The 55,524-nt window shown below is 71.3% G+C and carries 59 protein-coding genes and 1 pseudogene (1 of these 60 only partly in view); 34 read left to right on the forward strand and 26 right to left on the reverse strand.

Annotated features, from left to right (window positions below; genetic code table 11):
- Nucleotides 1–343: 343 nt before the first annotated feature.
- From HNR73_RS18625 to HNR73_RS18670, 10 genes are all read right to left on the reverse strand, one after another.
- Nucleotides 344–1,678, reverse strand: coding sequence for an outer membrane protein assembly factor BamB family protein (locus tag HNR73_RS18625; RefSeq protein WP_184788807.1), 1,335 nt, complete (start codon nucleotides 1,676–1,678; stop codon nucleotides 344–346).
- 90 nt (nucleotides 1,679–1,768) lie between these two features.
- Complete coding sequence (locus HNR73_RS18630; protein ID WP_184788808.1) at nucleotides 1,769–3,199, reverse strand: PQQ-binding-like beta-propeller repeat protein; 1,431 nt, start codon at nucleotides 3,197–3,199, stop codon at nucleotides 1,769–1,771.
- Nucleotides 3,200–3,271: 72 nt separating this feature from the next.
- Nucleotides 3,272–4,231 (reverse strand): inorganic phosphate transporter, encoded by a 960-nt coding sequence (locus HNR73_RS18635; protein ID WP_221331024.1) that lies wholly within the window; start codon nucleotides 4,229–4,231, stop codon nucleotides 3,272–3,274.
- A gap of 50 nt (nucleotides 4,232–4,281) precedes the next feature.
- Nucleotides 4,282–4,908: a DUF47 domain-containing protein gene (locus HNR73_RS18640; RefSeq protein ID WP_184788810.1), complete on the reverse strand. Its 627-nt coding sequence runs from the start codon at nucleotides 4,906–4,908 to the stop codon at nucleotides 4,282–4,284.
- A gap of 1,311 nt (nucleotides 4,909–6,219) precedes the next feature.
- Nucleotides 6,220–7,038, reverse strand: a complete 819-nt coding sequence (locus tag HNR73_RS18645; protein WP_184788811.1) for a hypothetical protein — start codon at nucleotides 7,036–7,038, stop codon at nucleotides 6,220–6,222.
- Entirely contained in the window at nucleotides 7,038–8,120 is a 1,083-nt protein-coding gene (locus HNR73_RS18650) for a family 43 glycosylhydrolase (protein ID WP_184788812.1), read from the reverse strand. The genes HNR73_RS18645 and HNR73_RS18650 overlap by 1 nt, the downstream gene beginning before the upstream one ends.
- 66 nt (nucleotides 8,121–8,186) lie before the next feature.
- Nucleotides 8,187–8,396 carry a DUF397 domain-containing protein gene (locus tag HNR73_RS18655; protein ID WP_184788813.1) on the reverse strand — a complete coding sequence of 70 codons (210 nt, stop codon included), beginning with the start codon at nucleotides 8,394–8,396 and terminating at the stop codon, nucleotides 8,187–8,189.
- Between the two features lie 42 nt (nucleotides 8,397–8,438).
- Nucleotides 8,439–8,648 carry a DUF397 domain-containing protein gene (locus HNR73_RS18660; RefSeq protein WP_184788814.1) on the reverse strand — a complete coding sequence of 70 codons (210 nt, stop codon included), beginning with the start codon at nucleotides 8,646–8,648 and terminating at the stop codon, nucleotides 8,439–8,441.
- A gap of 4 nt (nucleotides 8,649–8,652) precedes the next feature.
- On the reverse strand, nucleotides 8,653–9,525 hold the full coding sequence (locus HNR73_RS18665) for a helix-turn-helix domain-containing protein (protein WP_184788815.1): 873 nt from the start codon (nucleotides 9,523–9,525) through the stop codon (nucleotides 8,653–8,655).
- Nucleotides 9,526–9,827: 302 nt separating this feature from the next.
- A complete protein-coding gene (locus HNR73_RS18670; protein WP_505863171.1) occupies nucleotides 9,828–11,768 on the reverse strand; it encodes an ATP-dependent DNA helicase in 1,941 nt (646 codons plus the stop codon).
- A 120-nt stretch (nucleotides 11,769–11,888) separates the two neighbouring features.
- Here HNR73_RS18670 and HNR73_RS18675 point away from each other — a divergent pair, with 120 nt between their 5' ends.
- The gene (locus HNR73_RS18675) at nucleotides 11,889–12,449 is read left to right on the forward strand and encodes an RNA polymerase sigma factor (protein WP_184788816.1); all 561 of its coding nucleotides are present in this window, start codon (nucleotides 11,889–11,891) and stop codon (nucleotides 12,447–12,449) included.
- 11 nt (nucleotides 12,450–12,460) lie between these two features.
- Nucleotides 12,461–13,078, forward strand: a complete 618-nt coding sequence (locus HNR73_RS18680) for a hypothetical protein (protein WP_184788817.1) — start codon at nucleotides 12,461–12,463, stop codon at nucleotides 13,076–13,078.
- 158 nt (nucleotides 13,079–13,236) lie between these two features.
- On the opposite strand, the gene HNR73_RS18685 is transcribed toward HNR73_RS18680, so the two are convergent.
- Nucleotides 13,237–14,088, reverse strand: coding sequence for a lamin tail domain-containing protein (locus HNR73_RS18685; RefSeq protein WP_184788818.1), 852 nt, complete (start codon nucleotides 14,086–14,088; stop codon nucleotides 13,237–13,239).
- A 272-nt stretch (nucleotides 14,089–14,360) separates the two neighbouring features.
- Between HNR73_RS18685 and HNR73_RS18690 the strand changes: the two genes are divergently transcribed.
- Nucleotides 14,361–15,842 (forward strand): hypothetical protein, encoded by a 1,482-nt coding sequence (locus tag HNR73_RS18690; RefSeq protein WP_203686216.1) that lies wholly within the window; start codon nucleotides 14,361–14,363, stop codon nucleotides 15,840–15,842.
- 33 nt (nucleotides 15,843–15,875) lie between these two features.
- Here the strand turns inward: HNR73_RS18690 and HNR73_RS18695 are convergent, their stop codons facing one another.
- The 3 genes from HNR73_RS18695 to HNR73_RS18705 all read right to left on the reverse strand — a co-directional run bounded on the left by HNR73_RS18695 (nucleotide 15,876) and on the right by HNR73_RS18705 (nucleotide 18,226).
- On the reverse strand, nucleotides 15,876–16,217 hold the full coding sequence (locus HNR73_RS18695) for a YciI family protein (RefSeq protein WP_184788819.1): 342 nt from the start codon (nucleotides 16,215–16,217) through the stop codon (nucleotides 15,876–15,878).
- A 111-nt stretch (nucleotides 16,218–16,328) separates the two neighbouring features.
- The gene (locus HNR73_RS18700) at nucleotides 16,329–16,997 is read right to left on the reverse strand and encodes a response regulator transcription factor (RefSeq protein ID WP_184788820.1); all 669 of its coding nucleotides are present in this window, start codon (nucleotides 16,995–16,997) and stop codon (nucleotides 16,329–16,331) included.
- Nucleotides 16,973–18,226, reverse strand: a complete 1,254-nt coding sequence (locus HNR73_RS18705; protein ID WP_239122127.1) for a sensor histidine kinase — start codon at nucleotides 18,224–18,226, stop codon at nucleotides 16,973–16,975. The genes HNR73_RS18700 and HNR73_RS18705 overlap by 25 nt, the downstream gene beginning before the upstream one ends.
- Nucleotides 18,227–18,334: 108 nt before the next feature.
- On the opposite strand from HNR73_RS18705, the gene HNR73_RS18710 reads away from it, so the two are divergent.
- Both HNR73_RS18710 and HNR73_RS18715 read left to right on the forward strand, forming a co-directional pair.
- Entirely contained in the window at nucleotides 18,335–19,126 is a 792-nt protein-coding gene (locus HNR73_RS18710) for an ABC transporter ATP-binding protein (RefSeq protein WP_203686218.1), read from the forward strand.
- The gene (locus tag HNR73_RS18715; RefSeq protein WP_184788821.1) at nucleotides 19,126–21,540 is read left to right on the forward strand and encodes an ABC transporter permease; all 2,415 of its coding nucleotides are present in this window, start codon (nucleotides 19,126–19,128) and stop codon (nucleotides 21,538–21,540) included. Before HNR73_RS18710 ends, HNR73_RS18715 begins: the two co-directional genes overlap by 1 nt.
- On the opposite strand, the gene HNR73_RS18720 is transcribed toward HNR73_RS18715, so the two are convergent.
- Nucleotides 21,541–22,020: a hypothetical protein gene (locus tag HNR73_RS18720; RefSeq protein ID WP_184788822.1), complete on the reverse strand. Its 480-nt coding sequence runs from the start codon at nucleotides 22,018–22,020 to the stop codon at nucleotides 21,541–21,543.
- Nucleotides 22,021–22,203: 183 nt separating this feature from the next.
- Between HNR73_RS18720 and HNR73_RS18725 the strand changes: the two genes are divergently transcribed.
- The 7 genes and pseudogenes from HNR73_RS18725 (at nucleotide 22,204) to HNR73_RS18755 (ending at nucleotide 28,294) form a co-directional block, all read left to right on the forward strand.
- Entirely contained in the window at nucleotides 22,204–22,479 is a 276-nt protein-coding gene (locus HNR73_RS18725; RefSeq protein WP_184788823.1) for a hypothetical protein, read from the forward strand.
- 318 nt (nucleotides 22,480–22,797) lie between these two features.
- Nucleotides 22,798–24,657, forward strand: coding sequence for a molecular chaperone DnaK (dnaK, locus tag HNR73_RS18730; protein WP_184788824.1), 1,860 nt, complete (start codon nucleotides 22,798–22,800; stop codon nucleotides 24,655–24,657).
- Nucleotides 24,654–25,166 (forward strand): annotated as a pseudogene (gene grpE / locus HNR73_RS41205) (nucleotide exchange factor GrpE); the annotation flags it as partial. The gene dnaK and the pseudogene grpE, both read left to right, overlap by 4 nt.
- A 366-nt stretch (nucleotides 25,167–25,532) precedes the next feature.
- On the forward strand, nucleotides 25,533–26,717 hold the full coding sequence (gene dnaJ / locus HNR73_RS18740; RefSeq protein WP_184788826.1) for a molecular chaperone DnaJ: 1,185 nt from the start codon (nucleotides 25,533–25,535) through the stop codon (nucleotides 26,715–26,717).
- Nucleotides 26,718–26,778: 61 nt separating this feature from the next.
- Entirely contained in the window at nucleotides 26,779–27,192 is a 414-nt protein-coding gene (locus HNR73_RS18745; protein ID WP_184788827.1) for a heat shock protein transcriptional repressor HspR, read from the forward strand.
- 36 nt (nucleotides 27,193–27,228) lie between these two features.
- Nucleotides 27,229–27,402, forward strand: coding sequence for a hypothetical protein (locus HNR73_RS18750; protein ID WP_184788828.1), 174 nt, complete (start codon nucleotides 27,229–27,231; stop codon nucleotides 27,400–27,402).
- A gap of 46 nt (nucleotides 27,403–27,448) precedes the next feature.
- Entirely contained in the window at nucleotides 27,449–28,294 is an 846-nt protein-coding gene (locus HNR73_RS18755; RefSeq protein ID WP_184788829.1) for a DUF1963 domain-containing protein, read from the forward strand.
- Here HNR73_RS18755 and HNR73_RS18760 read toward each other — a convergent pair.
- Nucleotides 28,291–28,938 carry an HAD family hydrolase gene (locus HNR73_RS18760; RefSeq protein ID WP_184788830.1) on the reverse strand — a complete coding sequence of 216 codons (648 nt, stop codon included), beginning with the start codon at nucleotides 28,936–28,938 and terminating at the stop codon, nucleotides 28,291–28,293. The two genes, HNR73_RS18755 and HNR73_RS18760, sit on opposite strands and share 4 nt — an antisense overlap.
- Nucleotides 28,939–29,065: 127 nt before the next feature.
- A complete protein-coding gene (locus HNR73_RS18765; protein WP_203686220.1) occupies nucleotides 29,066–30,535 on the reverse strand; it encodes an alkaline phosphatase family protein in 1,470 nt (489 codons plus the stop codon).
- A 138-nt stretch (nucleotides 30,536–30,673) separates the two neighbouring features.
- Here HNR73_RS18765 and HNR73_RS18770 point away from each other — a divergent pair, with 138 nt between their 5' ends.
- Nucleotides 30,674–31,414 carry a GntR family transcriptional regulator gene (locus HNR73_RS18770; protein WP_221331030.1) on the forward strand — a complete coding sequence of 247 codons (741 nt, stop codon included), beginning with the start codon at nucleotides 30,674–30,676 and terminating at the stop codon, nucleotides 31,412–31,414.
- Between the two features lie 190 nt (nucleotides 31,415–31,604).
- Here HNR73_RS18770 and HNR73_RS18775 read toward each other — a convergent pair whose 3' ends face one another.
- Nucleotides 31,605–31,970, reverse strand: coding sequence for a hypothetical protein (locus HNR73_RS18775; RefSeq protein WP_184788832.1), 366 nt, complete (start codon nucleotides 31,968–31,970; stop codon nucleotides 31,605–31,607).
- Nucleotides 31,971–32,426: 456 nt separating this feature from the next.
- Here HNR73_RS18775 and HNR73_RS18780 point away from each other — a divergent pair, with 456 nt between their 5' ends.
- The 3 genes from HNR73_RS18780 to HNR73_RS39090 all read left to right on the forward strand — a co-directional run bounded on the left by HNR73_RS18780 (nucleotide 32,427) and on the right by HNR73_RS39090 (nucleotide 34,875).
- Nucleotides 32,427–33,548 (forward strand): TIGR03364 family FAD-dependent oxidoreductase, encoded by a 1,122-nt coding sequence (locus tag HNR73_RS18780; RefSeq protein ID WP_184788833.1) that lies wholly within the window; start codon nucleotides 32,427–32,429, stop codon nucleotides 33,546–33,548.
- A gap of 80 nt (nucleotides 33,549–33,628) precedes the next feature.
- Nucleotides 33,629–34,012: a VOC family protein gene (locus HNR73_RS39085; protein WP_203686222.1), complete on the forward strand. Its 384-nt coding sequence runs from the start codon at nucleotides 33,629–33,631 to the stop codon at nucleotides 34,010–34,012.
- Between the two features lie 20 nt (nucleotides 34,013–34,032).
- A complete protein-coding gene (locus HNR73_RS39090; protein ID WP_239122128.1) occupies nucleotides 34,033–34,875 on the forward strand; it encodes a sigma-70 family RNA polymerase sigma factor in 843 nt (280 codons plus the stop codon).
- 7 nt (nucleotides 34,876–34,882) lie between these two features.
- On the opposite strand, the gene HNR73_RS18790 is transcribed toward HNR73_RS39090, so the two are convergent.
- Complete coding sequence (locus HNR73_RS18790) at nucleotides 34,883–35,845, reverse strand: serine/threonine-protein kinase (protein WP_203686226.1); 963 nt, start codon at nucleotides 35,843–35,845, stop codon at nucleotides 34,883–34,885.
- On the opposite strand from HNR73_RS18790, the gene HNR73_RS18795 reads away from it, so the two are divergent.
- Entirely contained in the window at nucleotides 35,807–36,241 is a 435-nt protein-coding gene (locus HNR73_RS18795) for a hypothetical protein (RefSeq protein WP_221331015.1), read from the forward strand. The genes HNR73_RS18790 and HNR73_RS18795 overlap by 39 nt on opposite strands.
- 21 nt (nucleotides 36,242–36,262) lie before the next feature.
- On the opposite strand, the gene HNR73_RS18800 is transcribed toward HNR73_RS18795, so the two are convergent.
- Nucleotides 36,263–37,414, reverse strand: coding sequence for a DUF418 domain-containing protein (locus tag HNR73_RS18800; RefSeq protein WP_184788837.1), 1,152 nt, complete (start codon nucleotides 37,412–37,414; stop codon nucleotides 36,263–36,265).
- Between the two features lie 85 nt (nucleotides 37,415–37,499).
- Here HNR73_RS18800 and HNR73_RS18805 point away from each other — a divergent pair, with 85 nt between their 5' ends.
- The 9 genes from HNR73_RS18805 to HNR73_RS18845 all read left to right on the forward strand — a co-directional run bounded on the left by HNR73_RS18805 (nucleotide 37,500) and on the right by HNR73_RS18845 (nucleotide 44,350).
- Nucleotides 37,500–38,084 (forward strand): TetR/AcrR family transcriptional regulator, encoded by a 585-nt coding sequence (locus HNR73_RS18805; protein WP_239122129.1) that lies wholly within the window; start codon nucleotides 37,500–37,502, stop codon nucleotides 38,082–38,084.
- Between the two features lie 121 nt (nucleotides 38,085–38,205).
- Complete coding sequence (locus HNR73_RS18810) at nucleotides 38,206–38,880, forward strand: phosphonatase-like hydrolase (protein WP_275414563.1); 675 nt, start codon at nucleotides 38,206–38,208, stop codon at nucleotides 38,878–38,880.
- A 13-nt stretch (nucleotides 38,881–38,893) separates the two neighbouring features.
- A complete protein-coding gene (locus tag HNR73_RS18815; protein ID WP_184788838.1) occupies nucleotides 38,894–39,919 on the forward strand; it encodes a 2-aminoethylphosphonate ABC transporter substrate-binding protein in 1,026 nt (341 codons plus the stop codon).
- Nucleotides 39,916–40,896 carry an ABC transporter ATP-binding protein gene (locus tag HNR73_RS18820; RefSeq protein ID WP_184788839.1) on the forward strand — a complete coding sequence of 327 codons (981 nt, stop codon included), beginning with the start codon at nucleotides 39,916–39,918 and terminating at the stop codon, nucleotides 40,894–40,896. The genes HNR73_RS18815 and HNR73_RS18820 overlap by 4 nt, the downstream gene beginning before the upstream one ends.
- Nucleotides 40,893–41,705 carry a 2-aminoethylphosphonate ABC transporter permease subunit gene (locus tag HNR73_RS18825; protein ID WP_184788840.1) on the forward strand — a complete coding sequence of 271 codons (813 nt, stop codon included), beginning with the start codon at nucleotides 40,893–40,895 and terminating at the stop codon, nucleotides 41,703–41,705. Before HNR73_RS18820 ends, HNR73_RS18825 begins: the two co-directional genes overlap by 4 nt.
- On the forward strand, nucleotides 41,705–42,499 hold the full coding sequence (locus HNR73_RS18830) for an ABC transporter permease (protein WP_184788841.1): 795 nt from the start codon (nucleotides 41,705–41,707) through the stop codon (nucleotides 42,497–42,499). Before HNR73_RS18825 ends, HNR73_RS18830 begins: the two co-directional genes overlap by 1 nt.
- Nucleotides 42,500–42,599: 100 nt before the next feature.
- Entirely contained in the window at nucleotides 42,600–43,127 is a 528-nt protein-coding gene (locus HNR73_RS18835; protein WP_184788842.1) for a GNAT family N-acetyltransferase, read from the forward strand.
- Nucleotides 43,124–43,603: a DinB family protein gene (locus HNR73_RS18840; protein WP_184788843.1), complete on the forward strand. Its 480-nt coding sequence runs from the start codon at nucleotides 43,124–43,126 to the stop codon at nucleotides 43,601–43,603. The genes HNR73_RS18835 and HNR73_RS18840 overlap by 4 nt, the downstream gene beginning before the upstream one ends.
- A gap of 45 nt (nucleotides 43,604–43,648) precedes the next feature.
- Nucleotides 43,649–44,350, forward strand: a complete 702-nt coding sequence (locus HNR73_RS18845; protein WP_184788844.1) for a M50 family metallopeptidase — start codon at nucleotides 43,649–43,651, stop codon at nucleotides 44,348–44,350.
- Here HNR73_RS18845 and HNR73_RS18850 read toward each other — a convergent pair.
- Complete coding sequence (locus HNR73_RS18850) at nucleotides 44,340–45,566, reverse strand: MFS transporter (RefSeq protein ID WP_203686230.1); 1,227 nt, start codon at nucleotides 45,564–45,566, stop codon at nucleotides 44,340–44,342. The two genes, HNR73_RS18845 and HNR73_RS18850, sit on opposite strands and share 11 nt — an antisense overlap.
- An 82-nt stretch (nucleotides 45,567–45,648) precedes the next feature.
- Between HNR73_RS18850 and HNR73_RS18855 the strand changes: the two genes are divergently transcribed.
- Entirely contained in the window at nucleotides 45,649–46,620 is a 972-nt protein-coding gene (locus HNR73_RS18855; protein WP_184789194.1) for an ArsR/SmtB family transcription factor, read from the forward strand.
- A 69-nt stretch (nucleotides 46,621–46,689) separates the two neighbouring features.
- Complete coding sequence (locus tag HNR73_RS18860; protein ID WP_184788845.1) at nucleotides 46,690–47,784, forward strand: hypothetical protein; 1,095 nt, start codon at nucleotides 46,690–46,692, stop codon at nucleotides 47,782–47,784.
- A 1-nt stretch (nucleotide 47,785) separates the two neighbouring features.
- Here the strand turns inward: HNR73_RS18860 and HNR73_RS18865 are convergent, their stop codons facing one another.
- Complete coding sequence (locus HNR73_RS18865) at nucleotides 47,786–48,226, reverse strand: acyl-CoA thioesterase (protein WP_239122130.1); 441 nt, start codon at nucleotides 48,224–48,226, stop codon at nucleotides 47,786–47,788.
- The gene (locus HNR73_RS40775; protein WP_239122131.1) at nucleotides 48,223–49,302 is read right to left on the reverse strand and encodes a TetR/AcrR family transcriptional regulator; all 1,080 of its coding nucleotides are present in this window, start codon (nucleotides 49,300–49,302) and stop codon (nucleotides 48,223–48,225) included. The genes HNR73_RS18865 and HNR73_RS40775 overlap by 4 nt, the downstream gene beginning before the upstream one ends.
- A 91-nt stretch (nucleotides 49,303–49,393) precedes the next feature.
- On the opposite strand from HNR73_RS40775, the gene HNR73_RS18875 reads away from it, so the two are divergent.
- From HNR73_RS18875 to HNR73_RS18890, 4 genes are read left to right on the forward strand one after another with little or no spacing between them, the layout of a single operon-like run.
- A complete protein-coding gene (locus tag HNR73_RS18875; RefSeq protein ID WP_184788846.1) occupies nucleotides 49,394–49,756 on the forward strand; it encodes a DUF2203 domain-containing protein in 363 nt (120 codons plus the stop codon).
- Between the two features lie 19 nt (nucleotides 49,757–49,775).
- A complete protein-coding gene (locus tag HNR73_RS18880; protein WP_184788847.1) occupies nucleotides 49,776–51,026 on the forward strand; it encodes a lanthionine synthetase LanC family protein in 1,251 nt (416 codons plus the stop codon).
- On the forward strand, nucleotides 51,023–51,631 hold the full coding sequence (locus HNR73_RS39905) for an HAD-IA family hydrolase (protein ID WP_184788848.1): 609 nt from the start codon (nucleotides 51,023–51,025) through the stop codon (nucleotides 51,629–51,631). The genes HNR73_RS18880 and HNR73_RS39905 overlap by 4 nt, the downstream gene beginning before the upstream one ends.
- Nucleotides 51,632–51,633: 2 nt before the next feature.
- The gene (locus HNR73_RS18890) at nucleotides 51,634–52,116 is read left to right on the forward strand and encodes a DUF1990 domain-containing protein (RefSeq protein WP_184788849.1); all 483 of its coding nucleotides are present in this window, start codon (nucleotides 51,634–51,636) and stop codon (nucleotides 52,114–52,116) included.
- On the opposite strand, the gene HNR73_RS18895 is transcribed toward HNR73_RS18890, so the two are convergent.
- Nucleotides 52,113–53,003, reverse strand: a complete 891-nt coding sequence (locus tag HNR73_RS18895; RefSeq protein ID WP_184788850.1) for an alpha/beta fold hydrolase — start codon at nucleotides 53,001–53,003, stop codon at nucleotides 52,113–52,115. The genes HNR73_RS18890 and HNR73_RS18895 overlap by 4 nt on opposite strands.
- 68 nt (nucleotides 53,004–53,071) lie before the next feature.
- Here HNR73_RS18895 and HNR73_RS18900 point away from each other — a divergent pair, with 68 nt between their 5' ends.
- The gene (locus HNR73_RS18900) at nucleotides 53,072–53,677 is read left to right on the forward strand and encodes a TetR/AcrR family transcriptional regulator (protein WP_184788851.1); all 606 of its coding nucleotides are present in this window, start codon (nucleotides 53,072–53,074) and stop codon (nucleotides 53,675–53,677) included.
- Here HNR73_RS18900 and HNR73_RS18905 read toward each other — a convergent pair.
- Together HNR73_RS18905 and HNR73_RS18910 are read right to left on the reverse strand one after the other, a co-directional pair.
- On the reverse strand, nucleotides 53,674–53,949 hold the full coding sequence (locus tag HNR73_RS18905; protein ID WP_184788852.1) for a hypothetical protein: 276 nt from the start codon (nucleotides 53,947–53,949) through the stop codon (nucleotides 53,674–53,676). The genes HNR73_RS18900 and HNR73_RS18905 overlap by 4 nt on opposite strands.
- 12 nt (nucleotides 53,950–53,961) lie before the next feature.
- Nucleotides 53,962–54,792, reverse strand: coding sequence for a phytanoyl-CoA dioxygenase family protein (locus HNR73_RS18910; protein WP_184788853.1), 831 nt, complete (start codon nucleotides 54,790–54,792; stop codon nucleotides 53,962–53,964).
- 98 nt (nucleotides 54,793–54,890) lie between these two features.
- On the opposite strand from HNR73_RS18910, the gene HNR73_RS18915 reads away from it, so the two are divergent.
- A protein-coding gene (locus HNR73_RS18915; RefSeq protein ID WP_184788854.1) for an AraC family transcriptional regulator crosses the window boundary here: on the forward strand, nucleotides 54,891–55,524 show its 5' portion. The gene runs 110 nt beyond the window's last position; 634 of the gene's 744 nt are visible here — the first part of the coding sequence; it begins with the start codon at nucleotides 54,891–54,893; the stop codon falls past the right edge of the window.

Genomic DNA, 55,524 nt, shown 5'->3' on the forward strand with positions numbered 1-55,524 from the left:
GCACATGAAGAACCTGGGGCAGTCAAGGGAAAGAGCGCCCTTGACAGCCCCAGAACCTTCATGTCGTCCAATCAATGGCCGAAGCGACGGAGACAGAGGTTAGTGGTGGCGGGGGGTGTGTCGCGCTGCGCGCGACCTTGGGGGCCTGGCTCCCGAAGGTTGCGGTCGTGTGGTGGGTACTGCGTCCCGGCGAACGCGGGAACACACCGCGAGATCAACACCACCCCCACGCCCTGACGCGGCGGCGGTGGCGGCGGGAGAGGTGGCGGTGGCGGTGGTGGCGGCAGAGGCAGGCGTGGTCTCGGTCAGCGAGCGCCTCCACGATCCCGCTTCCTCCAGCGCCTCAGCTCCCGCCCAGCTCGTACAACCGAATTTCTCCCGGCACTCCCCCGTACACGACCAGCGCGCCCTCCTCGTACCCGTTGACGAACCCGTCGTGCGCGACCGACGTCCGGCCGTCGGCGAGTTCCACCGCCCACACGTCGCGTCGTCCGACGACGGGGCCGTCGAGAACGAGTCGTCCTTCACCGGTCAGGAAGCCGCCGGGCGTGAGTTCCCTCGTGCTCAGATCGGTCTCCCACTTCTCTTCTCCGAGTTCGGTCAGCGCCGTGAGCGTTCCTTCGGCCAGCCCGATCGCCGAGCCGTGTCCGATGGCGATCAGTTTCCGGCCGCCCACGTCGCCGCCCTGGGGCGCCAGTCCCGTCGCGAGGTCGATGAGCAGGTACTGGCCGACCGGTCCGGGGCTTTCGGCTCGGGCGGCGTCCAGGAGGACGCGTCCTTCATCGAGTGACCACGGGGTCCGGGGGTCGGCGTCGAAGAAGTCGTAGAAGGTCGGCCGGTCCCAGATCTTCACGCCCGTGGCCGGGTCGTAGGCGGACAGTCGTCCGCGTACGCCCCGGTCGAGCACCTGCTCGCCGACGACCTCCAGGATCGGCGCGTCCTGACCGCCGGCGACCGTCCAGCTCGCCCGGACCTTCGCGTCGGCGGTGCCGAGCACGGTCACGTCGACCAGGTGGCCCGGCTCCTCCCTGGCGGCCGTGAGGAGGAAGAACTCCCCGGCGGGCGCCTCCAGCAGCACCGGTCCCCGGTTCGGGACCGCGACGAGCTGGTTGCGGGCCGAGTACCTGTTCGGCAGGAGCGGGCCGTCGGTGGTCTCCAGGTGCCACAGTTCGCGGCCGTCGTCGAGGGCGTAGGCCGTCAGTTCGCACAGTTCGCGGAAGGTGACGACGATGAGCGTGTTCGCGGTGACGGTGGCGTAGGCGCCGTCGGCTTCGTCCGGCCAGGCGCCCGGGACGTCGAAGCGGACGTCGCCGGTGGCGAGGTCGAGGACCTCGAAGCCACGGGGGTTGAACGGCGGATCGCCGGACGCGAGGACGGGGAGCACGATCGCGTCGCCGGACAGCAGTACGGTCGCGTTCGCCGCGTACATGTCGAGTCCGTCGGCGCCGTACCCGGCGAGTGTGTCCCCGTAGCCGCGGCTCCACAGTTCGGCACCGCTCGCCCGGTCGAAGGCGGCCAGTCCCTTGCTCCCGATCACCAGCGCGACCGGCCCGCGCACCCTGGTCGCCAGCGCCTTGCCCGCCGTCGGCGTCAGCGGCGCCGACCAGACCGCGGCGAGTTCGGCCACCTCGGGCGGCGGTGCCGTCGCCCGGACCGCCACGACACCCGCGACGAGCACCGCGACCGCGGCCGCGGTGACCAGCAGCCCCCGCGCCGCTTCGGCGGGGCCGGTGGTTCCGCCACGTCCAGGTCGATGTGACCGTCCACGTCAGCCTCCCGGCGTGTGCAGCCGGATCGTCCGCTCGTCGGCGCGCGTCGACGACAACAGCGCGCCGTCCCCGAAACCCGCGAGCACCCCGTCGGGGAGGCTCCCGACCCGGCCCGTCGCCAACTCCACCGTCCACAGGTACCGCCGCGTCTCCCCGCCGAACCCCAGCTCACCGCCGATGACCAGCCAGCCGCCGCCGGTCAGGATCCCCTCCGGCCGGAAACCCGCGGCGGTCCAGCCCGCCGGACGCAGCGACGTCGTCCACGAGAACCCGCCGAAGGCGGTCAGTTCGGCCAGTTCGGAGTCGATGCCGACGGCGAAGTCGCGGCCCGCGCACACGAGCTTGCGGCCGTCGAGGTCGAAGGGCTCCGGACCTTCGCCCGTCGTGAGGTCGATGAGCTGGTAGCCGCCCGTGCCGGAAGGCGCGTCGATGAGGAGGCCGTCGGCGAAAGACCAGTGCGGGCCCTTCGACTCGAAGGAACCGGTGAGCCACTCGCGGGTCCACGTCGGTTCGCCCGTCGTGAGATCGACGCCGTGGATGGCGCGCACCTCGGGGTCGACGAGGAGCACGGCCCCGGCGACGACCTCCAGCCAGCCCAGCCGGTACGGCTCACCGGACCAGGTCGCCAGCACGCCACCGTCGTCGACGCGGACGACGTCGACCTCCCGCAGCTCGCCGGAGAGGCGAAGCTCCAGGTAGACCCCGCCGAGCGGTTCGATGCGGCCGGGACCGGTGTTGGCGATGCCGGTGGGCTGCCGGTCGAGGGACACGTCGGAGGGCAGGACTGCCACGGCCTCCTGAGCTGTCCGGCGGAACCACAGGTCCCGCCCGTCGGCCAAGGCGTGGGCGGTGACCTCACCGTCCGCGCCGACCCGCTCCACCAGCAGCGCGTTCGCGCTCACATGGGCGTAGGCCTCCGGTGCGCCGTCCTCACCCGGCGCGACGGGCACGCTGAAACGGGTCGCGCCGGTCGGCAGGTCGACGACCTCGAAGGCGGTGAGCACGCCGTCGGTGTGCCGGGGCAGGACGAGCGCGGCCCCCGACAATTGCACGTAGAACCGGACACTGTCCAGGTCCAGGCCGCCCTCGATCGCGCCGAGGATCTCCGGGCCGAACTCGCGCCGCCAGCGTTCGGCGCCGGACGCCCGGTCCAGGGCGAGGAGGCCGTTCTGCGCGATGACCAGGACCGTCGCGCCCTCGACGCGGGCCGAGACGACCCAGCCGAGCTCCGTCGGCAGCCGGTGACTCCACAGCTCCGGCAACGCGACCGGCCCGGGCGGCTCGTCGGGCCCGGTCAGGCGGACTAAACCCGCGCCGACGGCGACCACCGCGACGCCCGCGCCGCCGAACAGGATCCCGCGCCGGCTCAGTCGGCGCGGCGGTGTCGTCGGCTCCTCGGGCGCGTCGAGGTCGATCCGGAACTCGGGCATGACCCATCGTAGGAGTCCCGGGACGAAAAAGCGGCCCCCCGGAATCCGGAGGGCCGCCGCACGTGCGCCAGGTCAGGTGAACAGCGGGTTGACCAGGTAGTACACGCCCATCGCGACGAGTGCCGCGGCCGGGAAGGTCAGCACCCAGGCGATCACGATGTTGCCCGCGACACCCCAGCGGACGGCGTACTTGCCCTTCGTCGCGCCGACGCCCATGATCGCCGAGGTGATCGTGTGCGTCGTCGAGATGGGCGCGCCGAACGCGAGCGCGTTCGCGTACAGGACACCCGAGGCGACCGTCTCCGCCGCGAAGCCCTCCGGCGGACCCAGGTGGATCACGCGGCGGCCGAGCGTGCGGATGATGCGCCAGCCGCCGGCGTAGGTGCCCAGCGCGAGCACACCCGCCGACGTGAAGAACACCCACTGCGGGATGTGCTCGGTGTTGTTCTGGTAGCCGCCGACGAAGAGCGCCAGGACGACGATGCCCATCGTCTTGGCCGCGTCCTGCATACCGTGACCGACGGCCATGCCCGCCGCCGAGACCGACTGGGCGACGCGGAAACCGCGGTTCAGCTTCGCCGGGTTGCCCCGGCGGAAGATCCACAGGATCGCGATCATCATGATGTAGCCGAGGATGAAGCCCACGACCGGCGAGGCGATCATCGGGATGATCACCTTGTCGAGGATGCCGCCCCACAGGACCGTCTCGCCGCCGACGATCGTCGCGCCGACCAGGCCGCCGAACAGGGCGTGCGAGGACGACGAGGGGAGCCCGAACCACCAGGTGATCAGGTTCCAGGCGATCGCGCCGATCACCCCGGACAGGATGATCGACAGGCTGTGCATCACCGGAGGCAGCTCCACGATCCCGGAGCCGACCGTCTTGGCGACCTTCGCGCCCAGGTGGGCGCCCACGAAGTTGCCGACCGCCGCCAGCGCCAGGGCCGCCCGCGGCGTCAGTGCCCGCGTCGACACCGAGGTCGCGATCGCGTTGGCCGCGTCGTGGAAACCGTTGGTGTAATCGAACGCCATGGCCGCGATGATCACGGCCAGCACGCCGATAAGGGTGGCGTCCACGGTGCCTAGGACTCCTTGACCGAAATGGTCTCGATGGTGTTCGCGACGTGCTCGAAGGCGTCACAGGCGGCCTCCAGCTCGTCGGCCACCTCCTTCATCTTCAGCACCGTCAGCGCGTCGTACTCGCCGGAGAACAGGCGGACGAGGAGCATGCGGTAGGCGCGGTCCCCGTCGTTTTCGAGACGGTTGATCTCGATCCAGTACTCCTTGAGGTTGTGCATCCCCTTCAGGCGGGGCAGAGCGTCGGCCGTGATGCGCGCCTGCGCGTTCAAGACGTCGAAGAGATCGATCATCTCGCGCGGCGGCGCCGGGAGCTCGGAGAGACCGTAGAGGTAGACGAGGTTGCCGGCGGCCTCGATGTGGTCCATCACGTCGTCGAGCTGCGAACCGAGGGCGTACATGTCCTCACGGTCGAGCGGCGTGACGAAGGTCGAGTTGATCTTGTTGTACAGATCGTGGGTCAACTGGTCGTTATCGTGCTCGACCTCGACCAGACGCTCGGAGACCGACTGCGTGTCGGCGCCCGCGACGGCCAGTTCGGACAGGATCTCCATGCCGCGGACCAGGTTCTTGCCCGCGTTGCTGAAGAACTGGTAGAACGCGTCGTCTTGCGGACGCAGCGAGAATCGCACCTCGTACCTCAATGGCTATAAGAACGACAGATGAACTGAGACGGTTGCGCAGTCACCATACCCGCACGGTCGGGGTGGCACGCGGCGCTCTGCTTTCTGTTCGCTTCGCTCACGCTGGGGGTCCGCCCCGGGGGGCCCTCTCATCTGCCTGGTCAGGGTTGGCGGGGTGCCCGGCGTGAGGGCGGGGGATGGCGGCGCGGCGGCGGGCTGGTCGTCGGGTGGCCGAGGGACGGCGGCGCGATCGGCGTCGGTATCGATGTCGATCCGCAGCGGCATGTCGGCGACTTCCTCGGCACCCGCAGGGCCGAGCCGTACGGTCGTGCCGCGAGTGCATCCGGCGGGGCGCACTCCCGGCCTGGCGATTCGCCGTCGGCCGGAGCCGCAGTGTTGCGCCGATGGTGGGGGCGGGAGGGGGCGGGTGAGGGGCGGGCGCCGGGTGGCCGGGTGGCCGGGGGCGGGCGGGATGCGGGCAGCGGTCGGCGGCGGACGGCCGTGCGAAACGCGCGTCCCCCCGCTCGCCCCAAAGGGGCCCCAAAAATCACGATACGGGCGAGGTATGACATTTCTGCGATGCGAGGAAGTTTCGCGCGGGGTCGCGGGAGGCGGCGGCGGTGGCTGCCGGGGGCAGGGACGCGCGGCGGGCAGTGTGGTGTTGGGCGGGCGCGGGTGCGGGCGGCGAGCGCCGGGTGGCCGGGCGCGAACAGCCAGCGCCGGGTGGCGGGAGACGTGCGAGGGCCTGAGGCGAGCGGCGAGTGGCCCGGGGCGGGCGGCCAGCGGGGGGAGACGTGCGGCGGGTGCCGGGGCGGATGGCGAGCGGCGGATGGCGAGCGGCGGGTAACGGTAGACGTGCGAGGGCCTGAGGCGAGTGCGGAGGGCGAGGGGCGGGTGCGGGCGGGTGGCGATGGTGGGAGGCCAGCGCCGGGTGGCCGGGGGCGAACAGCCAGCGCCGGGTGGCGTGTGGCGTGTGGCGGGTGGCGTGTGGCGGGTGGGAGGCAAGTGCCGGGGCGGATGGCCAGCGGCCAGCGGCGGGTGGCGGGCCGGTGCCCTCGCACCACGTCGGCGCAGTGAGCGTGCCCGGCGCGAGTGGCCACCACACGTCGCGCGGCGGCGAAGGCGTGTGGGGCCATCGCGCGGCGCCGCGAGCGTCGAGGTGCCGCATGCATGCGCCGCCCACGGCTGCTGCTCACCAGATGTGAGGTGCCCGGCGTCCTCTCGGACGCCGGACGCCGGGCACGCTGGCCGCTGGCCGCTGGCCGCCGCACCCGCGTGTCAGCCGCCGCACTCACGTCGGCCGCGCGCCCGCCCCCGCCCTCACACCCGCCGCAGTTGCAGCACCGCCACTCGTGCGTCGTGGCCGTCGACGTCCATCGGGATCGTCTTCGTGTTGCGCAGGCGGATCTCGACGCCGTTGGTTCCCGGGACCCAGCCGATCTGGTCGATGCCGCCGTCGAAGGCGCGCGTTTCGAGCGCCGGGTACAGCTTCGGCATCGGGCTGCGGTTGGTGTCGCCCGTCCAGATCACCGGATAGCCCTGGTCGTGCCAGTGGTCCATGACGACGCGCAACTCGCCGAAATGGATCCCCCACATCTCGTCGCGCCACTCCTCGTACGGATCGGTCTCGCCGTTCCAGGCACCGGCGACGAAGTGCGTGTTGACGAAGGCGAACTTCAGGGCCGGGTCGTCGGCGGCGGAGAGCAGGACGTCGGTGATGACGCGGTTGGGCGACACCCCCTCCTTACCGCCGTGGACGGGGGTGACCCGCTGCGCGAGCACGTCGTAGACCTTCGGCGCCGAGATCGGGACGCGGTGACCGCCGTCGTCGAGATGCAGATTGCGGAAGTAGGAGCCGAAGTGCTCGTTGATCCACCCCTTCTCCAGGGTGTCACCGTCGCCTTCGCCGATCTCCTGCCAGCCGACGAGCGGCCGGTCCTCACCGCCCTCCAGGTCGAGGGCGTTGCGGACGGCGACGATCGCCGCCTCGCGCCGGCCCAGGTTCTCGCGGCCGATGTTGGCGGTGACGACGCCGAGATTTCGCCACGCCGTCGCCGCGCTCGCGGTGCCGGGGAGGGCGGCGGCCAGGACGGCGCCGCCGGCGAGGCCGAGGGCGCTTCTTCTGCTGATCGTGTTCATCACGACACCGTGAATCCGGCGGCGGGTTTCGTCAGGACGCCGGTCATCGGGAAGCGGGTGGAGCCGTTCCACCAGTGCCAGACCACGCGGAGGGATCCGTTCGCGGCGGCGAAGACGTCCATCCCGCCGGGGCCCTGGTGATTGCCGGGGAGACCACGGATCGGGTTGATCCCCGACGCGCCGGTGAAGCCGAAGTACGGGCGTGCGACTCCCTGCGTGATCGGCGTGCAGTGCGAACCGGGCAGCGGCGTGGTCCCGCAGTCGGCGATGCCCGTCGAGTAACGGGGACTGTCCCAGTTGTTGCCGGAGTAGGCGAGATACCAGCGTCCGCCGGTGCTCCACATCGACGGGTTCTCGACGACGTGCGTGCCGCCGGAGGTCTTCGCGGTGTCCCAGGTGATGTCGGTGCTCTTGAGCATGTCGCGGCGGGTGTCCCACACCGCGCGGCCCTCGCCGTCGGTGCGGACGGTCGAGATGCCGGTTTCGGCGCCCGTCGCGATGGCGTCGTCCCGGTAGGTGACGTACAGGCTGGAACCCGCGACGAAGGGGTTGGCGTCGAGCGCCCACCGGCCCTCGCCGGGGCAGGCCCACTCGCCCTGGTTGACGAAGGGACCGCGCGCGCTGCCGGAGATCGCGCGGCCGATGCACTTCTGGCCGGATCCCTTGCGCGAAGCCGTGTAGAACATGAAGTAGCGCTCGCCGAAGCGGGCGACGCCCGGCGCCCAGATCGCGCCGCCGGGCTCGGCCCACGCGCCCGGCCCGGACGGGAGGGCGTCGGCGGACGCGCAGTCGGACATGCCGACGTCACTGCCGGAGCCGTGCGCGAGGACCGGGACGTAGAGCTTGCCGGTGGCGCCACAGCGGGCGCCCGTCCCGGCGCCGACGGTGGTGCCGTACGTGACGTAGGTGCCGTCCTTGGCGAGAACCGTGTCGGGGTCGGCCAGGGGGAAGGTCGAACTGGCGGCGAGGGGGGTGATGCCGCCGCCGGGCGCGACGGGCGCGGCCGACGCGGGGGTGGCCAATGCGGTGACGGGCGCGGCTAAGGCCAGTGCGGTCGCGAGGGCGACGAGGGATCGTCTCACCGGGTGCCTCCTCGGGTAAGGGGTGATTTGCGACCCTATCGGGAGGAGGCAACGGCGGGGTGAGGGCTAGGCGTCGAGGCGGCCGGACTTGAGGTCGGTGGTGAAGGCGGTCCAGGCGGTGGTGGGGACGGCGAGGGTGGGGTAGTCGCCGAAGTCACCGGCGCAGTCCTTGGAGTCGCGGACGACGACGGTGGCGTGCCAGGAGGCGACGTCGACGCAGTTGGCTCCGGAGCCGTTGGAGTAGGAGGAGCGGCGGAAGACTGGCGTGGGGGTCATGGCGGGGTCAGTCCTTCCGGAATCGGGCGCGGTTCCGTGCCGTCAGCCGTCGAGGCGGCCGGACTTGAGCTCGGTGGTGAAGGCGGTCCAGGCGGTGGTGGGGACGGTGAGGGTGGGGTAGTCGCCGAAGTCGCCGGTGCAGTCCTTGGAGTCGCGGAGGACGACGGTGTCGTGCCAGGCGCCAACGTCAACGCAGTTCGATCCGGTTCCGTTGGTGGAATTACGGAAGACCGGCCCGGTCCGAGTGGTCACTTCGTTATTCCTTTCCTTGTTTCCTGAAATCGTCTCGTACCTTCTTGATCAGGGCAAGTGACCGCGACGGTGGCTCGGCGGTCGCGCGACTGCTCTCGAAGGCGTCCGCGAAACGCCGAACATCCTCGGGCTCTTCGATGAAGGTGTCCCGCCAGTGCAGTTGTTCCAGATAAACCGTGCCGGGGTCGTCCGCGTCCGCGAATCGAAGGATGGCGTACCTGGCGCCGAGACTGCCGTGGGCACCTGCGGAGAACGGCATGATCTGGATTTCGATGTTCGGCCGCTCCGCCATCTTGAGCAGGTGATCAAGTTGCTCGGCCATGACCTCCGGCGATCCGATCGGGCGAGCGAAGATGCTCTCATCGAGCACGGCCACCAGTTCGCATGGCCTGTCCTCGCGGAGGAGAATCTGTTGCCGTTCCATGCGGACTTCGATACGCCGGTCTAGTTCCACGCGGGTCACTCCCGGGAACTCGGACTGCACGAGGGCCTCAATGTAGGCGGGCGTCTGGAGCAGGCCGGGGACGAGGCTCTCCAGATAGCAGATCCGCGACGCCCCACCCTCCAGTCCGATGTAGATCGAGTTCACCAGGTCGGTGTACTTCGCCCACCACGCGCGCTTGCGTCCCTGCCTGGCGAGTTCGATGCAACGTTGGCGTTCTTCCTCATCGGCGACGCCGTAGTGGTCGAGGATGCGTTCGACGATGACCGGGTTCAGGGCCTGCTTGCCGTTCTCAGCACGTGACAGCGAGCCCGGCGAGATCGACGCGACCTTGGCGGCCGGTTCCAGCCGTGTGTCACTGGTGCTGGCCAGGCGGTGGGCCCGCAGCCTGAAGCCGAGGGCTCGCAGGCTGACCGTGGGATTCGTGGCGCTCATCCTCTGCTTCCTTCGCCGGGCGACCTTGGGCGTGATGATCCTTCTCGGCCGAAATTTCTCATACAAAACACCGTAGATGCACTTGCGTATTAGATCGGCCCGTGCGATGGTCTGAATTGACCCGCCTCACACCACCTTCGCCGTGGTTGGGCAGGTCGAAGAGCGGGGGCCGAGGTGTTCGGCTTTGGCGGCTCACCGTCCTACGCGACTGGTTCGGCTGGACACGACGACTCGACCGCGCACTCACCCTCCTCCGCCGCAACATCACCATCACCCCGGCCACCATCGACCGGCAATGACACCTACGAAGAAGCGTCCCGCAGCCGCTTCAGCGCCCCGACCACCTTGTCCTTGTCCGTCGTGTACCAAAGCGGCGGCAGCGACTCGCGCAGATACCGCCCGTACGACCGGGCGTTCTCCAGCCGCGCGTCGAGTACGGCGACCACGCCCTTGTCGGACGTGGACCGGATCAGCCGCCCGACGCCCTGCGCGAGCCGGATCGCCGCGTAGGGCACGCTGACCTGGGCGAAGCCCGAGCCGCCGGCGTTGTCGGCGGCCGCGCTGCGGGCCGCCATGAGCGGCTCGTCCGGCCTGGGGAAGGGCAGCCGGTCGACGACGACGAGCTGGCACGCGTCCCCGGGCACGTCGACGCCCTGCCACAACGACATGACCCCCAGCAGGCACGTCTCGGGTTCGGCGCGGAAGCGCCTGACCAGCGGCGGCAGCGACTCCTCGCCCTGCACGAGGATCGGCAGGTCGGTGCGTTCGCGCAGCACCTCGGCGGCGCGCTCGGCGGCCTTCCGCGACGAGAACAACCCCAGCGTGCGCCCGCCGATGGCGGTGACGAGCCGGACCAGCTCCTCGGCGGCGGCCTCCGACAGCCCCGACATCGTCGGCTTCGGCAGGTGCGCGGCGACGTAGAGGATCCCCTGCTTGCGGTAGTCGAAGGGCGAACCGACGTCGAGGGTGTCGGCCTCCGACTCCTCGATGCCCAGGGCGCGGGTGACGTTGTCGAACTTCCCGCCCAAAGTGAGAGTGGCCGAGGTGACCACGACGGTCCGTTCGGCGAACAGCTCCTCGCCGAGGATCCCGGCGACCGACAGGGGGGCGACGGTGAGCTGGCGGCGACGCCCCCCTGTGCCCGCTGCGCTATCGGCCCAGATGACGTCGTACTCCGACTCCTGGAGCATCCGCTGCACGACGTCGCGCAGGTCGCCGACGCCGGTCTTGGCCTGCTGCTTGAGCAGCGACTCGTCGTCCTTGCCCACGGTGATCTCCGAGAACGCGTCCCGGCACGCGCCTTCCAGCAGCGTCAGGGCCTGCCGCAGGTGGTCGGGGAGCTGCACGAGACGCGAGGAGGGCAGATTGTCGAGGGAGGCGTCGAAGGCGGCGCCGCCGTCGGTGAACTTCTCCTTCGTCTCCCGCGACACGAACTGCCCGGCCCGGCGCATCGTCCGCTCGATCCCGGCCACCGACAGCTCGGCCTGGGCCGCGCCGGTCGCGCGGTCGGCGAGTTCGTGGGCCTCGTCGACGATGAGGAGGTCGTGGTCGGGGAGGACCTTGCGGCCGTTGAGCAGGTCGATGGCGAGGAGGGAGTGGTTGGTGACGACGATGTCGGCCTCGCGGGCGGCGCCGCGGGCCTTCTCGGCGAAGCAGATGTCGCCCTGCGGGCACTTCTGGGCGCCGACGCATTCGCGCGACGACACCGACACGCCGCGCCACACGGTGTCGGGCACGCCGGGGTCGAGTTCGTCGCGGTCGCCGTTCTCGGTCTCGTTGGCCCACTCGTGGACGCGTTTGACGTGCTTCTCCATGCGCCCGGCCTGCCCGAGCCAGGCACCGCCGTCGAGGGAGTCCTGCTCCTCCTCGGGCTCGGGTTCGGCGAGTTTCGCGGCGCAGAGATAGTGGTGACGGCCCTTGAGGACGGCGAAGGTGGCCTTGCGGCCGAGGACTTCCTCGGTGGCGTCGGCGAGGCGGGGCAGGTCGGTGTCGACGAGCTGCGCCTGGAGGGCGAGGGTCGCGGTGGACACGACGACGGGCCGCTCGGACAGCAGGGAGGGCACGAGGTAGCCAAGGGATTTGCCGGTGCCGGTGCCCGCCTGCACGAGGAGATGTCTGCGGGTGGTGCGAGCCTTGTCGATCGCTTCGACCATCTGCTGCTGACCTGGGCGGATCTGGCCGCCCGGGACAGCGCTCACGGCCGCGTCCAGCAGTTTCACGACTTCCGTTTCGGCACCGACCACGACGCGACGCTACCCGCCGGGTCCGACAATCCGCCCGGCGCACCCCCGCCTCGTAACGCTTTCGGCCCGAACGGCCAATAACCGTCGTAAGCCCGAAACAGCGAGAGGAGATCGATACCCGTGACCGCCGACGGCACCACCCGGATCGGGAGCGACCCGGCCGCGTTCGAGTCCTTCTACCGGGCGCACATCACCGCCGTGCAGCGTTTCGTGGCCCGGCGGATCGCCGAGCCGTTCCTGGCCGCCGACCTGGTCGCCGAGGTGTTCCTCGCGGCGATCGGTTCGGCGAAGGGGTACCGGCCTTCGCGTGGCACACCGCGCAACTGGCTCTACGGCGTCGCCCGCAACGTCATCGCCGCCGAGCACAAGCGGCAGGCGAAATTCCTGGTCGGAGCGATCCGCGCGGTCGGCATGCGCCGCCTCGACCCCGACGACCTGGCCCGGGCCGAGGAGCGCATCGACGCCGAGGCCCGTGCCCGTGAGCTGTACCGGGCCATGGACGGCCTGCCGAAAGGCGAGCGGGCCGTGCTCGAACTGGTCGCCCTCGACGGCCTCGACGTGGCCGAGGCCGCGCGGGTGCTCGGCGTCAAGCCGGGGACCGCGCGCGTACGACTCCACCGGGCCCGCCGCCGTGTCGGCGGCGAGCTCACCACCAGCGCGCCCGCGACGGCGCACCACTGAAGGGAAGTCCCATGAAAGAGCAACTGGGCGGGTACGAGACCCGCCTGCTGGCCGAGCTGACCGAGGTCGTCGAGACGCGTTCCGCGTCGCGGTCGTGGTTCACGATGCCGAAACTGGCCGTGGGAGGCGTGGCGCTGGCCGCTTTGGCCGTGACCGGCGGTCTGACGCTGCCGGTGTTCGGAGGGGCGAGTGAGCGTTCGCCGAACAACGACGTGGCGGTGACGGCCGAGCCGCCGGTCATCGAGAAGCCGGCCGGTTTCTCGCTGGCGGTGTCGGCCGATGACGGATCGGTCACCGTCACCATCGACGACATCACCGACGACGAGGGCCTGGAGGCCGCGCTCAAGGAGAAGGGCGTCGCGTCGAACGTCGTCGTTCTCGACGGCGTCCACAGCGACTGCGACTGGCCCGCCTACGAGCACCCCGATCCCGAGCCCTGGTTCGGTGGCGGGCACGACGGTCAGGGCGGGGCCACCTTCACGGTGCGGCCCGCGGAGTTCTCCGACGGCGTGACGCTGCTCGTCGCCGTCTACCACGTGGTGGCCGACGACGGCACGCCGATCGAGACGCCCCTCGTCGGTATCGCGATGGCGACCGAGGACCCGGGCGACTGCGTCGCGATCGACTGATCCGGTACGGCGGTCCGGCGCGGCGGAAGCACACCGCGCCGGACCGGTTTCCGGTGCCGGGAAGAACGCGTCGGCGTGGGCGCACACGGCGCTGTAGCCGGTGGACCAAAACCCGTCACAGTTCAGCTGTCGCACGCTCTTCCCGGCGCCGCAGGGCGTCAGGCCCTGTTCCCGTAGCCGTACTCGGATACGGAGTTCTTGTCGGTGTCGCGCAGGACGGCCCGGTCGCCCTTGTCGTTCCAGATCGGGCGGTTGATGCCGTAGGAGAAACCTCCCCACTGCGGGTGGATCTGGTTGGTGTAGACCCGGATCCGTTGTCCCGGCTGCAATACCGTGCCCGGCGGGAAGGTGAAGTCCTGCCCGGCGTCGTCGGCGCCGAGGACCCAGCCGGAGATGTTGCCCGCGACGGTCCCGCGGTTGACGATCTCGACGTACTCGTCGGCCTGGGTGTACTTCACCTCGCCCTTGTTGCGGACGGTGGTGAGGACGATCTCGGGCTCGCCGGCCCGGGCGAAGATGGCGACGACCTCGGCGCTGTTCGAGCCGTTCTCGGGGCTGATGAAGGTCCGGACGATCTGTCCGCCCTGCTTGAAACCGCTGATGACGACGCCGTAGGGGATCCCGTCGAGCGTCACGGTCTGCGGTGAGACGAACATCGGCAGGTCCACGATGTCCTCGGGGGCGGGTCCGGTGTTGGGCGTCTCGTTGTGGTGGAACCGGAAGGCGAAGTCGGCCTCGGTCCCGTCCTCGAAGACCACGTGCACGGTCAGATCCACGTCGAACTGGGGCTGCGGCATGCCCTGGATCGGGAAGTTCTCGTGGGTGTAGGTGCCGAGGACGAACTCGGTCCCGTCGGTCCGCACGGGAACGGTGCCGCCCTGGAAGACGTAGCCGCTCTGGCCGGCACCCGCGGGAATCCCCCAGGTGACGTGTTCGGTGCCGAGTCCGCTGACGTTCGGCGGATTGGTGCTCATCGAGGGCCAGGATCCGGTTGTCGATGCGGTGCTCATCGAGCCTCCCTCTTCGTCGAATGGGGCTCTCGACCGGTGGGAATGTGCCCGGTCGAGGAAAGGCTATGGGTTCGTCCACATTGGTCGGAAGTGACTTTGGTCGGTGCCGCCGCTTCACCTGTGAAGTGAATAGATGACCCGACTCGCCGCATTCGTCCCCATCGCACAGTGCCGCCGTTCGCCCAGCGCGATCGGCGGTTCGGACCGGGGACCGGTCCCCCGGCGCCGGTGGTGTGCTGCGAGGTGCCGTCCGACGCGGAAGGACACCTCCGATGACGTCCGAAGACGAGTACGAGAAGGCCTTCTGGAAGAGCTTCGAGGAGGCCCTCGACGACGACCTCGCCACCGAGATCACCCGCCACGGCGCCGCCGAGACCGGCGTGCGCGAACTCGCGAAAGACCTCACCGAGCGCATCGCGCAGGAGCTCGCCGCGATCGGCCCGGAGGGCTGGACGGCGATGTCGGCGACCTTCGCGCTGACCGTCGGTGAGGCGGCGGCCGAGGTCGTGTTCACCGACGGGCGGCAGTCGGTCCGCATCGACCCGCGCGCGGTCCTGCCGCTGGCCCGTGAGCTGCGCGAGCTCTCCGCACGGCTCATCGAGGGCCCGTGGTGGCGTTTCCACCTGCGACTGTCGAACCAGGGCCGCCTGGAGACCACCTTCGACTACGGCGACGAGCCCTTCCCCGACCTCTTCCCGCCCGAGGCCTACCGCGCCGACATCGCCGCCCACCCGCGCCCGTCGGTGCCCATGTGGCTCGCCGCCTACATCGGCCACGGCGACCGCCAGCGTCGCGACCCGCGCGAGGCCTTCCGCCGGGCCCGCGCCGACCGTGCCGCGAAGATCTCGCCGGTCCACTCGACCCGCGACTTCCCCACACCGTCGGCGACCTGGGCGCGGTGGGCGCTGATCGCGTCGGCGTTCGTCGCCGTCGGCTCGGAGTGGGGACCGCGCATGGGCGTCTCCGCCGGGACCTTCGAGGGCTCCAAACGCGGCGGCTCGACCCTCGCCACACTCCCCGGCGGCCGGATGGTCCTGTCCGGCGGCGTGTGGAACGACCCCGCCCTCGCCGCCGCCTACCAGGCCGGCGGCGACCTCCCCGACCTCTTCGCCGGAGCCCCCGACTGGGTCGCCGACCCGGTCCTCAACCACCGGGCCGCCGCCGGGATGCTCTCCTTCTGCTACTGGTCACCCGACGGCGAACGCTGGTACCGCGGCGACTCCCCGCCCGCCACCGGCCTCAGCGAGGCCGTCCCCGGCGTGTGGACCGCCGAGACCGTCGTCGACATGGTCGCCGGACTCACCGGCGACAACGGCGACGAACTCCACCGCGAAGCCGTCGCGCTCCTCTTCGGCGCCGCCGAGGAGGCCGCCGTGTCCCGCGAACTCCTCGCGCTCGCCTACGGCGACGACGCCGACATCGACGGCGCCCACTACGAACTCATGCTCGCCGGACTCGTCGCGACCGCGCCCGTCGAGGAGATGAGCGCCGAGGAGGCGATCGTCCGCGTCCGCGAGCACATCCTCGGGCTCGGCCTCGACACGCGCGGCTACCCGCTGTCGGAGCTGACCGCCGACCGCTTCAGCGTCGGGCACCTCGTGTTCGTGCCCACGAGACCCGGCGAGATCGCGATCGGCCGCGCCCTGTTCTACGTCGGCGACGACGGCGTGCTGGAACAGTCCTCGTCCTCGATCGCGCCCTCGCGCTACATCGCCGACTTCGAGAAGCGGTACGCCGAAAGGCACGGCGGCTGACCCCGGGCGGCGCCCGCCGCCCGGAGCCGCCGGTCAGGACTTGATCCGGCGGACCTCCTGCGGCCAGCCGCACCCCTCGGCGATCCGGGCGCCCCACATCCTCGCCGTCTCCTCGTCGGGCACGTCGACGATCGTCAACCCGCCCAGGTACTCCTTGCTCTCGACGTAGGGCCCGTCGGTGACCAGGACCGCGTCACCGGTGGGGTCGGCGGCGAAGACCGGGCCGTCCTCCTCAAGGCCGCCGGCGAAGACGAACTGCCCCGCTGACTTGATCTCCTCGATGACCGCGCGGACCAGCGGGCCGCGCTCGGCGAACCATGCGGGGGTGTGGTCGCCGACCCACCGCTGGTTGAAGTAGATGAGGTACTCGGCCATGCTGACTCCTCTGCTCGACCGGCCTGAGCGCCGGTGTCCACCCGGTCTACGAACGGGACCGGCCGGATCCGACGGGCTCGCCGAGAATTCTTCCGCGGAAACGGCCGCGCCCTAGGCCCCGCCGCGCAGATACGCCACGACCGCGAGGACCCGCCGGTGGTCGTCCTCGGCCGGGGGCAGTTCCAGCTTCGTCAGGATCCCCCGCACGTGCTTGCCGACGCCCGCCTCGGAGAGGAACAGCCGCCGCGCGATCGCCGCGTTCGAGCGGCCCTCGGCCATCAGCGCCAGTACCTCCTTCTCCCGCGCGGTGAGACGCTGCAGGGGATCCCGCCGCTGCGCCAGGAGCTGGCGGACGACCTCGGGGTCGACGACCGTCCCACCGCTCGCGACGCGCTCCAGGGCGTCGCGGAACTCCAGGACGTCACCGACGCGGTCCTTGAGCAGATACCCGACGCCCGTGCCGGTCGTGGAGTCGAGGAGTTCGGCGGCGTAGGTCTGCTCCACGTACAGGCTCAGCACGAGGACGGGCAGGTCAGGCCGCTCCGCCCGCAGCTTCAAGGCCCCGCGCAGCCCCTCGTCGGAGTGGCCCGGCGGCATGCGCACGTCGGTGAGGACCAGGTCGGGGCGTTCACGACGGGCCGCGTCGATCATCGCCTCGGCCGTCCCCACCGACGCCACGACCTCGTGCCCGAAACGCTGGAGGATCGCGGTGATCCCCTCGCGCATCAGGACCTCGTCCTCGGCGAGCACGATTCTCAATGACTCGGTTCGAACCGGCACGGCAGCTCCACACGCAACAGGGTCGGCCCCCCTCTGGGGCTGGCGACCATCAGTGTCCCGTCGTGCACGGCGACCCGGTCGGCGAGTCCGGTCAGGCCGGAGCCGCGTTCGGGGTCGGCGCCGCCGTGCCCGTCGTCGCGGACCTCGATCCACAGGTTGTCGCCGACGACGCGCCCGCGCACCTCGCAGCGCCGGGCGCCGCTGTGCTTGGTGACGTTGGCGAGGGCCTCGCTGACGGTGAAGTACGCGGTCAGTTCGACGGCCGAGTGCAGCCGCCCGGGCAGCTCCAGGTCGACCGCGCAGGGCACGACCCCGCGCCCGGCGAGGTCGCGCACGGCCGCTTCGAGGCCCCGGTCGGACAGCACCTTCGGGTGCACGCCCCGGATCAGCTCGCGCGTGTCGTCGAGCGCCAGCCGCGCCTGCGCCACCGCCTCCTCCAGCGACGCCGACAGGGGCGAGCCCGGCGGCATGTCGAGCCGCATCAGGCCCAGCCGCATGATCAGCGCGGTCAGGTGCTGCTGGGCGCCGTCGTGGAGGTCGCGTTCGATGCGTCGGCGCTCCAGTTCGAAGCTGTCGACGAGCCGCGCCCGCGAGCGCGTGACCGCGATGAGCCGGTCGCCGAGTTCCTCGTCGCGGGGGGCGAGGACCGCCCGCGCGAGGGCGCCGCGCGCGCCGGCCCACGCGGCCAGCACGTACAGCGAGCACACCGCGAGACCCAGCCCGAAGGGCACGCTGATCAGCAGCATCGGGATCGGGTTGTACTCGTCGTAGATCCCGAGGATCCCGACCTGCACGGGCACGTAGAAGCACAGCGCCAGCACGCCCAGGTCGACCCAGCACAGCACCAGCACCGACATCGCCGTGTAGGCCAGCTCCCGCCAGGTCGCGGCCTCCTTGACGCGGGTCAGCAGCCACGAGCGGTAGCCGGGCGCCGACGGCCGCCGGTGCGGAGAGACGATCGGGTCGCGGTCGATCAGCCGCAGCCGCCACCGCTCGAAACCGCCGACGAGGATCCCCGACAGGGCCGCCGCGAGCAGCACGCCCACACCGAAGAGCACCACGAGTAGCAGCAGCCCGGCAAGGACGAGCCCGGCCAGCGCCAGGCAGAACACGGCTCCGACGATCCCCCCGCCGAGCAGGTAGGCCGCCGAGCGCCACGGCCAGGCCGAACGCAGGAACACCGAAGGCCGCTGCGTCATGGCCTGCAGCGGCGTGTGGGCGGCGATCATGAGGGCAACGCTATCGGCGCGCGACGCGGGAAACAGTAGGGCTGGCCATACCCTTTTCGTCGGGCTGGCCGCACTGTCGTTTCCCGCCCGCCGGGCTTGAGTTGGGCCATGACCACGTCAACCGTTTCCCCGGCCCGCATGCGCGAGGCCGTCGCCCTGTGGGGCGTGTCGAAGACCTACGGCGCCGGCGAGCACGCCGTGACCGCCCTCGACCGCGTCACGGTCTCCTTCCCGCGCGGCACGTTCACCGCGATCATGGGTCCCTCGGGTTCGGGGAAGTCGACGCTGCTCCAGTGCGCCGCCGGGCTCGACCGGCCCAGCGAGGGCGGTGTCCTCGTCGGCGAGACCGACCTGGCGCGGCTGTCCGAGAAGGCCCTGACCCTGCTGCGGCGGGAACGGATCGGTTTCGTCTTCCAGGCCTTCAACCTGCTCCCCGCGCTCACCGCCGCCCAGAACGTCGGCCTGCCCCTGCGCCTGGCCGGGCAGCGCATCGAAGCCGGCCGCGTCGAGGCCGCCCTCGGCGAGGTCGGTCTCCGCGACCGCGCCGGGCACCGGCCCAGTGAGATGTCCGGGGGGCAGCAGCAGCGCGTCGCGATCGCCCGCGCCCTCGTCACCCATCCCGAGGTGATCTTCGCCGACGAACCGACCGGCGCCCTCGACACCAACACCTCCCGCGAGGTCCTGGCACTCCTGCGGAAGGTCGTCGACGCCTTCGCCCAGACCGTCATCATGGTCACCCACGACCCCATGGCCGCCGCCTACGCCGACCGTGTCGTGTTCCTCGCCGACGGCCGCGTCGCCGACGACTACCTCGCCGTCCGCGACACCCACGCGCCCACGCGCGGCCACCGCGCCCAGCGCATCGCCACCCGCATGGCCCAGCTGGAAGGCGCGAACTGATGCACGTCCTGGCCACCATCCGCAGCCGCTGGACCGGTTTCCTCGGCACCATCGGCGCCCTCGCCCTCGGCGTCACCATCGTGACCGCCGCGCTGCTCGTGCACGTCTCCGCCCAGCCCGGCGTTCCCGTCCGCTACGAGGCCACCGGCGTCATCGTCCACGGACCCCTCGCCGCCGAGAACCCCGGCGGCCACCGCCCGGCGATCCCCTGGACGGCCGAGCGCACCGCCGACCTGAGCGGGAAACTCGCCGGCGTCGACGGGGTTTCCCAGGTCGTCCCCGACTACTCCTTCTACGCCCAGGCCGTCCTCGACGGCGAACCCGCCGGCGACGCCCGCGCCGACCCGCAGGGCCACGGCTGGTCCAGCACCCTCCTCGGCGGTGACCGGCTCACCGACGGCCGCGCGCCCGAGGCGCCCGGCGAGCTCGCCGTCGGCGAGGACACCGGCGCCTCCGTCGGCGACGACCTGACCGTGCTGACCGCCGCCGGGCCCGTCGTCTACCGCGTCGTCGGGACCGTCGACGCCCCCGGCTTCCACGTCACCGACGACGAGGCCGCGAAACTCGCCGACGGCGTCGCCGTCCTCGGCCTGCTCACCGAACCCGATGCCGACACCGCCGCCGTCGACGCGGCCGCCACCGCGATCCTCGGCGACGAGGGCGTCGCCCTGCACGGCGCCGAGCGCGTCGCCTTCGAGCCCGAGAGCCACACCCGGACCCGCTGGCTCGGCACGCAACTGCTGACCGCCATGACGGTCCTGTCGGCCTTCGCCGCCGTCTTCGTGGTCGCCTCGACCTTCGCCTTCGGCGTCGCCCAGCGCCGCCGCGAACTCGGCCTCCTGCGCACCATCGGCGCCACGCCCGGCCAGATCCGCCGCATGCTGTTCGGCGAAGCCCTCGGCGTCGGCCTGATCGCCGCGGTCATCGGCGTCGTCCTCGGCATCGGCCTCGCGCCGATCCTGGGCGGACTGCTCGTCGACGCCGAACTGGAACCGCCGGACTTCTCCGTGCGACTCGCGGCCTGGCCGCTGCTGGTCGCGGGCGGGGTCGGCATGATCGTCGCCTTCCTCGGCGTGTGGGCGGCGTCCCGGCGGGCCGCGAAGGTCAGGCCGATGGAGGCGCTGCGGGAGGCCAGCGTCGACGCCAAGCCCATGACGCGCGGACGCTGGATCCTCGGGACCCTCAGCCTCGCGGCCGGTGTCGGCGGCGTGGTCCTGGCCGCGACGGCGGGAGCGGAGGATCTGCTGAACTACTCGATGATGGCGGCGATCGCGCTGATCGTCGGGCTCACCCTCTACGCGCCGGTGATCATCCCGCCGGTCGTACGGCTGGCGTCCTGGCCCTTCACCCGCGCCAAAGGCGCGACCTGGACCGTCGTGCGGGAGAGCACCCTCGTCGCCGTCCGCCGGGTCGCGTCGACGGCCGCGCCGGTACTGGTCACCGTCGGCTTCGTGGTGCTCCTGGCCGGAATGGTGCAGACCATGAAGGGCGCGATGAGCACCGACCTGGCCGCGCAACTGCCCGCCGAGGTCGTCGTCTCGCCCGAAGGCACGCCCGGTCTGTCCGACGCCGCCGTCGACGCCCTCCCCGGCGACGCGCTGCCGGTCATGACCGTCGACGCCTACCTCGACGGCGAGGCCTTCACCGTGACCGGCCTGCGCGGCGACGTCCCGCCCGGCACGATCCGCATCGTCGAGCCCTACCTGGAGACCCTCGGGCTCGCCGACGGCGACGAGATCACCCTGACCTTCCCCGACGGCGAGCCCGCGACACTGACCGTCCAGGCCGGTGTGGAACCCGAGGGACGGGCCGCCGAGGAGATGTACCCGACCGCCGTCATCGTCGACCGGGAAACCCTCCGCGAGCTGGCGCCCAACGCGCTCACCGAGGTCGTCTACGTCAACGGCGCCACCGTCGGCGAGGCCGCCGCGGCCGTCCCCGGGATGGGCGCGCTGGCGCTGGACACCGAGTCCTTCGCCGCGCACGCCGACGAGCGCGAATGGGAGCTGCTGCGGGTCTTCATGCTCGTGCTGCTGATCATGGCGATCGGCTACACCGCCCTCGCCATCGCCAACACGCTGATCATGGCCAACGCCGACCGGCGGGGGGACTTCGCCGTCCTGCGCCTGTCGGGAGCCGTCAACGCGCAGGTGCTGAAGGTCGTCGCGGTGGAGACCGTGCTCGTGGTCGCCGTCGGCACCGGACTCGGCCTGCTCGTCGCCGTCGCCGCCCTCGAAGGCGTCCGGCGGGGCCTGGAATCCTCCATCGACGCCGACGTCGCCATGGCGATCCCGTGGGACTACGTCGGCATGGTCATCGGCGCCTCGCTGGTCCTCGCGCTCGGGTCGAGCCTGCTCACGGCCCGCACGGCCCTGCGCACGCCCGCGGTCCGGCTGGCGGGGATGAAGGAGTAGTCACCCCGGCCGAAGACGTCCCGCCGAGTGCCGCTCGATCGCGGCGAAGACCTCGGCGGGACCCGGCCGCACCCACGCCAGGCGGCAGAGCACGTAGGTCCCGCTCGCCGGGCGCTCGCCGCCGACCTCGGCGAAGAGGAGCCCGTCGCGGATCAGCACCGCCGTGACCTTCGGCCAGGCGAAGCGCACGAAGTCGCCGTCGGCCTCGGCGACGGCGATGCCCCAGGCGTCGACGACGAGCCGCCGGGCGGCGGTGTCGGGCGCGGCCGACCACACCAGCAGCGCCGCCGTCCACGGCACCATCAGGCCGAGCACGCCCATCGGTTCGAGGGCCTCCTCGACCGCGGGGATCGCGACGGCGAGGGGGAGCACGCCGACGGCGGCGGCCAGGACCCGCACCCGGCGCCCCCACCGGGCCCGTCCCGGCGGCGGCGCGGAGATGAACATCGCGTCGGCGGGGTCTAAGGCGAATCCGCACATGTCGGGAAGTCTAGAGCCAAACCATCCCATCGACCGAGGTGCCCGACCCCACCTCGGGCGCACCCCGACGCGCGCACATCAGGCCACACCAGCCACAATCTCCCCTCCCGGACGGATATCGCCCGATCGACGCGTGACCCCCACCCGTCGTCGGCCGTTGAACACGGCGGAGGGAATAGACACATGCCGCGATCACGCACGCGCAGCGACTACAGTCCACAGGAACCGCCGCCGCTGGAAGCACCGCCGCAGGTCGTCGAGGTCGTCGCCTGGCAGATCGCCTCGCGGACCTGGTGCACGCACCTGCCCGACGCGCTCCTCGGCGTCCAGTGCGACTCGTGCGGCGAGCAATGGCCGTGCGACGCCTGGTACGTCGCCGACGACGTCATCACCGACTGCCTCGACGACTCCCGCGCACCCCGCCGGACGGAGGTCGACGCGAGCCTGACCGTTCCGTGAAGGGGTCGAGGGTTCGCGCGCCCGGCCGTCCCGGGTCCGGTGCGACGGGCGCCTCGCGGTGGGGACTCCGGGTTCCTCGGTCTCGCCGGGCGTTCCGGCCGCCGGGTCCGGAGCCTTGGCCTGGTCGCCGTCGGCGCGTGGTCCGCGGGTGGACATCCCACCCCGCCGCCACCGTCGTGAAGAGCCATGGCGCCCTCGCCCGTCGAGACCGACGGTCTAAAGTTGCGCGTATCTCACTCAACCCCGCCTTGACACCGGCCCATCTCCGAGCCAACATTGAGTCCGGTCCACTCAACTTCCAATAGGGGGAGCTACACCATGGCACGTGCGGTCGGCATCGACCTCGGGACGACGAACTCCTGCGTTGCAGTGCTCGAAGGCGGCGAGCCCACGGTAATCACCAACGCGGAAGGCTCGCGCACGACCCCGTCCATCATCGCGTTCGCGAAGAACGGCGAGGTGCTGGCCGGCGAGGTCGCCAAGCGCCAGGCGGTCACGAACCCCGACCGCACCATCCGCTCGGTCAAGCGCCACATGGGCGAGGACTGGTCGGTCGACATCGACGACAAGCACTACACCCCGCAGGAGATCAGCGCCCGCACGCTGATGAAGCTCAAGCGGGACGCCGAGGCCTACCTGGGCGAGTCGATCACCGACGCGGTCATCACCGTCCCCGCCTACTTCAACGACTCGCAGCGCACCGCGACGAAGGAGGCCGGGGAGATCGCGGGCCTCAACGTCCTGCGCATCATCAACGAGCCGACCGCCGCCGCGCTGGCCTACGGCCTCGACAAGGGCGGCCAGGAGCAGACGGTCCTCGTCTTCGACCTCGGCGGCGGCACCTTCGACGTCTCGCTGCTGGAGATCGCCGACGGCGTCATCCAGGTCAAGGCCACCAACGGTGACAACCACCTCGGCGGCGACGACTGGGACGACAAGGTCATCGACCACCTGGTCAAGACCTTCAACGGCCAGTACGGCATCGACCTCGCGGCCGACAAGATGGCCATGCAGCGCCTCAAGGAGGCCGCGGAGAAGGCGAAGATCGAGCTGTCGGCGGCGACGCAGACCTCGATCAACCTGCCCTACATCACCGCCGGTCCCGAAGGCCCGCTGCACCTCGACGTCAACCTGACCCGCGCCGAGTTCGAGCGGCTCACCTCCGACCTGCGCGAGCGCTGCCGGAAGCCCTTCGAGTCGGCCGTCAAGGACGCCGGCATCAAGCTCTCCGAGATCGACCACGTGATCATGGTCGGCGGCTCGACCCGCATGCCCGCGATCGCCGCGCTCGTCACCGAGATCCTCGGCCGCGACCCGCACAAGGGCGTTAATCCTGATGAAGTAGTTGCGGTCGGAGCGGCACTTCAAGCCGGTGTCCTCAAGGGCGAGGTCAAGGACGTCCTCCTGCTCGACGTGACCCCGCTGTCGCTGGGCATCGAGACCAAGGGCGGCATCTTCACCAAGCTCATCGAGCGCAACACGACGATCCCGACCAAGCGCTCGGAGATCTTCACGACCGCCGACGACCACCAGCCCTCCGTGCTGATCCAGGTCTTCCAGGGCGAGCGCGAGATCGCCGCCTACAACAAGAAGCTCGGCACCTTCGAGCTGACCGGCCTGCCCCCGGCGCCGCGCGGCGTCCCGCAGGTCGAGGTCACCTTCGACATCGACGCCAACGGCATCGTGAACGTCTCGGCGAAGGACATGGCGACCGGCAAGTCCCAGGCGATGACGATCACCGGCGGCTCCTCGCTGCCGAAGGACGACATCGAGCGGATGATGCGCGACGCGCAGGACCACGCCGACGACGACCGCAAGCGCCGGGACGACGCCGAGGCCCGCAACCTCGGTGAGACCTGGCAGTTCAACACCGAGAAGCTGCTCGCCGAGTCCGGGGACAAGCTGCCCGAGGACAAGAAGGACGAGATCAACGGCGCCCTCTCGGAGCTGAAGTCGGCGCTTGGCGGTTCGGACGTCGAGGCGATCAAGACCGCCACGGACGCCCTGATCAAGGTCTCGCAGGAGGCCGGCGCGGCGATGTACGCGGCCCAGCAGGCCGCCGGTGAAGGCGCCCCCGGCGCCGAGGGCGCGGGCGCGCCCGGTGCCGAGCAGCCGAAGGCCGACAAGGGCGACGACGTGGTCGACGCCGAGATCGTCGACGAGGACGACAAGAAGTGACCGATCCGAAGGCCGACGCCGTCCCGGCGGAGGAGGAGACTCCTTCGCCGGGTGCCGGCGAGAGTTCGGGCGAGGCGGGCGGCGAGGAGCTGAAGAAGCTCGCCGCCGAACTCGATGAGCGCACCAACGACCTCAAGCGGGTCACCGCCGAGTACGCCAACTACCGTAAGCGCGTCGACCGGGACCGCAAGCTGGTCGCCGACCAGGCCACGATCTCGGTCGTGACCGGGCTCCTGCCGGTCCTCGACGACCTCGACCGGGCCCGCACGCACGGCGATCTGACCGGCCCGTTCGCGTCGGTCGCCGAGCAGCTGACGGGTGCGTTGTCGCGGCTGGGGCTGGCCGGTTTCGGGGAGAAGGGCGACGCCTTCGACCCCAACCGGCACGAGGCGGTGGCGCACATGCTGTCGCCGGAGGTCACCGAACCGACGTGCATCGACGTGATGCGGCGGGGTTACGAGCTGGGCGACCGGCTCGTGCGGCCCGCGCTGGTCGCGGTCGCCGACCCGGCCCCGGCCGAGGCGAAGACCGTCGACGAGGCCGCGGACACCGCGGACGCCGCCGCCTCCGAGGAGCCGAAGGCCGCCGAGGACAAGCCCGCCGAGGGTGAGTCGAAGGAGGAGCCGGAGGCTCCCGCGGCCGACGCGGAAGCCGCCGGTGAGGACGCTGCCGAGGTGAAGGACGAGGCCGCCGAGGCCGAGCCCGCCGCCGAGGAGGCCAAGCCGGCCGAGAAGCGCAAGCCGAGCCCGCACCCGAAGCCCAAGGCACCGGCCGAGGACGACGGGGCCAAGGGCGAGGCCGAGACGGAAACCGGCTCCGGCGAAGAGAAGTAGCGTTCGATCGAGCACACTGGACAGAGGGAGGGGAGGCGTCCGATGGTCTCACGTGACTGGATGGAAAAGGACTTCTACAAAGTTCTCGGGGTTCCCAAGGACGCCCCCACCGCCGACATCAAGAAGGCGTACCGGCAGCTCGCCCGCGATCTCCACCCGGACCACAACCCCGGCAACACCGGGGCCGAGGACCGGTTCAAGGAGGTCTCGGAGGCCTACACGGTCCTCGCCGACGACAAGAAGCGCCGCGAGTACGACGAGATGCGTTCCCTGCTGGGCGCCGGGGCCTTCCGCCGCGACGCCCGCATGGGCGGCGGCGCGACGCCCTTCGACCTGAACGACCTGCTGAACCAGGCTCGTGGCGGGGGCGGTTTCGGCGGCACGAGCCCCGGCGGGGACGCCGGTGGCTTCGGTGACATCTTCGGCAACCTGTTCGGGCAGGGCCGCCGTCGCAGCGGTCCCGCGAAGGGGCGCGACGTCGAGGCGGCCGTCGTCCTGGAGTTCGCCGACGCGGTCAAGGGCACGACGCTTCCGTTGACCCTGCGCGCTCCGGGCGTGTGCGACACCTGTCACGGTGACGGCGCGCGCCCCGGTACGACGCCGGAGACCTGCCAGACCTGCCACGGCCTGGGGATGGTCACCACGAACCAGGGGGCCTTCAGCTTCTCCGAGCCCTGCAAGGACTGCCAGGGCGTCGGGACGATCGTGCGGGACAAGTGCCCGGAGTGCAAGGGCAGCGGCGGCGTGACCAAGACCCGCACGCTGACCGTGCGAATCCCGGCCGGTGTCGACAATGGACAGAAGATCCGGCTCGCGGGCCGCGGCGAGCCCGGTGAGCGGGGCGGCCCGACCGGTGACCTCTACGTGCTGATCACGGTCCGGCCGCACGAGTACTTCGAACGCAAGGGCGACAACCTCGTGCTGAGGGTGCCGGTCACCTTCCCCGAGGCGGCCCTCGGCACCGACGTGCGAGTGCCCACATTGGACGGTCCGGTGACCGTGCGGGTCCCGGCGGGGACGCCGAGCGGACGCACCCTGCGGGTGCGCGGCCGGGGTGTCCCGCTGCGCGACGGTTCGCCTGGCGGGGACCTGCTCGTCACCGTCGAGATCGAGGTTCCGGCCGAGCTGTCGCCGGAGGCGCGCGAGACCCTGGAGAAGTTCGCCACGCAGGTCCCGCCCGCCGGAAGGCACCGGCTTGAGGACCGCATTACGGACGAAACGGGTTGACGTCGCCGCCTCGCTGAGCGAGGGTGACGACGAGCGAGCCGACGAGGAGGTGTGACGCTCAATGGCCGAGGTACATGAGATCTCGCCCGACTCGAAGGTCCTGGTGATCTCCGTGGCGGCCAAGATGGCGGGCATGCACCCGCAGACCTTGCGTCAGTACGACCGGCTCGGACTCGTCCAGCCGGACCGGACGCCGGGCGGCGGCCGCCGTTACAGCGTCCGGGACGTCGCGCTGCTGCGCGAGATCCAGCGACTGTCCCAAGAGGACGGTGTGAACCTGGCGGGGATCAAGCGCATCATCGCGCTGGAGAACCAGGTCAGCGAGATGCGCGGGCAGCTCACCGAGCTGGTCGCGCACCTGGAGGAGGCCCGCGCGCACCTGGACGAGCTGGAGGCGCTGGCGGGACCGTTCGCGCTGCGCCGGATGTCGCGGATCCCTGGGAACGCGCTGCTTCCCTGGCCGATACAGCAGTAGAACCCGTCCATACCCGCCCGCCCGGTTCTCCTCCCCGTGTGGACGGCGGGCTACCGCCACGGCGGCGAGGCCTGGCACGTCCTCATCAGCGCCACGACCGGTCAGGTCGTCGGCCGGCGGCCGTACAGCGCCTGGAAGATCGCGTCGCTGGTCGGGTCGGTGCTGGCGGTGGTCGCGGTCCTGATCGGGGCGATCGTGGTGTCGCGCTAAAGATCCCCTCAAGGTTTCCCGCCCTCCTCCGTGCGAGCCTGGATCCGTGAGCGACCAGAACCGGCGGATCCCGCCCACCACGACCGCCGAACTAGAAGCCCTGGCCCGGGAGCACATGCCGCCCGGGGAGGCCACGTACTGGCTCTCGCTGCCGCGTCCCGCGATCCGTTTGCGTCATGCCGAACCCGGTGACGCCACCGTCGGCTTCCTGTCCGGCGATCCGGCGCTCGATCCGGCCGAGTCCTGGCCCGCGACCGCCGACGGTCGTACGCTCACGCACCAGCTGACCCTCGACCTCGCGGCCCTGCCCGAGACGGGTCTCGACCTGCCGTCGGGTGGGTTGTTGCAGTTCTTCTGCTTCGCGCCCGAAGGCAATGATCCGCTCGTGCGCCACATTCCCGCCGGAACCGAGGTCGTGACCCGGCGGGGCCCGGAGGACGACATCTACCGCCGGGACGCGATTCCGATCGCCGCGTCGGTCGAGATGACCGCGCCCCGAAGCGACGACCATCCCTACGTCCGTTGGCTCGACTGGGAGGACGACGAGCCCGGCGAGGACGAGGACGACGACGAGGAGCCGGCGTCGCGGGCCGAGCTGTGGGAGGAGGCGATCGGCACCGCGATCCCGTCCCGTTACCACCTCGTCGGCGGTTACGGCGTCGATGTGCAGGGCGGCACCTACTTCGCACCGAGTGCGCAGCCGGTGCTCGTCCGCACCGAGGCCGGTCTCGTCCCGGAGACCGAACTGCCGGTCCTGCTCGTCCAGCTCGACAGCGACCACAAGGCCGGGATCGGCTGGGGCGACATGGGAATCGGGCACTTCCACCTCGATCGCGCCGACCTGGCCGCCCGCCGTTTCGACCGGGTCGCGCTGTCGTGGTCGTGCTTCTAGGAGTTGTGCTTCGCGACCAGCCCCGGCAGTTCGTCGAGCGAGTCGATCCGGAACGTCGCCTGCGCGGCCACCTCGGGCATGTCGAGGATGTACCCCCACGGCCCGCGCCGGATCAGGCACGTCCGCAGACCGGCGGCCACGGCCGGCCGGACGTCGTTGTCGGGCCGGTCGCCGACGTACAGGATCGTCGACGGATCCCCGCCGCCCACGGCGATCACGCGCTCGAAGAAGCCCGGCTCCGGTTTCGCCACGCCCCAGCCCGCCGACGTCGCGATCACGTCGACGGCGAGCCCGAAGTCGCGCAGCGAGGCCTCGGCGTGCTCCGGCTGGTTCCCGGCGAGGCCGACGAGCAGGCCCTGGTCCTTCAGCGCGGCAAGGCAAGCGCGCGCGTCGGGGTAGAGATCGCTTTCGGTGAAGGACTCCGCGCTACCGGCGGCCGCGCGAAGCTCCAGCTCGGTGTCGTGGTCGAAGTCGGGCCGGAAGGCGCGGAAGGTCTCCCGGAAGTCCAGTCCACGGGCGATGACCGAGCCGAGCACCGCCGAGAGCGTGTGCCGGGGTACGCCAAGCCAGTCGGCCCACGCGTCGAACTCGTGGGACTCGTCCAGGATCGTTCCGCCGACGTCGAAGAAGACCGCCTCGATCATCCGACTCCTCCGCTCGCCAGGACCGCCACGATGATCTTAAACCCCGGCACGATGTCCGCCGGAGACCATTGGGGCGTCTCCGGCGGACCGGCGCGGGCCCCGGAGGCGGTCCGGGGCCCGCGTCCCGTCAGGAGATCCGCACGTCGTCGACGGCCCAGTACCAGTTGTTGACGCCGACCAGCCGGAAGCCGATCCGGACGTTCGTCGCGCCCGAGGGAACCGCGGCCGTCACCGTCTCGGTCCCGTTGACCGAGTCGGTGCTGTAGGTGCGCAGAACCGTTGCGGCACCGCCGTTCCAGCGGGCGAGCAGGTAGCCGCGCTGGTCGCCTTCGTGGCGGTACCAGTGGGTCATCGTGACCTTGACGGCGGTGCCGGAGACCGTGCGCGCGGGTGTCCACAGTGTGGAGTCGAAGGTCTTGCCCGTCGCGTCGGACCTGTCCGCCCACTCGTCGCAGTCGGCGACGGCGATGGTGCCGCGGCCGCGCACGAAGGTCTCGCGGCCCTGGCCGCGTTGCGCCGCCGACCAGAAGGCGTCGCTGGTGAGTGACCAGCCGCGCCACTCGGTCATGCCGCCGCTCATCGCGGTGTTCTCGCGCGTCCAGCCCGAGGGCAGCGCGGCCGTCCAGCCGAGGATCGAGGCGTCGACGGCCTCGTCGACGGCCGGGCCGAGCGCCACCGTGTCGAAGGGGTCGCTCGACACGACGGTGGCGGGCCGACCGTCCGCTGTGGACGGTGCCGCCACGCCGAGGTGGGCGAGGGCGGTCGCGGCGACGTCGACCAGCCGCGTCGTCTTCGGTGCCGCGCGGGTGATCCCGTCGCCGGTGAGCAGGACGAAGGTGGTGCGCTCGTCGGGACTGTTGCCGCCGTGGCCGCCGCCGGGCGTGTGCCCGTGGTCGGTGGTGACGATGATCCGCCAGCTCTCCTGGGCGCGCGTCGGCCGCGCGTTGACCGCCGCGACCAGCCGTCCTATGTAGCCGTCGATGCGCGCGATCTCGTTGAGGTAGGTCTGACTGGCCGCACCCGAGTTGTGGCCGACGATGTCGACCTGTCCGAAGTAGACGAAGGACGCGTCGGCCCGGTCGTCGCGCAGGTGCGCCGCGGAGAGGTCGGCGATGGTCCTGTCGTGCCCGACGTAGCCGTCGGCGTCACCGTCGAAGACGTGCCGGGTGTCGATCGCGGTGCCGAGGATGCGGTCGGCGATCGGCTTCCAGTCCACGGCGGCGTAGGTGTCGAGACTCGGTCGGGCGGCCTTGGCCCGCGACACCCAGTCCGGGAAGGAGCCGAGGGCGTTGCCACCGAAGGAGTTGTCGACGACCTTGTGCTTGTCGGGCCAGACGCCGGTCAGGATGGTCGCCCAGCCGGGGCCGGATGAGGTGGCCGCCATCGGGGCGGCGTAGAGCAGGCTGCGGCCGTCGATTCCGTTGGCGCGCATGGCTTTCAGGTGAGGGGCGTTGGCCGCGTCGATGCGGGTGGCGAGCAGCCCGTCGACGCCGATGACCAGGACTTTCGGCGTCAGTGCGGCGGCCGAGGCCGAGCGCGGGAGTAAGGTCGCGCCGACGGCGGTGATGGCCGCGGCGAGTGCGGTTCTGCGCTTCACGGACGTCTCCTTGATTGGTTCGGACCAGTTGCGCGAATGTTACCGATGTGAGGGTGAACGCGCGAGAGGCCGCGCACGGCGGTCCGATGAACACCCCGAAGGGCGCTCGTAACCCGGTGTTCCTAGGCTGGCGGCGTGTTGGCGACTGGACCGGTGCGCGACGGCGTGCCCGAGCACGGCAGGGTGCCGAAGTACTACGCGGTGAAGGCGCGCCTGCTCGCGCTGCTGCCCGAACTCGGCGAGGGGACGCCGCTGCCGCCCGAACGCGAACTGGCCGCCGACTACGGCGTGAGCCGGGCGACCGTCCGGCAGGCCATCTCCGAACTCGTCCTCGAAGGGCGCCTGTCGGCCCACCAGGGCAGAGGAACCTTCGTCGCCCAGCCGAAGCTGATCCACCCCCTCGACCTCGTGTCCTACACCGAAGCCGTACGCGCCATGGGCCGCGAACCCGGCCGCCGCCTGGTGACCAGCGAAGAACTGACCCCGGACGGCGAGCTCGCCGAGTCCCTCCACATTGGAGCCGACGAGAAGGTCATCCACCTCGAACGCGTACTCCTCACCGACGGCGAACCCACCGGACTGGAGTCGACGTACCTGCCGTCGAGGCGGTTCCCCACGCTCCTCGACGTCTTCGACCCCACCGAGTCGCTGTACCGCTGCCTGCAAGACGACCTCGGCGTCGTCTTCGCCGAAGCCGACGAACAGATCGAGACGGCCCTGGCCAGCCCACGTGAGGCACAGCTTCTCGGGACGAACCCCGCACTGCCGATGCTGCTGCTGCACAGGGTGTCGTACGACGCCGATGGAGCCCCGATCGAGCGCGTGCGGACGCTGTACCGGGGAGACCGGATCGGGTTCGCGACGAAGCTGCGGGGGTAGAGGCGGGCGGGTCAGGAGGTGGAGGCGGCGGGGAGCTCGGGGTGGTTTTCTCGGAGCGATCCTGGTCCGGTTCGATCGCACCGATCTCGGCCACCGGGGTCCAGTCGGCCCACCGGCAGATGTCCGGCATGGCCGCGAACCCGTCGTGGTCGGCGACCGGCACGACCGAGGGGAGCCCGAGGGTTGGGCACTACTCGGAGCAGACGACGGCGGTGGGGTCACCCCGTCCTTCGGTGATGCGCAGGCGGTCAGCAGAAGGGCGGCGGCCGGCGCGGCGATCGCGGTGAGTGGTGGTCCACGCATCGTGCCGAAACTCCTTGGGCGACGGGCGTTCATCGGCGAGTGTGGGCCGCGGCCTTCGAATTCGGCGCGGCTCTGCGCGGACGCGAAGATCTCGTCGAGTAGCCGTGCTCATGATGGCAACGGCGAGCGCGACCCCCTCCGGCTGAGCCAGCACGAGACCCGCGAGCGACAGGCCGATGCCCAGCGTGAGCCCGACGATCTCCCAGCCGACCGCGGCCTCGTTCGTCGGCACGCGAGCGTGGATCGCCGCCACCAGCGCATCCCTCGTCGCCAGGCCGATCTCGTGGTCGACGTATCCGTGGGACGACTCGCCGACGACCCGAATCTCGTCGACGCCGTCGCGGTAGGTGGTGTGGCGGTCGGCGAAGGGGGTTCCGGCGGTGAGGGCGGGTGTCCCGGTGACCGACTCGCGGATGAGGGCGACGGCCTTGTCCTATGCGGCGAAGGCTGAGGTCAGGGCCGCTTCGGCCGGTGCGGCGAGGGATCGCTCGCGGTGTGTCCCGGCCCGTAGCCTCAGTTCGATCCCCTTGGCGTGTCGGCGACTTCGTCAGCGCGCACCGTACCGGTCGTCGCCCATCGCGCCGAAAGTCACGACCAGGTAACAGGTCTGAACCTTTCGGATCGGTTCATCCGCCGGTCATCTGGCGGGCACCAGGCCGTCCCCGCGCGCCGGAGAAGCTGGCCCTCGTCAGCGAACGAGGGAGCGATCTTGCGCATCATCATTGTCGGCGGCGGCGTCATCGGCACCATGCACGCCTACGAGGCCGTCGCCCGCGGCCACGAGGTCGTCCACCTCGAAAGGGAGCGCGAGGCGCGCGGCGCCAGCGTCCGCAACTTCGGGCTCGTCTGGGTCTCCGGCCGCAGTTCCGGCCTGGAACTGTCGACCGCGCTGCGGGCCCGGGAGCTCTGGGAGGCCATCGGTGCGGAGGTTCCCGGTGTCGGGTTCCGGCCGACGGGCTCGCTGACGCTGTGCCGCAGTGACGCCGAGGTCGCCGTCGCCGAGCACGCCGTGTCCACGTCGGACAGTGGCGAGCGCGGTTTCACGCTGCTCGACCCGGGCGCGGCCCGGGCGCTGAATCCCCTGCTGCGCGGCGACTTCATGGCCGCGCTGCACTGCACGACCGACGCCGCCGTCGAATCCCGCGTCGCCCTCCCGGCCCTGCGCGCGCATCTCACCGCGTCCGGCCGCTACACCTACCTGCCCGGCCGCGAGGTCCGCGACGTGTCCACAGGGGAGGTTCGCGACGACCACGGCGAGGTCCACCGCGGCGACCAGGTCGTCCTCGCCACCGGCGCCTGGTTGTCCGGCCTGGTGCGGGAACTGGCCGGGCCCGCCCTGCCGGTCCGCCGCGTCCGTCTGCAGATGATGCAGACCGCGCCACTCGGCGAGCGCCTCACCACCGCCGTCGCCGACGGCGACAGCTTCCGCTACTACCCCGGCTTCGACTCCCCGGCGCGCGACCGCATGGCCGCCGTCCAGCGGCAGCCGGAGATCGCCGCCGCGCACAAGATGCAACTGCTCGTCGTGCAGCGCCTCGACGGCGGGCTCACCATCGGCGACACCCACGAGTACGACGAGCCGTTCGCCTTCGACGTCGTCGAGGAGCCCTACGACCACCTCCGCGCGGTCGCCGAGGAACTGCTCGGCAGGCCGCTCCCGCGCGTCCGCCGCCGCTGGGCCGGCGTGTACGCGCAGGCCACCGAACCGGGCCGCATCGTCCACCGCCAGTCGCTCGACGAGGGCGTGCTCCTCGTGACCGGCCCCGGTGGCCGCGGCATGACCTGCTCCCCGGCGATCGCGGAGACCACGGCGGCCGAGCTCGGCTGGTGATCTTGTTACCTTCGTCCACGAGTGCTCGTCATAGGGGTGACGACCGAGAACGGTCGCCGACGAGTGGATGGAGAACGACAATGCTGACCGACATCATGTACGCCACGATCTATGTGACCGACCAGGACCGCGCGCTGAAGTACTACACCGAGGGCCTCGGCCTGGAGAAGCGGCTCGACTTCCCGGGCCCCGACGGCCGTTTCCTCACCATCGGTGTCCCCGGCAGCACGGTGCAGATCATCCTGTGGTCGCATCCGGAAGCGGCGGGGCAGCCCGGCGGCGAGGGCGCGCCCGGTCCGCTCATCCTCGAATCCGCCGACCTGCGCGCGGACTTCGTGGCCATGCGCGAGCGCGGCGTCATCTTCGAGGAACCCGAACCGGTCGACTACCCGTTCGGAGTGCGCGTGGAGGCCGTCGACCCCGACGGCAACCGCATCTCGCTCCGTCAGCCCCTGAAGCCGTGACCGCCGGCCCGTCAGGCCCTGTGGCCGAGGCGTTCGAAGCCCAGCGGGACCGGCTGCGCGCCGTCGCCTACCGCGTGCTGGGCTCCCACGCCGACGCCGAGGACGCCGTCCAGGAAGCCTGGATGCGCCTCGCCCGCCAGGACGAGTCGGCGATCGGCAACCTGGCGGGCTGGCTGACCACGGTCGTCGGGCGGATCAGCCTCGACCTGCTGCGGGCCCGCCGTCCCGAGACCGCTTACGAGCGAACGGATCTGGTCGTCACGGCCGCCGACGGGCCCGCGCCCGACGAGCAGGCGCTGCTCGCCGACGCGGTCGGTGTCGCGATGGTCGTCGTGCTCGATGCGCTCACCCCGAGCGAGCGGCTGGCCTTCGTCCTGCACGACATGTTCGCCGTCTCCTTCGCCGAGATCGGCCAGATCCTGGGCAAGTCCACGGATGCCGCCAAGATGATCGCCAGTCGCGCCCGCCGGAAGGTCCGCTCGACGGACCGCCCGGCGGGCCCCGGCCGCGAGCATCAGCGGGTCGTCGAGGCGTTCACCGCGGCCGCCGTCGGCGGCGACTTCGAGGCGCTGCTGCGCGTCCTCGACCCGGACGTGAAGCTGACCGTCGACACCCCCGCCGGGGTCGTCGTCACCCTCGGCGCGACGAAGGTCGCCGCGGGGGCACGCATGTTCGACGGCGGTTCCGTCGCCCGGCAACGGCCCGTGCTGGTCAACGGAGTGCCCGGCCACATGTCCTGGGGGCCCGACGGGAAGCCGCTGTCGGTCATCGTCTTCACGGTCGCCGACGGCCGGATCACCGGCATCCGGATCGTCGTCGACCCGGCGATGCTGGCCGGGATCGACGTGCCCGCACCGGATTGAGGCGCGGTCATTCCCCGAAGGAGACCGCGTCGACTGCCGAGGTCGTCGCGTCGGTCAGCGCCGACTCGCCGCACCCGGCGAGGGCACCCACGACCTGCGCCGGCTCCGGCTCCTTCTTCGGTGTGCGAGGCGGAGGCGACGGCCGGGGAGCCGGTGGTGGCGGAGTCCGGCCCTCGCGGAAGCCGTGCACGGCGAAGGCCAGGGTCTCGCCGTTGTCGAGCAGTGTCGTGCCGTCACCGAGGGCCCCGAGCAGGCCCCACAGACCGGTCTCCTGTTCGCCGATCAGCCGCCCGATCTCCTCGGGCCAGGCCGGCGCGGCGGGCTCCGGATCTTCGATGGCGGCGCGGATCCGTGCCGGAGCCGGACGCGCGGCCGGGTCCTTGACCAGGCACAGTTCGATGACGGCGCGGATCCGTGCCGGGACGCCGGTGAGGTCGGGCTCGGTGTGCACGACCTTGTACAAGGTCTGCGGCGCCGAGGAGCCGTCGAAGGGACCGGCTCCCGTGCACGCCATCGCGAGCACCGAACCGAGCGCGAAGACGTCGCTGACCGGTCCGACCTTCGCGCCTTCGGCCTGTTCGGGCGACATGTGGCCGGGCATGCCGATGAGCCAGCCGGTGTGGGTGATGTCGGTGCCGCCGGGTGCGTCGGTGGCCCGCGCGATGCCGAAGTCGATCACCTTCGGGCCCCGCTCGGTCAGCAGAACGTTGGAGGGCTTGAGATCCCGGTGCACCAGCCCGGCCCGGTGGATCGCGACGAGCGCCGAGGCGAGCCCGGCGGCCAGTCGCAGCGCGGCGGCCTCGGGCAGCGGACGGGCCGCCGCGACGGCCTCACGCAGCGAGGGACCGGGCACGTAGGCCGAGGCGAACCACGGCGTCGGCGCGTTCGGGTCGGCGTCGGGGATCGCGAGGGGACCGGTCCCGTTCCCGCGATGGTCGTATGGGCCATGGATCCGGCCACCTACCTGCAAGATCTGATGTCCGCGCGGCTCGCCGCCGCCGAGCGGGAGCTGACGCTGGCCGGCGAGGTCCCGGCGCGGGTCCTCGGGTTCGCCCATCCGGAGACCGAGGCGCGGCTGACCGAGCCCGCCGACGACGTCAAGGACGCCGATCCCGACGCGCTGCGGGTCGTGCTGGAATGGCGCGGGATCGACTGCCTCGTCTGGGTTCGCACCGGTCACGAGCTGCGGTCCAACGGGGAACGCGGGGACGTCATCGTGGTCGCGTCGGCGGTGTGGCGGCGGCACCGCCTGTGCACGCACCGGATGCTGATGCCGAACCTGGAGCCCGGCCGGCTCGTGCAGGTCGACGCGACCGGCCTGCGGATCGACGTGGCCTGGCTGGAAGACCTGGCGCCCGGCGGGTGAGGAGCCGCCGGGCGCGCGCGATCACCTGCGGCCGTAAGTGAGCCGTCGTAGCAGCGTCTCCAATGGACCCCGGTATCCGGCCTTCGCCATCAGCGCGGCGACGACCACTGTGGACAGCCAGACCGCGGCACCGATCGCCGACGCGGCGGCGTCGCCGGCCTGGTCACCCAGCCCGAGCGCGAAGGGTGTGAAGATCACCGTGAACGCCACCGACTGGAGGACGTAGCAGGTCAGCGAGCGCCGCCCGCACTCCGCGAGGGCGCGGGTGAGGCGTCCGGGCCGCCGGAGTCGGGTCGCGATCAGGCCGATCAGGGCGGCGTACCCGACCCCGGCGGCGATCCCGGTGACGCTGTGCAGCGCGTAGGCGGCGACCGCCGGACCGTCGGCGGGGTCCCACAGGTGGGTGTCGGCCAGGGTCAGCGGGAGGCCGCCGACGACGCCGGCCCCGATGCCCCACCAGGCGATCCGGCGCAGGAACGGGCGGTGCGCGGCGGGTTCGTCGAGCATTCGGCGCCGCGCGGCCCACGCACCGAGGAAGAACGACGGGAGCGCGCTGACGAGGTAGAAGGTCGGGGTCAGCGCGGTCCACGTCCCCAGCCGCATCCCCAGTGCCGCTAGGGGATCGGCGATCACGGTGGGGGATTCGGCGTGCCCGGCGCTGATCGTGGACAGTCCGATGCCGACGAGGACCAGCACGTGCAGCGGGATCGTCAGCGCGGCGGCGCGGAGCAGGGCACGGTCGGAACGGCGGAGCATCCCGGCGAAGACGAGCGCGATGAGGCCGTAGGCGGCGAGGATGTCGCCGAAGAAGAGCAGTAAGGCGTGGCAGAAGCCGAAGGCCAGTAGCCATCGGCCGCGGCGGCGGACGAGCCGTGTCGCCTCGGCGGGATCGGGGCGCCGCGCGGACAGCCGGACGAGGCCGTAGCCGAAGAGAGCGGCGAACATCGGCAGCGCGCGGCCGTCGACGAGGAGGATCTGGACACCGGCGACGAGCCGGTCGAGCACGCCGCCGTCGACGGCGTAGCCGCGGAAACCGGCGTCGTCGTAGGCGAGGTACATGTGCGCGTGTGCGACGGCGATCAGCAACAGCATGAAGCCGCGCGCGAGATCGGGTGCGAGGGAGCGTTCACCGACGGGCGTGGCCGCCGGGCGCGAGAGCGCGGTCGTGGACATCGGACTCCTTAAGCTACAGTGATGTAGCTTATTAAGCTACATGGATGTAGCTAATCGGGGAAGGGGGTGGAGATAGGGTGTGGCGGTGTCCGGGAATCCGTCGCGGAGGCGTGGCAGCGACCTGGTCGACGCCATCTACGCCGCCGCCCTCGCCGAGGTCGCCGAGCTCGGTCTCGGGCGGCTGACGATGGACGGCATCGCCAAGCGCGCCGAGACCGCCCGCACCTCGCTGTACCGGCGCTGGCCGAGCCCGTCGGAGCTGCTGCTCGACGCGCTGTCCGCCGCGCATCCCATGGAGGAGCCCACTCCCGGCGCCGACGACCTGCGCGGCGACCTGGTCGCGTCGCTGCGGCTGATGGTCGACTGGGCGATCAGTCCCGCCGGTCGCGCGGTGCAGGCGATCATGGGCGACCCGAGGCGCGACCCGGTGCTCGTCCAGGGCCTCTACGAGCGCGTCTTCGCCGAGAACGGCGGCACGTTCACCCGGACCGTCCTGCTGCACTACGCCCGGGCCGGGGAGTTCGACGAGGCGCTGGTGACCCCCGTCGTCGCCGACATCGGTGAGGCGCTCGTCATCAAGCACCTGATCGACGCCGGAATCCCCGACGACGACGCGCTGGGCCGGATCGTCGAACAGGCGATCCTGCCCGCGATCGGCATCCGGCCGTAGGTCACGGCAAGATAACAGGTCTGAACCTTTCGGCTCGGTTCACCTTCGCGTCACTTCCGCGGCACCGCATCGTCCCTCCGCTCCCCGAAGCTGGCCCACGTCAGCGAACAAGGGAGCCACCGTGCCGACCACCCCCGAGCTAGTCGTCCTCGACATGGCGGGCACCACCGTCACCGACGGCGGACTCGTCGAGGCCGCGTTCACCGAGGCCGTCGCGGCCCAGGGCGTCGGCGAGACCGACGAGCGCTACCCGGCGATGCTCACGTACGTCCGCGCCACCATGGGCGAGAGCAAGATCAGCGTCTTCCGCCACCTCTTCGGCGGCGACGAGGCCGCGGCCCGCCGCGGCAACACCGACTTCGAGGCCGCCTACGCCGCCCGGATCGACGCCGTGGCACCGATTCCCGGCGCCGACGAGACCATCGCCGGGCTCCGCGCCGCCGGTATCAAGGTCGCCCTCACCACCGGCTTCTCCCGCCCCACCGCCGACGCGATCCTCACCGCCCTCGACTGGATCGGCCTCGCCGACCTCACCCTCGTGCCCGCCGAGGCCGGACGCGGCCGCCCCTACCCCGACCTCGTCCTCACCGCCGTCCTCCGCCTCGGCGCGAGCGACCTGCGCCGCGTCGTCACCTGCGGCGACACCACCTACGACGTCCTCACCGGCCTGCGCGCCGGCGCCGGAACCGTCACCGCCGTCACCACCGGCGCCCACACCGCCGCCGACCTGGCCGCCGCGGGCGCCCACCACGTCCTCGACTCCGTCACCGCGCTCCCCGACCTTCTGCACTCCTAGGAGAAAACCCGACATGCGACGCAGACTCCTCGCCGCCGCGCTCATCCCCCTCACCGGAGCGCTCGCCGCCTGCGGTGGCACCGGATCGGCCGACGCCGGTGACGACAAGACCGTCACCGTCTACTCCGTCGACGGACTCGCCGACTGGTACACGCCGCAGTTCGCCGCCTTCACCGCGCAGACCGGGATCGCCGTCGAGCTGGTCGAATCCGGCTCCGGCGAGGTCGTCTCCCGGCTCCAGCAGGAGAAGGCGAACACGCAGGCAGACGTGGCCGTGACCCTCCCGCCGTACATCCAGAAGGCCGAGGCCGAAGGACTGCTCGCCGCCTACACCCCGGCGGGTGCCGACAAGACCGTCGGCGGGTCGGCGAACTACACGCCACTGGTGAACAACTACCTCTGCTTCATCCACAACCCCGCCGCCGATCCGGCACCGTCCACATGGGACTCCCTGCTCGACGCGCGGTTCAAGGGCAAACTCCAGTACTCCACGCCCGGCCAGGCCGGTGACGGGACCGCCGTGCTGATCCAGCTCCAGCACGAACTCGGCAAGCAGGGCGCCCTCGACTACCTGGCGAAACTGGAGGAGTCGAACGTCGGCCCGTCCTCGTCGACCGGCAAGCTCCAGCCGAAGGTCAGCAAGGGCGAGATCCTCGTCGCCAACGGCGATGTGCAGATGAACCTCGCCTCCATCCACAACGACGGTTCGCGCTTCGAGATCTTCTTCCCCGCAGGTGCCGACGGCAAGCGCTCCACCTTCGCGATCCCCTACTTCATGGGCCTGGCCGACGGAGCCCCGCACGGCGAGAACGGCCGGAAACTGATGGACTTCCTGCTCTCGCCGGAGGCGCAGCAGCAGGTGAGCCTTGCCGCGTACGGGATCCCGGCCCGCGGCGACGTCACCGCCACCGACGAGAACTTCGCCGCCGTCCAGAAGGCCATGGAGGGCGTCGAGATCTGGCAGCCCGACTGGACGCGGGTGCTCGCCGACCTCGACGCCGACGTCGCCGCCTACCTCGACGCGGTGGGGCAGTCTTGACCGCCGCGATCGGCCTGCGGGACGTGACCGTCCACTACGGACGGACCGAGGCGCTGAGCGCCTTCTCCATCGACGTCGCCGTCGGTGAGACGGTGGCCCTCCTCGGGCCGTCGGGCTCGGGGAAGTCGACCGCGCTGAAGGCCGTCGCGGGATTCCTGCGGCCCAGCGCGGGAAGCGTCCTGCTGGCCGGTCGCGACGTGACACACGCGCCGCCGCGCGAACGCGGGATCGGCGTGGTGGTGCAGCAGTACGCGCTGTTCCCGCACATGAAGGTGAAGGACAACGTGGCCTTCGGGCTGGCGGCCATGGGGCGGGCCGACCGGCGCGCCCGCGTCGCCGAAGTGCTGGACCTCGTCGGGATGGCGGCCTACGCCGGCCGCTATCCCCGCGAACTCAGTGGTGGCCAGCAGCAGCGCGTCGCCATCGCGCGCGCACTGGCGATCCGGCCGCCCGTGCTGCTGCTCGACGAGCCACTGTCCGCATTGGACGCCTCGCTGCGGGCCGAGATGGTCGGGGAGCTCCAGCGCCTCAAGCGCGAGCTGCCCGACACGGCCGTGCTGTACGTGACGCACGATCAGACCGAGGCGCTCGCGCTGGCCGACCGCATCGCGGTGATGCGCGACGCCCGGCTCGTCGACGTGGACGCGACGGAGGAGCTGTACCACCGGCCGCCGAGCGCGTTCACGGCGTCGTTCCTGGGGGCGGCGAACCTGATTCCGCGCGAGGGGGGCGAGTTGCTGGTGGTGCGGCCGCACCAGGTCGCGGTCGCGGCGGCGGGAACGCCGGGCGGCCGCGCCGCGCGCGTCACCGGCGTGCAGTGGCGCGGCTCGACGTACCGGGTGACCTGCGCGCTCGACGCCGACGGGACGGAGGTCCGCGCCGACGTGGCGTCGCTGGACGGGCTGCCGGGTGTGGGGGAGACGGCGACCGTGCTGGTGCCGACGGTCGGCGAGGGGGCGACGGTGGTGCGGGTATGAGCCACCCCTGGCGCCGCACCCCCTGGCTCCTCCCGCCCCTCCTCCTCATCGCGGGCTTCTTCCTCTACCCCCTCTACTTCGTCGTCCGTGAATCCCTCACCGCCGACTCCGCCCCCGGCGTCACCCTCGCCACCTGGCAGCGCGTTCTCACCTCCGGCCGCTTCCTCGACGCCCTCGGCAGCACCGTCACCATCTCCCTCGCCGCGACCGTCGGCTGCGTCGTACTCGGCACCTTCTTCGCCACCGTCCTCGCCTTCGTCCCGTTCCCCGGCGCGGGACTCGTGACCCGCCTCGTCGACACGCTCCTCGCCTTCCCCTCCTTCCTCATCGCCCTGGCCTTCACGTTCCTCTACGGCTCGGCCGGGATCGTCAACACGGCCCTCGGCGGTTCGGCGGTCGGCGACTTCCTCTACTCCCCCTGGTGCGTCATCGCCGCCGAGATCACCTTCTACACGCCCTTCGTGATGCGGCCGCTCCTCGCGGCCTACTCCCACGTCCCCCGCGAACAACTCGACGTCGCCGCCTCGCTCGGTGCCCGGCCCGGTCGCGTCTTCGCCAGAATCGTTCTCCCGGAAGCACTTCCGGCCCTCGCGGCGGGCGGCTGCCTCACGCTCCTGCTGACCCTGAACGAGTTCGGCATCGTCCTGTTCATCGGCGCCAAGGACGTCACGACGCTCCCGATGCTCGTGCACTCCTACGGCGTGGTCACCTTCGACCTACCCGCCGCCTGCGTCGTGGCCGTCATCCAGGTCGCGCTTTCCTCCGCCCTGTACGCGGTCTACCGCCGAACCTTCCACAAAGGACGCTGATGCTCGTCTGGTCCCGCCGCGGCCGCGCCCTCCTGTGGACGGTCTTCGCGCTCGTTTTCGTCCCCGTCGTCCTGGCGCCCCTCGCCGTGCTCGTCCTCGCCGCCGTCGCCGGAAGCTGGAACGGCGTGCTCCCGACCGGCTACACCACCGGCCACCTCGGCGACGCCCTCGCCGGCGAACAGGTCGCGAGCCTGTCGGTCAGCCTCCAGACGGCCTTCCTGGCCGGGATCGGTGCCGTCATCGTCGGCGTCTGGGGTGCGCTCGCCGTCCGTGAGGCGCCGCCGGCCGCGCGCCGGATCGCCGACGCCGCAATGCATCTGCCGATCGCGGTGCCCTCCGTCGTCGTCGGTCTCGGGCTGCTCACCGCCTTCAGCCGACCGCCGATCGCGCTCAACGGCACCATGTGGCTGGTCGTCATCGCGCACTTCGTGCTCGTGCTGGCGTTCGCGTACTCGACGGTCTCGGCCGCCCTCGAACGCACCGACCCCGCCTACGCCCAGGTCGCCGCATCCCTTGGCGCGTCACCGATGCGGGTGCTGTGGCGGGTGCGTGTCCCGATGCTCATGCCCGCGGTGTCGGCGGCCGCGAGCCTCTCGCTGGCGCTGTCCATGGGAGAGGTCGGCGCGACGATCATGGTCTACCCGGCGTCGTGGCGCCCGCTGTCGGTCACCATCTTCACCCTCACCGACCGCGGCAAGGTCTTCCTCGCCTCCGCCGAAACGGTGGTGCTGCTGGCGACGACGGTCGTGATCCTCGTCGGTCTCGGCGTCGCGACCCGCCGCGGCAGGCGCTGAGCCCTTCAGGGTCTTCTCGATGTGACCCTCACCGTCGGTCGCGACAGCGCCCGCCCGCTCACGTCACACCCCCGAAACATCCCCGCCATACGCTCCCCACATGATCACCGCGCTGACTCCCGCGACCGCCCGGGAGCACGCCCACGAGCTCGGCGACCTCCTCGCCGCCACCGTCAACGACGGCGCCTCCGTCGGGTTCCTCGCGCCCCTCACCACCGCCGACGCCACCGCCTGGTGGCACGCCACCATGCCCAGGCTCGGCCCCGGCCACCACGCGTGGATCGCGCGCGACGGCGAGCGCGTCGTCGGCACCGTCCAGCTCATCCGCGCGGCCATGCCCAACAGTCGCCATCGCGCCGACATCGCCAAGCTCATGGTCCATCCGGACGCACGCGGCCGCGGCCTGGCCCGCGCCCTGCTCAAGACCGCCGAACAGGCCGCGGCCGAGCTCGGCGTGACCCTCCTCGTCCTCGACACCGAGGTCGGCAGCCCCGCTGAACGGCTCTACACCGTGGAGGGCTGGAAGCGCGTCGGCGAGATCCCCGGATACGCCCTCGACGTGCACGGGAAGCCGCAGGCCACGATGGTCTTCTGCAAGTCGCTGCCCGGGGCTACCATCGCCCGATGATCAGCGAACCGGGCGAGCTCGACACCCTCCGCCGCTACCTCACCTGGCAGCGCGAGCACATCCTCGGCGCCCTCGACGGCCTCACCGACGAGCAGCTCCGGGCCCCCGCGCTGCCTTCGGGGTGGTCGCCGATCGGGCTGGTCGCGCACCTCGCGCTCGATGTCGAGCGCTTCTGGTTCCGCGCGGTCGTGGCCGGTGAGACCGTCGAGTTGTCGGAGACGGCCTGGCAGGTCCCGGCCGAGACGCCCACCGCCGACGTCATCGCCCTCTACCGCGACGAGATCGCCCGAGCCGACGCGATCATGGCCGCGACGCCGCTCGACGCCGAGCCGAGCTGGTGGCCCGAGCCGGGCCCGCCGCCGCGGGTCCACCGCGCGACGATCCTGCACGTCACCGTCGAGACCGCCACCCACGCCGGGCACCTCGACGTCGCCCGCGAGCTCCTCGACGGAAAGTCCTGGCTGGTGCTCACGTAGCCGGAACGCGGTACCCTCGCCCACCACACCCCGTGAGGAGCCACCGTGGAAGCCTGGGACACCCTCGTCAAGGTCCAGCCAGCCCCACCGGTCGCGATCATCATCGCGACGGGCCTCGTCGCGCTCGCGCTGGTCGTGGTGCGCGTGCTCTGGCGCCCCACCCGCAACATCATCACCATCGCTCACGAAGGCGGCCACGCCCTCATCGCGATGATCACCGGCCGCCGACTGCACGGCATCCGTCTCCACTCCGACACCTCGGGTGTGACGATGACCTCGGGGAGCCGCGGCGGCCCGAGCGCGGTCTTCACGCTCCTCGCGGGTTATCTCGCGCCCGCGCTGATCGGCCTCGGCGCGGCCTTCCTGATCTCGAAGGGCCTCATCGTCCTGCTGCTGTGGGCGATTCTGGCGCTGCTGGTCGCGATGGCCCTGTTCATCCGCAACTTCTACGGCTGGCTCGCCATGATCCTCACCGGTTTCGGCGTGTTCGCGCTGGTCTGGTGGGCTCCGGCGGACATCCAGACGGCCGTCGCCTACGGCGGCGCCTGGTTCCTGTTGCTGGGCTCGGTGCGCCCGGTCGGCGAGACGTGGACCCTGCGGTACCGCACGACCGAACGCACCACCGACCCCGATCAGCTCGCCCAGATCACCCGCGTTCCGGCGCCGGTGTGGCTGGTGCTGTTCTTCATCGGCACCATCGGATGCCTCGCCTACGGGGCCGGGCTGCTCATCTCCTTCACCTGGTAGCGCGCGGAATCGCCAGCACCGGCAGCCAGCTCACCGTCGCCCCGATCGCACCGACCCACATGGCCGTCGGCACGGACGCGAACTCGCCGATGAGCCCGGCGAGTCCGGCGCCGACGGCGAGCGCGCCGGTGAACAGGAAGCGCATGGTCGCGTTCATGCGGCCGAGGAGGGCGTCGGGCGTGACCTCCTGGCGGTAGCTGACGCCGACGACGTTGTCGACGCCGTACTTGGCGCTGTTGACGAACCAGGCGACGGCCACGACGCCCAACCACCAGCCTCCGTCCAATGTGGGTACGAAGAGCAGGAACGGCATGCACACCAGGGGGACGAGGGTGAGCGTGCGGCGGCGGCCGAGGCGTCCGACGAGTCGTGACGCGAGGGCCGCGCCGAGTCCCGCGCCGGCTCCGCCGACGGCGAGGAAGACGCCGAGCGTCCAGGCGGGCAGGCCGAGTTCGGCGACGAAGAAGATCGGCAGCATGGTCAGCACGATGGAGGCGGTGACGTTGTTGAGGGTGCCTGAAATGGCGATCGGCCGCAGGACGGGATTCTTTGCCACGAAGGCGATCCCGGCTTTGACCTCGCGCAGCAGCGACGGTCGCTCGGTGCGCGCGGGTGCGGCGTCGGGGGTCTCGACGCGTGCGACGAACAGCGCCGACCAGATATAGCCGACGGCGTCGACGAGGACCGCCGCGGGCGCGCCGATCAGCGCGACCAGGCCACCGGCGCCGGAGCGGCCGCCGACGGAGAGCACGGCGTCGGTGCCGACGAGCATGGAATTGGCCGCCGTCAGGGATTCCCGGCCCACGACCGACGGCAGCAGGCTCTGGCTGGCGACGTCGAAGAAGACCGTGGCGACCCCGGCGAGGAACACCGCGAGGTACAGCTGCGGCAGGGTCAGCGCGTCGAGCCACCACGCGACCGGGATGGAGGCGTAGAGGACGGCGCGGAGGAGGTCGGTGACGATCATGACGCGGCGGCGGCGCATCCGGTCGACCCAGGCGCCGGCGGGCAGGCCGACGATGAGCCACGCGACGGTTCCGGCGACGCCGAGGAGGCCGACCTGACCGGGTCCGGCCGACAGCGCGGTGACCGCGACGAGCGGCACGGCGAGGTAGCTGACCTGCGTCCCGAGTTTGCTGATGACACCGGCGAGCAGGACGCGCCGGAAGTCGATGTTGTCGCGCAGGCGCGGAGGGGGAGCGGCGATGACGGTCACGAGGCAAGAGTTCCCTTCCGAGTCGATCACGACTCAGGATTTAGCGTGGACTTAATCGGACTAGGGTTGAGGCGTGCTGGAGATGACCTTGACCGCGCAGGATCTCGCCTTCGTGCGCTTCGCGTACTCGCCGCTGTGGGAGGTCGTGGCCAGCGTGCGGGTACTGAAGAGCCCGCCGGCGGGGTCGCGGCACCGCCCGTGGATCGACGCGGTGGGGCCGAGGCTGCGGTCGGCGCGGCTCGACCTGACGCTGCTGTCGGACCTGATCCCGGTGCCGACGCGGATGATCCCGGCCTTCCTCGCGCCGCCGCCGACGACGTCGGCGCCCGACCTGGGCGTCGAGCTGGCGGGTCTGCGCGCGGTGCCGCACGAGCGCGTCCGGGAGGGTCTCGACCGGATGCCGGGTGAGCGCACACCCGCGATGGCGGCGATGTACGAGGATCCGGAGACCGAGCTGCCGCGACTGGCCGACGCGATCCTGGCCTACTGGGAGCTGGCGCTGAGCCCGTACTGGGCGCGGATCCGGGGGCTGTGCGAGCGCGACATCCTCTACCGGGCCAGGCTTCTGGCCGAGGGAGGGGTGCGACGGTTGTTCGCCGATCTCGATCCCATGGTGTCCTGGGACGGGGAGAAACTGCGGGTCGATCACAAGAACGTCACCCGGCAGGAGAAGTCCGCCGGTCTCGGACTGCTGCTGACGCCGTCGGCCTTCGTCTGGCCGACGGTGTTCTCGCTGACGTCGACGCCGTGGCAGCCGACACTGCGCTACGGGCCGCGCGGCATCGGTCTTTTGTGGACACCCGAGAAACGCGACGTGTCACAGGGTCTGGCGGCGGTGCTGGGCCGCTCGCGCGCCCACCTGCTGTCCACACTGAACGAACCGGAGTCGACGCGGGCGCTGGCGATACGGACCGGCCTGACCTCCGGGGCGGTGTCGCAGCACCTGGGCGCGCTGAAAGGCGCCGGGCTGGTCGGCGCCCACCGCTCGGGACGCTACGTCCTCTACGCCCGAACGGATCTGGGCGAACGGCTGGTCGGCCGCCGGGAGGACTGACGACGGACGTTGCCTCGCCTGGTCCCTGATGCCACACTCTGGGCAGGTCCGGACCCGGGGAGGTGCACCGTGCAGCGGCAGCAGATCGCCCGGGCCGCCCGGGAGGCGGGTCTCGGCACCGTCGGACGTCTCCACCGCGTCCGTGACCGGCTCCTCGTCGGCATCACCGCCGCGATGGCCGTCCCCGCCGTCATCTGCGTGTTCCTCCTCGACGGCCCCATCCTGTCGACGATCGCCTTCCTCGTCGCGCTCACTCCACTGTGGGCGGCCTACGTCACGCCCCGGATCGGCGTCGCCGCCAAGGACTTCATCGCCGTCTGCGAAGGCGGCGTCGTCGTCGGCGACCGCTACACCGGCACCACCGCCGTGCCCTGGAACCGGGTGACCTACCCGATCGAGGCGTCCAATCCACTCTCGGCGATGAACATGAAGTTCCTCTACGCCCTCCCCGACGGCCTCCCCGGCCTCGTCGCCTTCGGTGAGCACGAAGGCGCATTCACCCTCACGCTCGAACTCGCCGAGCGCCGCCCGATGCCCAACCCGGCGGGCGCCTCGGCCCTCGCCGCCGTCATCGCCGGATCGCTCGCCCTGGCCGTCGCGGCCTTCGGCGTCGCACCGAACTTCGATCCCGGATCCGCGGGCGCGGCGGGCGATCCCGGGCCGAGGGTCACCACGACCACGAGCACGTCCGGGCCGCCGCCGTCGCCGGGACTGACCACGCTCGGCGACATGTGCGCCGACCCGCGACCGCAGCCGGGGACCGTCGCCTACCACGGTGAAGGGCCGCATCCCGTGGTGTTCTTCGAAAGCGGCGGCTGGAAACCCACCGACAACGCCGAACTGACCGAACTCCCGGCGGGCTGGCACGCCGCGACCGTCGCCGACACCGAACTCGTCGTCTGCGCCGACATCAGCGCCGGTGCCGAGTTCAAGACCTGCGACTACGACGGCGTGACCTACCACGTCTACGAGACGCGCTACGAGTTCCGCGTCTACGCGGCGGCCAGCGGCGAACTCGTCGGCGAACTCAGCGAGACCGCCGACGCCTACGTCTGCCCGTGGACGTCCCACGGGACCGGCGTCGACGACCGCCACGACGCGACCCTGTGGGGCGGCGAGGTCAGCGAACTGTTCGCACCCCTCGTCGACGGGACCGTCGGCTGAATCAGCCGCGCAGCAGGGGTTCGGCGGCCGCGCGCAACTGCTCGCCGAGCGGCTTCGGCCGGCCCGTGACCCGGTCGATGGAGACCTGGACGCGGCGGCCGTCGGCGTGCACGACCGTGTGGTCGGCCGACAGGATGCGGAAACCGTAGACGACGCTCGACGTGCCGACCTTGTCCAGCCAGAAGTTCACCGCGACCTCGCCCAGCGACGTGATCGGGACGTGGAAGGTGATCGCGTACTCGCGGACCGCCAGGACCACGTCGCCGAGCTTCGAGCGCGAAGGGTCGAAATCCCAGCCCTGCGACAGCCAGTACTTCGTCAGCGCGCGCTCCAGCAGGACCGCGTAACGGCCATTGTGGACGATGCCCATCGGGTCGAAGTCGTCGAAGTGGACCTCGGCGGACTCGACGCGGCCGGCGAGCGGAAGGGCTTCGGTGGTCACGGCTGTTCTCCGTTGCTGTTCGGCTCGTCAAGGAGCGTCGGGTCGGTTGCCAATCCCCGCAGCCGGTCGTTGATCGACCGGAGCGAGTACTCATAGGCGCTGGAAGAGACCAGCAGGCGCGAATGGGTCACGACCGCCACACCGATCGCCTGGATCTCGAAGGCGAGCTGCTTGGCGTCGGTCTCGGGACGAAGCTCGCCCATCGCGATCGCCTCGGTGGCGGTGTTGCGCAGCAGGCGGAGCCAGTAGCGCAGAGCGTCGAAGATCCGGTCGCGCACCGCACCCGGGTGGTCGTCGAACTCGTGCACCGCCGTGGCGAAGAAGCAGCCGCCGGGCAGGACACGACGTTCGTAGAAGTCCATCCGCTGGACGTGCAGCGCCCACAGCTGACGGATCCCGCGCGGCGCCGCCAGCGCCGGACGGATCACGTCGAACCACCACTGCTCCCGCGCCCGGTCGACCACCGCGAGCTGAAGATCCTCCTTGTCGCGCCAATGCGCGAACAAGCCGGACTTCGAGACGCCGTGCGCGGCCGCGAGCTGACCGAGCGTGATGCCGTTCAGGCCGTCGACGGACGCCAAGGAGACGGCCGTGTCGAGCACGGCCGCCCGGGTACGGTCGCCACGGGCGCGGCGTCCATCGGTCATGGGAGGAGCGTAGTTGAAAGGCGACCGATCGGTCGGATAGTTGTTGTGGAGGTCACAGGGCTGGGCTGGTTGGCTCGCTGCGCTCGCGATGCGGCTGGCGCCGCTGGGCGGCTTCGCCCCCGGGCCTTCGGCCTGCTTGCCGCTGGGCGGCTTCGCCTCCGGGCCTTCGGCCTGCTTGCCGCTGGGCGGCTTCGCCTCCGGGCCTTCGGCCCGCTTGCCGCTGCGCGGCTTCGCCTCCGCCGCCTTTACCGGGTGGGACTGGCCTGGGGCGAGTGTTTGGTGGGTGGGGGTTGAGGGGCGGCTGCGTCGACCACCACGCCTTACGCGGCAGAGTTCACCCTCGCGGGGTGGGGTGGCGGCGTGGGTTTCGGTGGGGGCCGCCCGCTGCTCCTCGCCCGCGGAACGTTTCCGCTCCGCACCGTGGTTCACCCCGGCCCTTCGTCCCCCGCGTCCTCACCGTGATTCCCCCCATCCCCCGCACCCACCCACCTCCCCACCCCACGTCTGGCAGGGTTACCCCATGCGTGTCTTCACGGTGGCCGAGGCCAAGGCGATGATCCCCGAGGTTCGCGAGCGCGCGGATGTGATCATCCGGCTTCGCGCGAACCTCGCCGAGCTGTCCCTCACGCTCAACACCACCGGGGAGAGTCCGGCGGGTGGCGGCGTCGCCGAGATGAAGGCGCTCGAAGCGCATCTCGGGGAGGCCATCGGCTGGTTCAACGGCCACGGCATCGAGGTCAAGGGCATCGCACCGCTGCTGATCGACTTTCCCGCCGTGCTCGACGGCGAGGACGTCCGGCTCTGCTGGCTCGAAGGCGACGAGCGCCTGGCGTGGTACCACCGCACCGAGCTCGGCTTCGCGGGGCGCCGCCGGCTGGCCTGACCTGTGGCAGGCTTGCGCGATGGACAGTGCCCTCCACGCCCGCGCCGATGAACTCGCCCGCGGCGGGCTCGACTGGATCCTCGCCCAGGCCGTCGAGACCGTCCACGGACTCGCCTGGACCTACACCACCGGCGAACCCGAACCCACCAACTCGCTCTACCACGGCACCGCCGGTGTCGTCACCGCCCTCCTCGAAGGGTGGCGCCACTTCGGTGACGACCGCTACGCCGACGCCGCCCTCCGTGGCCTCCGCGAGATCGAGGCCGGCCTCCCCGGCATGTACGACGACACCCTCTACATCGGACGCGCCGGTGCCGCGATCGTCCTCCACGAGGCCGGACGTGTCCTGGGCGATGATCGGGCGACCGCCGCGGCGAAGCACACCCTGACGCTCCTGCGCGCCAACTTCGACGGCGTTCGTTGGGGCAACGGCTTCGAACTCATGCTCGGCAACGCCGGCATCGGCCTCGCCGGGCTCACCTGCGGTGACCTCGACTTCGCGCTCCTCGCCGCCGAACCGTACGTGTCGACGGCCAAACCGACCGGGCACGGCGTCGTCTGGGAGATCTCCGCCGGCACCGACCGCATGCTGCACAAGTTCGGCCACGGCACCCTCGGCATCTCCTACGCCCTCGCCGCCATCGGCGAAGCCACGGGCCGCAAGGACCTCGTCGACCTGGCCGTCGCCGGTGCGTCCGACGTCGTCTCCCGCAACGAGGGCGGCGCCGACGGCTTCCTCGTCGCCCACTCCGACCCGCCCAAGGAAGGGTCGCGCCAGGAGCGCTACAGCTTCGGCTGGTGCGCGGGCCCCAGCGGCGACGCCATCACCTTCCGGATGCTCGCCACGGCCACCGGCGATCCACAGTGGACGGAACTGGTCGACCGCTGCTGGCACACCATCGCCACATCCGGCCTGCCGAAGCGCATGCGCCCCGGCTTCTGGGACAACAACGGCCGCTGCTGCGGGACCGCCGGGGTCCTCGCCACCGTCGGCGACCTCATGGTCGAGCGCGGCATCGACGGCGCCTTCGCCGAGACCCTCGTCGCCGACCTCGACGTGCAGGCCACCGTGGACGGCGACATGTTCTGCTGGGCGAACTACGAGTACCGCGACACTCCGCCGCAGCTGGATCCCCGCGCCGGCTGGAGCATGGGCGGCGCCGGGATCGTCCGCGAGCTCATCCGCTGGAAACGCCTGACGACCGGCGGCGACCCCGGCTACGTCGTCCCGCTGCCCGACCAGCCGCCCGCGCGCGAGGCCGCGTCATGACCCGCGGATTCGACGCGATCCTCTGCGACGTCGACGGAGTCGTGCGCATCTGGGACCCCGAGATCATGGCCCGCGCCGAACGCGACAACGGCGTGCCGCCCGGCACCCTCGCGGCGGCCGCCTTCGCGCCCGAGCGACTTGTCCCCGCGATAACCGGCGGCACCACGGATCCACAGTGGCGGGCGGCCGTCGCCGACGACCTCGCCGCGACCTACGGCGAGGACGTCGCGCGTGACGTCGTCGAGGCGTGGACGGCGGCCGCCGGTGCCGTCGACACCGAAGTGCTGGCGCTGCTGACCTCGGCGCGAGAGCACGTGCCGGTCGTGCTGGTGTCGAACGCGACCTCCCGGCTGGAAGACGACCTGGTGGCGCTCGGTGTCACCGTCGACGCCGTCGTCAACACCTACCGGATCGGTTACGCCAAACCGGATCCGCGCGTCTACGCGCACGCCGCGCGGGTCGCCGGAGTCCCGCCGGAACGCTGCCTGTTCGTCGACGACACCGAGAAGAACGCCGTCGCCGCCACCGAAGCGGGGATGACCGGACTCTTCTACCGCGCCCCCGCCGACCTGCGCGCGGCACTCGCCGAGGCCGGACTGGTGTAGCCGTGGACTTCACCTATCCCTACGTCGGCATCACCCACGAGGACCGTCGCGGCGCCCCGGCCGGCTACCACCGCACGGAGTACGTCGTCGACCTCGACGTGCCGTTCCACCTGGCCGCCGAAACGCTGCTGTCGTGGGAGATGCACCGACGTGCCGGCCGGCGCCCCGACACCACCGGCGACCGCGCGACGCCCGGAGTCGAGGTGGTGCAGCACTTCGGGCCGATCAAGGCGCCCTGCCGTGTCGTCTGGTCCGTCGAGGAACCGGACTTCGCGGGTTTCGCCTACGGCACCCTGCCCGGCCACCCCGAGCGGGGCGAGGAGGCCTTCACGGTCACCGCGACCGACCGCGGAGTCCGCTTCCGCGTCTACGCGATCAGCCGCCCCGGCCGTTGGTACACCAGGCTCGGCGCCCCGATCGCCCGCGTCGCGCAGGTCTGGATGATCCGCCGCTACGCCCGCGCGATGGACGTGACGCGGGCCTAGGCGCCCGCGAGGTGGGCGAGGATCGACGCGTTCACCCGCTCGGGGAACTCGAACGGGATGCCGTGCCCGGCGCGGTTGATCGTCTCCACCCGCGCGTGCGGGATCAGCTCCCGGATCCGCGCCGCGGCCCTCGCCGGGCGGAACAGCGTCGACCGTCCGCCGATCAGGATCAGTGCCGGCGCGGTGATCGCGGCCAGTTCGCCGTCGTCGTAGCGGCGTCCCTTCGACCGCTGCGGCCCGAAGCTGAAGACGCAGCCCATCGGCGGGCCGAAGACCCGCCAGTCGATGATGAGGGCGGCGTTCGCCGTCCACCGCGCCAGCCGGGGTGTGGTGCGCGAGCGGGTGATGAGCCGGAGCAGCCCGATGCCGCTGTGGAGCAGGAAGCGCGTCGGGATGTCCTCGATCCCGGCCGGGTCGAGGCCCGTGACCGACGCGACCCGCTGCGGCCGCCGTGAGGCGTGGTTGAGGGAGAGCCAACCGCCGTAGGAGTGCCCGACGAGGTGGACCGCGTCGAGGCCGAGGCCGTCGAGGACCTCGTCAAGCCACGCCGCGTAATCCTCCGAAGTGGACAGTAAGGCGCGCTGGACACCGCCGCCGGGATCGTCGATCGCGTCGATGGCGTAGACCGGATGCCGGGCCCCGAGCGCCTCGACCTGCGGATACCACAGGGATCCATTGCCGCCGTGCCCGTGCAGCAGGACGACCGGGGTACCGGTCGCCGGGCCGTAGCGGTGCACTCTCGTGCTGCCGTAACGGGTCTCGACGTCGATGCGGTCGAAGGGGCGCGGCCACAGCTCGAAGGCCGCATCGTAGCCGCGCAGGAACTTGTCACGGGCGCGGGCGCTGCGAAAGCGCGTCACGCCGGAGCGGGTACCGCCGGTCGACATGGGTCCCTCCTCGCTTTGTTGATACATTCGTACCAGCAAAACTCGCGACCGCCAAACCCGGGAAACCGATGCCGAAACTCGCCGATCACGACCGGCGCCGCGCCCAGATCACGCAAGCGCTCCTGCGCGTCGTCGCCGCCAAAGGCCTGCACGCGGTGACGATGCGCGGAGTCGCGGAGGAGGCCGGCGTCTCGCTCCGGCTCGTGCAGTACTACTTCGACACCAAGGAACGGTTGCTCTTCCACGCCGTCGAACACGTCGGCTCGCTCCTCGCCGCCCGGCTCACCGCCCGGATCCGCGCCCTCGGCGCCGATCCCGGCCACCGGCGGGTCATCGAGACGATCGTCGCCGAAGCCCTTCCCACCGACGACGACAGCCGCATGCTGCACATCGTCTACACCTCGTACGCGGTCCTGGCCATGACCGCGCCCGAGCTCGCCGGGGAGCGCTTCCTGCGTGACCCGTCGGCCCTGGAGGACTACATCGCCGGGTGTTTCCAGGCCGCCGCCGAGGCCGGGGAACTCGTCACCGGCGGCGATCCGCGTGCCGAGGCCGCCGCGCTGATGGGGCTGTACGGCGGCCTCGGCACGAGCGTCCTGCTGGAACAGCGCGGCGCGGCCGAGGCGATGGCCGTCATCGCCTACCACCTCGACCGGGTGTTCGGGCCCGGCTAGACCAGCTTCTCGAAGAGGAACTCGTGCTTCAGGAAGGAGGTCTCGTACTCGCTTCCCGGGTACGGCGGGGTCAGCGGCGACACCTGGAACAGGCGCCAGCCGTCGAGCAGCGCCTCGACCCCGGTCTCGTAGGGTGGCTCGTCACTGTCGCCCGCGGCGGGATTCGTCCGCCCGGTGCCGTCGTAGCGGGACCAGCCGATGACCTTCGCGTCGAGTGCCGAGGTCGCCAGGTAGAGCACGAGGACCTGCTGGCGGGTAACGGAAGTGGTCACTGTCGCTCCTAACTAGACGGTCGGCAGCACGCGCTGCGGACGGTTGTCGACGCGGGTGGTCCAGTAGTCGAGGTCGAAGGCCGGGTCGCCGGTCAGCGCGCGCCACAGGCGGGTGCGGTTGACGAACTCGATGCGGCCGGAGGCGTTCTCGTACCAGGGGAAGCGGGTGCGCAGCTCCTCGCCGACGGCGGGGTCGCGCAGGTCCTCGGTGTTCCACAGCAGGCGCTGCCGGACGGTCGGGTTGAAGCGGATCTTGAACATGTAGCGGGTGATGTCGCTGTCGTTGCGGCGCCCGCCGTGCCAGATCCCGTGATGCAGGAACTGCACGGTCCCGGCCGGGCACACCAGCCGCGTCTGCCCGCGCAGATTCTGGTAGCGGCCGGTGTCGGACTCGTTGATCCGCCGCAGATGGCTGCCGGGGACCGAGAGCGTGCCGCCCATGTCGAGCGTGACGTCCTGCGGGTAGTACATGAGCTGGACGTCGAAGGCGTCGTCGCGGGTGTCGATGATCGCGTCGGCGTGCAGGGGCTGCGCCGAACCGTTGTGGGCCTGGCGGATGTGCACGGCGTGGTGGTCGACGAGCGGCGCCGGCCCGACGAGGCTGTGGATCGCCCCGGCCACCGCCGGCAGGTCGATGAGCTCGCGGACGAAGGACCCGGCCGGGTAGGCCTCGTCGACGGTGGCGCCGGCGTAGGCGCGCGGGACGCCCTCGTCGAAGACCGCGATCGCGCGTTCGTTGAGGGAAGCGGGCACGACGCCGTCCATGCGCAGGGCGCCGTGCGAGACGAAGTGCGCCATCTGTACGGATGTCAGCAGGTGCTTCACGTCGGGGTGATCGGTCATTGCCCCTCCAGGGGTGTACTGGTCGCTGCACCCCAGGCTATGAGCGACTCCGCACGCTCCGCGTGGGTTCAACTCCCCATTACTGGTAGATTCTCACCATGCTCACGCTGGACGAGCCGCCTCGGCTGCGTAACCTCGGCCAGTCTCTGCACGGCACCGGCGGCCGCCGTGTCGACCGGTTCCGGCTGCCCGACCTGTGGCAACTGCACCTCTACCGTTACGACGCCGACCTCACCGTCGACGGCGAGTCGTACCGGATCACGCCCGGCCGCGTCAGCCTCATCCCGGCGGGCGCGACATCGCAGTACATCTACCGGGGCCCCTCGGAGCATCTGTACGTCCACTTTCGACCGGCACCGAGCGGTGCGGCGCAACGGATCCCGGTCCTCCAGGACGCGGGTGCCGAGGTCCCCGTGCTCACGGCGCTGCTGTCCTCGGCGATCGCGGTGTGGCCGACCTCGCCCGCCCGCGCCACCGCCGAGGTCTGGGCGGCCCTGCATCGAATCGCGGCCCTGAGCGAACCCGGCGGCCCGCACCCGGCGGTCGGGGCCGCGATGGCCCACATCGAGTCGGGTCTGGCCGGAACCCTTGAGGTGCCGCGGATCGCGGCCGCCGCCGGGGTCTCGCACAACCACCTCACGCGGCTGTTCCGGGCCGAGACCGGTGACACCGTCGTCGCCTACATCCGGCGCCGCCGCATGCATCGCGCCCGGCACCTGCTGCGGGAGTCGA

The sequence above is a fragment of the Phytomonospora endophytica genome (genome assembly GCF_014202425.1).
Taxonomy (GTDB): Bacteria; Actinomycetota; Actinomycetes; order Mycobacteriales; family Micromonosporaceae; genus Phytomonospora; species Phytomonospora endophytica.

Coding starts and splice junctions, on each gene's coding strand:
- HNR73_RS18715 (WP_184788821.1), top strand. CDS start 19,126: ATGCACGTCCTGGCCACCATCCGCAGCCGCTGGACCGGTTTCCTCGGC.
- HNR73_RS18840 (WP_184788843.1), top strand. CDS start 43,124: ATGATCAGCGAACCGGGCGAGCTCGACACCCTCCGCCGCTACCTCACC.
- HNR73_RS18645 (WP_184788811.1), bottom strand. CDS start 7,038: ATGAACACGATCAGCAGAAGAAGCGCCCTCGGCCTCGCCGGCGGCGCC.
- HNR73_RS18745 (WP_184788827.1), top strand. CDS start 26,779: ATGGCCGAGGTACATGAGATCTCGCCCGACTCGAAGGTCCTGGTGATC.
- HNR73_RS39905 (WP_184788848.1), top strand. CDS start 51,023: ATGACCCGCGGATTCGACGCGATCCTCTGCGACGTCGACGGAGTCGTG.
- HNR73_RS18630 (WP_184788808.1), bottom strand. CDS start 3,199: ATGCCCGAGTTCCGGATCGACCTCGACGCGCCCGAGGAGCCGACGACA.
- HNR73_RS18880 (WP_184788847.1), top strand. CDS start 49,776: ATGGACAGTGCCCTCCACGCCCGCGCCGATGAACTCGCCCGCGGCGGG.
- HNR73_RS18720 (WP_184788822.1), bottom strand. CDS start 22,020: ATGTGCGGATTCGCCTTAGACCCCGCCGACGCGATGTTCATCTCCGCG.
- HNR73_RS18875 (WP_184788846.1), top strand. CDS start 49,394: ATGCGTGTCTTCACGGTGGCCGAGGCCAAGGCGATGATCCCCGAGGTT.
- HNR73_RS39085 (WP_203686222.1), top strand. CDS start 33,629: ATGCTGACCGACATCATGTACGCCACGATCTATGTGACCGACCAGGAC.
- HNR73_RS18900 (WP_184788851.1), top strand. CDS start 53,072: ATGCCGAAACTCGCCGATCACGACCGGCGCCGCGCCCAGATCACGCAA.
- HNR73_RS18680 (WP_184788817.1), top strand. CDS start 12,461: ATGAAAGAGCAACTGGGCGGGTACGAGACCCGCCTGCTGGCCGAGCTG.
- dnaK (WP_184788824.1), top strand. CDS start 22,798: ATGGCACGTGCGGTCGGCATCGACCTCGGGACGACGAACTCCTGCGTT.
- HNR73_RS18795 (WP_221331015.1), top strand. CDS start 35,807: ATGGTCGTATGGGCCATGGATCCGGCCACCTACCTGCAAGATCTGATG.
- HNR73_RS18635 (WP_221331024.1), bottom strand. CDS start 4,231: ATGGCGTTCGATTACACCAACGGTTTCCACGACGCGGCCAACGCGATC.
- HNR73_RS18815 (WP_184788838.1), top strand. CDS start 38,894: ATGCGACGCAGACTCCTCGCCGCCGCGCTCATCCCCCTCACCGGAGCG.
- dnaJ (WP_184788826.1), top strand. CDS start 25,533: ATGGTCTCACGTGACTGGATGGAAAAGGACTTCTACAAAGTTCTCGGG.
- HNR73_RS18705 (WP_239122127.1), bottom strand. CDS start 18,226: ATGATCGCCGCCCACACGCCGCTGCAGGCCATGACGCAGCGGCCTTCG.
- HNR73_RS18695 (WP_184788819.1), bottom strand. CDS start 16,217: ATGGCCGAGTACCTCATCTACTTCAACCAGCGGTGGGTCGGCGACCAC.
- HNR73_RS18690 (WP_203686216.1), top strand. CDS start 14,361: ATGACGTCCGAAGACGAGTACGAGAAGGCCTTCTGGAAGAGCTTCGAG.
- HNR73_RS18655 (WP_184788813.1), bottom strand. CDS start 8,396: ATGACCCCCACGCCAGTCTTCCGCCGCTCCTCCTACTCCAACGGCTCC.
- HNR73_RS18825 (WP_184788840.1), top strand. CDS start 40,893: ATGAGCCACCCCTGGCGCCGCACCCCCTGGCTCCTCCCGCCCCTCCTC.
- HNR73_RS18835 (WP_184788842.1), top strand. CDS start 42,600: ATGATCACCGCGCTGACTCCCGCGACCGCCCGGGAGCACGCCCACGAG.
- HNR73_RS18760 (WP_184788830.1), bottom strand. CDS start 28,938: ATGATCGAGGCGGTCTTCTTCGACGTCGGCGGAACGATCCTGGACGAG.
- HNR73_RS18800 (WP_184788837.1), bottom strand. CDS start 37,414: ATGTCCACGACCGCGCTCTCGCGCCCGGCGGCCACGCCCGTCGGTGAA.
- HNR73_RS18855 (WP_184789194.1), top strand. CDS start 45,649: ATGACCTTGACCGCGCAGGATCTCGCCTTCGTGCGCTTCGCGTACTCG.
- HNR73_RS18910 (WP_184788853.1), bottom strand. CDS start 54,792: ATGACCGATCACCCCGACGTGAAGCACCTGCTGACATCCGTACAGATG.
- HNR73_RS18895 (WP_184788850.1), bottom strand. CDS start 53,003: ATGTCGACCGGCGGTACCCGCTCCGGCGTGACGCGCTTTCGCAGCGCC.
- HNR73_RS18830 (WP_184788841.1), top strand. CDS start 41,705: ATGCTCGTCTGGTCCCGCCGCGGCCGCGCCCTCCTGTGGACGGTCTTC.
- HNR73_RS18725 (WP_184788823.1), top strand. CDS start 22,204: ATGCCGCGATCACGCACGCGCAGCGACTACAGTCCACAGGAACCGCCG.
- HNR73_RS18685 (WP_184788818.1), bottom strand. CDS start 14,088: ATGAGCACCGCATCGACAACCGGATCCTGGCCCTCGATGAGCACCAAT.
- HNR73_RS18710 (WP_203686218.1), top strand. CDS start 18,335: ATGACCACGTCAACCGTTTCCCCGGCCCGCATGCGCGAGGCCGTCGCC.
- HNR73_RS18665 (WP_184788815.1), bottom strand. CDS start 9,525: ATGAGCGCCACGAATCCCACGGTCAGCCTGCGAGCCCTCGGCTTCAGG.